The 55691-nt window shown below is 69.3% G+C and carries 53 protein-coding genes (1 of these 53 only partly in view); 19 read left to right on the plus strand and 34 right to left on the minus strand.

Features of this window, described 5'->3' with window-relative positions; genetic code table 11:
* Positions 1-376: 376 nt before the first annotated feature.
* Complete coding sequence (locus AC1RQF_RS05625) at positions 377-1603, minus strand: MFS transporter (RefSeq protein WP_492871499.1); 1227 nt, start codon at positions 1601-1603, stop codon at positions 377-379.
* A 196-nt stretch (positions 1604-1799) separates the two neighbouring features.
* Here AC1RQF_RS05625 and AC1RQF_RS05630 point away from each other — a divergent pair, with 196 nt between their 5' ends.
* Positions 1800-2675, plus strand: a complete 876-nt coding sequence (locus AC1RQF_RS05630) for a LysR family transcriptional regulator (RefSeq protein ID WP_492871500.1) — start codon at positions 1800-1802, stop codon at positions 2673-2675.
* A gap of 10 nt (positions 2676-2685) precedes the next feature.
* On the opposite strand, the gene AC1RQF_RS05635 is transcribed toward AC1RQF_RS05630, so the two are convergent.
* The 8 genes from AC1RQF_RS05635 to AC1RQF_RS05670 all read right to left on the minus strand — a co-directional run bounded on the left by AC1RQF_RS05635 (position 2686) and on the right by AC1RQF_RS05670 (position 10864).
* Positions 2686-3798, minus strand: a complete 1113-nt coding sequence (locus AC1RQF_RS05635; protein WP_273998897.1) for an ABC transporter ATP-binding protein — start codon at positions 3796-3798, stop codon at positions 2686-2688.
* Between the two features lie 53 nt (positions 3799-3851).
* Positions 3852-4544, minus strand: a complete 693-nt coding sequence (locus AC1RQF_RS05640; protein WP_273998898.1) for an HAD family hydrolase — start codon at positions 4542-4544, stop codon at positions 3852-3854.
* Entirely contained in the window at positions 4541-5407 is an 867-nt protein-coding gene (locus AC1RQF_RS05645; RefSeq protein WP_273998899.1) for a carbohydrate ABC transporter permease, read from the minus strand. Before AC1RQF_RS05645 ends, AC1RQF_RS05640 begins: the two co-directional genes overlap by 4 nt.
* The gene (locus tag AC1RQF_RS05650; RefSeq protein ID WP_273998900.1) at positions 5404-6345 is read right to left on the minus strand and encodes a carbohydrate ABC transporter permease; all 942 of its coding nucleotides are present in this window, start codon (positions 6343-6345) and stop codon (positions 5404-5406) included. The genes AC1RQF_RS05645 and AC1RQF_RS05650 overlap by 4 nt, the downstream gene beginning before the upstream one ends.
* 76 nt (positions 6346-6421) lie before the next feature.
* Positions 6422-7738, minus strand: a complete 1317-nt coding sequence (locus AC1RQF_RS05655; protein WP_274004365.1) for an ABC transporter substrate-binding protein — start codon at positions 7736-7738, stop codon at positions 6422-6424.
* Between the two features lie 69 nt (positions 7739-7807).
* Positions 7808-9139 (minus strand): D-tagatose-bisphosphate aldolase, class II, non-catalytic subunit, encoded by a 1332-nt coding sequence (locus AC1RQF_RS05660; RefSeq protein ID WP_492871502.1) that lies wholly within the window; start codon positions 9137-9139, stop codon positions 7808-7810.
* Positions 9127-10083: a sugar kinase gene (locus AC1RQF_RS05665; RefSeq protein ID WP_273998904.1), complete on the minus strand. Its 957-nt coding sequence runs from the start codon at positions 10081-10083 to the stop codon at positions 9127-9129. The genes AC1RQF_RS05660 and AC1RQF_RS05665 overlap by 13 nt, the downstream gene beginning before the upstream one ends.
* A 4-nt stretch (positions 10084-10087) precedes the next feature.
* Complete coding sequence (locus tag AC1RQF_RS05670) at positions 10088-10864, minus strand: L-iditol 2-dehydrogenase (RefSeq protein ID WP_273998905.1); 777 nt, start codon at positions 10862-10864, stop codon at positions 10088-10090.
* Positions 10865-11104: 240 nt separating this feature from the next.
* On the opposite strand from AC1RQF_RS05670, the gene AC1RQF_RS05675 reads away from it, so the two are divergent.
* From AC1RQF_RS05675 to AC1RQF_RS05705, 7 genes are all read left to right on the plus strand, one after another.
* Positions 11105-11569: a Fur family transcriptional regulator gene (locus AC1RQF_RS05675; protein WP_273998906.1), complete on the plus strand. Its 465-nt coding sequence runs from the start codon at positions 11105-11107 to the stop codon at positions 11567-11569.
* 40 nt (positions 11570-11609) lie between these two features.
* A complete protein-coding gene (locus AC1RQF_RS05680; protein WP_273998908.1) occupies positions 11610-12530 on the plus strand; it encodes a metal ABC transporter solute-binding protein in 921 nt (306 codons plus the stop codon).
* Complete coding sequence (locus AC1RQF_RS05685) at positions 12530-13393, plus strand: ABC transporter ATP-binding protein (RefSeq protein ID WP_273998910.1); 864 nt, start codon at positions 12530-12532, stop codon at positions 13391-13393. The genes AC1RQF_RS05680 and AC1RQF_RS05685 overlap by 1 nt, the downstream gene beginning before the upstream one ends.
* Positions 13386-14174, plus strand: a complete 789-nt coding sequence (locus AC1RQF_RS05690; protein ID WP_252981793.1) for a metal ABC transporter permease — start codon at positions 13386-13388, stop codon at positions 14172-14174. Before AC1RQF_RS05685 ends, AC1RQF_RS05690 begins: the two co-directional genes overlap by 8 nt.
* Positions 14175-14325: 151 nt before the next feature.
* The gene (locus AC1RQF_RS05695) at positions 14326-14784 is read left to right on the plus strand and encodes a DUF2778 domain-containing protein (protein WP_274004366.1); all 459 of its coding nucleotides are present in this window, start codon (positions 14326-14328) and stop codon (positions 14782-14784) included.
* On the plus strand, positions 14781-15053 hold the full coding sequence (locus AC1RQF_RS05700; RefSeq protein ID WP_273998911.1) for a hypothetical protein: 273 nt from the start codon (positions 14781-14783) through the stop codon (positions 15051-15053). The genes AC1RQF_RS05695 and AC1RQF_RS05700 overlap by 4 nt, the downstream gene beginning before the upstream one ends.
* A gap of 414 nt (positions 15054-15467) precedes the next feature.
* The gene (locus tag AC1RQF_RS05705; protein WP_273998913.1) at positions 15468-16841 is read left to right on the plus strand and encodes a nucleobase:cation symporter-2 family protein; all 1374 of its coding nucleotides are present in this window, start codon (positions 15468-15470) and stop codon (positions 16839-16841) included.
* 477 nt (positions 16842-17318) lie between these two features.
* On the opposite strand, the gene AC1RQF_RS05710 is transcribed toward AC1RQF_RS05705, so the two are convergent.
* From AC1RQF_RS05710 to AC1RQF_RS05720, 3 genes are read right to left on the minus strand one after another with little or no spacing between them, the layout of a single operon-like run.
* The gene (locus AC1RQF_RS05710; protein ID WP_273998914.1) at positions 17319-18842 is read right to left on the minus strand and encodes an efflux transporter outer membrane subunit; all 1524 of its coding nucleotides are present in this window, start codon (positions 18840-18842) and stop codon (positions 17319-17321) included.
* Positions 18842-22045, minus strand: coding sequence for an efflux RND transporter permease subunit (locus tag AC1RQF_RS05715; RefSeq protein ID WP_492871504.1), 3204 nt, complete (start codon positions 22043-22045; stop codon positions 18842-18844). The genes AC1RQF_RS05710 and AC1RQF_RS05715 overlap by 1 nt, the downstream gene beginning before the upstream one ends.
* A 15-nt stretch (positions 22046-22060) precedes the next feature.
* A complete protein-coding gene (locus AC1RQF_RS05720) occupies positions 22061-23308 on the minus strand; it encodes an efflux RND transporter periplasmic adaptor subunit (RefSeq protein ID WP_273998917.1) in 1248 nt (415 codons plus the stop codon).
* A 388-nt stretch (positions 23309-23696) separates the two neighbouring features.
* Between AC1RQF_RS05720 and AC1RQF_RS05725 the strand changes: the two genes are divergently transcribed.
* Positions 23697-24335, plus strand: a complete 639-nt coding sequence (locus tag AC1RQF_RS05725) for a TetR family transcriptional regulator (RefSeq protein ID WP_273998918.1) — start codon at positions 23697-23699, stop codon at positions 24333-24335.
* Between the two features lie 15 nt (positions 24336-24350).
* Here the strand turns inward: AC1RQF_RS05725 and AC1RQF_RS05730 are convergent, their stop codons facing one another.
* The 6 genes from AC1RQF_RS05730 to AC1RQF_RS05755 all read right to left on the minus strand — a co-directional run bounded on the left by AC1RQF_RS05730 (position 24351) and on the right by AC1RQF_RS05755 (position 29620).
* Positions 24351-25055: an SRPBCC family protein gene (locus tag AC1RQF_RS05730; protein WP_273998919.1), complete on the minus strand. Its 705-nt coding sequence runs from the start codon at positions 25053-25055 to the stop codon at positions 24351-24353.
* 28 nt (positions 25056-25083) lie between these two features.
* Positions 25084-25443, minus strand: coding sequence for a DUF427 domain-containing protein (locus tag AC1RQF_RS05735; protein WP_274004368.1), 360 nt, complete (start codon positions 25441-25443; stop codon positions 25084-25086).
* A 115-nt stretch (positions 25444-25558) separates the two neighbouring features.
* Positions 25559-25981 (minus strand): carboxypeptidase-like regulatory domain-containing protein, encoded by a 423-nt coding sequence (locus AC1RQF_RS05740; RefSeq protein WP_273998921.1) that lies wholly within the window; start codon positions 25979-25981, stop codon positions 25559-25561.
* Between the two features lie 53 nt (positions 25982-26034).
* On the minus strand, positions 26035-27516 hold the full coding sequence (locus AC1RQF_RS05745) for a DegQ family serine endoprotease (RefSeq protein WP_273998923.1): 1482 nt from the start codon (positions 27514-27516) through the stop codon (positions 26035-26037).
* Between the two features lie 127 nt (positions 27517-27643).
* A complete protein-coding gene (locus AC1RQF_RS05750; protein WP_273998925.1) occupies positions 27644-28954 on the minus strand; it encodes an ATP-binding protein in 1311 nt (436 codons plus the stop codon).
* Between the two features lie 3 nt (positions 28955-28957).
* Positions 28958-29620: a response regulator gene (locus AC1RQF_RS05755; RefSeq protein WP_273998927.1), complete on the minus strand. Its 663-nt coding sequence runs from the start codon at positions 29618-29620 to the stop codon at positions 28958-28960.
* A gap of 178 nt (positions 29621-29798) precedes the next feature.
* Here AC1RQF_RS05755 and dacB point away from each other — a divergent pair, with 178 nt between their 5' ends.
* The 3 genes from dacB (at position 29799) to AC1RQF_RS05770 (ending at position 33654) form a co-directional block, all read left to right on the plus strand.
* A complete protein-coding gene (gene dacB, locus AC1RQF_RS05760; protein WP_273998928.1) occupies positions 29799-31304 on the plus strand; it encodes a D-alanyl-D-alanine carboxypeptidase/D-alanyl-D-alanine endopeptidase in 1506 nt (501 codons plus the stop codon).
* A 202-nt stretch (positions 31305-31506) separates the two neighbouring features.
* The gene (locus AC1RQF_RS05765; protein WP_492871506.1) at positions 31507-32421 is read left to right on the plus strand and encodes a sterol desaturase family protein; all 915 of its coding nucleotides are present in this window, start codon (positions 31507-31509) and stop codon (positions 32419-32421) included.
* Positions 32422-32529: 108 nt separating this feature from the next.
* On the plus strand, positions 32530-33654 hold the full coding sequence (locus AC1RQF_RS05770; protein ID WP_273998930.1) for an SGNH/GDSL hydrolase family protein: 1125 nt from the start codon (positions 32530-32532) through the stop codon (positions 33652-33654).
* A 104-nt stretch (positions 33655-33758) separates the two neighbouring features.
* On the opposite strand, the gene AC1RQF_RS05775 is transcribed toward AC1RQF_RS05770, so the two are convergent.
* From AC1RQF_RS05775 to AC1RQF_RS05815, 9 genes are all read right to left on the minus strand, one after another.
* The gene (locus AC1RQF_RS05775; protein WP_273998931.1) at positions 33759-34796 is read right to left on the minus strand and encodes an L-threonylcarbamoyladenylate synthase; all 1038 of its coding nucleotides are present in this window, start codon (positions 34794-34796) and stop codon (positions 33759-33761) included.
* Positions 34797-34808: 12 nt separating this feature from the next.
* The gene (locus AC1RQF_RS05780) at positions 34809-36005 is read right to left on the minus strand and encodes a 5-(carboxyamino)imidazole ribonucleotide synthase (RefSeq protein WP_273998933.1); all 1197 of its coding nucleotides are present in this window, start codon (positions 36003-36005) and stop codon (positions 34809-34811) included.
* 71 nt (positions 36006-36076) lie between these two features.
* Positions 36077-36595: a 5-(carboxyamino)imidazole ribonucleotide mutase gene (gene purE, locus AC1RQF_RS05785; protein WP_273998934.1), complete on the minus strand. Its 519-nt coding sequence runs from the start codon at positions 36593-36595 to the stop codon at positions 36077-36079.
* A gap of 30 nt (positions 36596-36625) precedes the next feature.
* Positions 36626-37516 carry a phosphoribosylaminoimidazolesuccinocarboxamide synthase gene (locus AC1RQF_RS05790; protein ID WP_252981773.1) on the minus strand — a complete coding sequence of 297 codons (891 nt, stop codon included), beginning with the start codon at positions 37514-37516 and terminating at the stop codon, positions 36626-36628.
* A gap of 120 nt (positions 37517-37636) precedes the next feature.
* Positions 37637-38701, minus strand: a complete 1065-nt coding sequence (fba, locus tag AC1RQF_RS05795; protein ID WP_273998936.1) for a class II fructose-bisphosphate aldolase — start codon at positions 38699-38701, stop codon at positions 37637-37639.
* Positions 38702-38954: 253 nt separating this feature from the next.
* Entirely contained in the window at positions 38955-40391 is a 1437-nt protein-coding gene (pyk, locus tag AC1RQF_RS05800) for a pyruvate kinase (RefSeq protein ID WP_273998937.1), read from the minus strand.
* Between the two features lie 188 nt (positions 40392-40579).
* A complete protein-coding gene (locus tag AC1RQF_RS05805) occupies positions 40580-41776 on the minus strand; it encodes a phosphoglycerate kinase (RefSeq protein WP_273998938.1) in 1197 nt (398 codons plus the stop codon).
* Between the two features lie 223 nt (positions 41777-41999).
* Positions 42000-42323 carry an AzlD domain-containing protein gene (locus AC1RQF_RS05810; RefSeq protein ID WP_273998939.1) on the minus strand — a complete coding sequence of 108 codons (324 nt, stop codon included), beginning with the start codon at positions 42321-42323 and terminating at the stop codon, positions 42000-42002.
* Positions 42320-43078, minus strand: coding sequence for an AzlC family ABC transporter permease (locus AC1RQF_RS05815; RefSeq protein WP_273998940.1), 759 nt, complete (start codon positions 43076-43078; stop codon positions 42320-42322). Before AC1RQF_RS05815 ends, AC1RQF_RS05810 begins: the two co-directional genes overlap by 4 nt.
* Before the next feature lie 197 nt (positions 43079-43275).
* Between AC1RQF_RS05815 and AC1RQF_RS05820 the strand changes: the two genes are divergently transcribed.
* The 6 genes from AC1RQF_RS05820 to AC1RQF_RS05845 all read left to right on the plus strand — a co-directional run bounded on the left by AC1RQF_RS05820 (position 43276) and on the right by AC1RQF_RS05845 (position 47821).
* A complete protein-coding gene (locus tag AC1RQF_RS05820; protein ID WP_273998942.1) occupies positions 43276-44199 on the plus strand; it encodes a branched-chain amino acid transaminase in 924 nt (307 codons plus the stop codon).
* Between the two features lie 53 nt (positions 44200-44252).
* The gene (locus AC1RQF_RS05825; protein ID WP_273998943.1) at positions 44253-44447 is read left to right on the plus strand and encodes a zinc-finger domain-containing protein; all 195 of its coding nucleotides are present in this window, start codon (positions 44253-44255) and stop codon (positions 44445-44447) included.
* 129 nt (positions 44448-44576) lie between these two features.
* Positions 44577-45617 (plus strand): lipopolysaccharide heptosyltransferase II, encoded by a 1041-nt coding sequence (gene waaF / locus AC1RQF_RS05830; RefSeq protein WP_273998945.1) that lies wholly within the window; start codon positions 44577-44579, stop codon positions 45615-45617.
* 114 nt (positions 45618-45731) lie between these two features.
* Entirely contained in the window at positions 45732-46178 is a 447-nt protein-coding gene (locus tag AC1RQF_RS05835) for a nuclear transport factor 2 family protein (RefSeq protein ID WP_252983132.1), read from the plus strand.
* Between the two features lie 22 nt (positions 46179-46200).
* A complete protein-coding gene (locus tag AC1RQF_RS05840; RefSeq protein WP_273998947.1) occupies positions 46201-47232 on the plus strand; it encodes a hydrolase in 1032 nt (343 codons plus the stop codon).
* The gene (locus AC1RQF_RS05845; protein ID WP_492871507.1) at positions 47225-47821 is read left to right on the plus strand and encodes a DUF2946 family protein; all 597 of its coding nucleotides are present in this window, start codon (positions 47225-47227) and stop codon (positions 47819-47821) included. Before AC1RQF_RS05840 ends, AC1RQF_RS05845 begins: the two co-directional genes overlap by 8 nt.
* Positions 47822-47842: 21 nt before the next feature.
* Here AC1RQF_RS05845 and AC1RQF_RS05850 read toward each other — a convergent pair whose 3' ends face one another.
* Entirely contained in the window at positions 47843-49540 is a 1698-nt protein-coding gene (locus tag AC1RQF_RS05850) for a M48 family metalloprotease (RefSeq protein ID WP_492871508.1), read from the minus strand.
* 117 nt (positions 49541-49657) lie between these two features.
* Here AC1RQF_RS05850 and moaC point away from each other — a divergent pair, with 117 nt between their 5' ends.
* Positions 49658-50137, plus strand: coding sequence for a cyclic pyranopterin monophosphate synthase MoaC (gene moaC, locus AC1RQF_RS05855; protein ID WP_273998951.1), 480 nt, complete (start codon positions 49658-49660; stop codon positions 50135-50137).
* 121 nt (positions 50138-50258) lie between these two features.
* Here the strand turns inward: moaC and AC1RQF_RS05860 are convergent, their stop codons facing one another.
* The 6 genes from AC1RQF_RS05860 to AC1RQF_RS05885 all read right to left on the minus strand — a co-directional run.
* The gene (locus tag AC1RQF_RS05860) at positions 50259-50927 is read right to left on the minus strand and encodes a hypothetical protein (RefSeq protein ID WP_492871509.1); all 669 of its coding nucleotides are present in this window, start codon (positions 50925-50927) and stop codon (positions 50259-50261) included.
* A gap of 60 nt (positions 50928-50987) precedes the next feature.
* Complete coding sequence (locus AC1RQF_RS05865; RefSeq protein ID WP_492871510.1) at positions 50988-51560, minus strand: DUF2939 domain-containing protein; 573 nt, start codon at positions 51558-51560, stop codon at positions 50988-50990.
* A 189-nt stretch (positions 51561-51749) separates the two neighbouring features.
* Positions 51750-52088, minus strand: a complete 339-nt coding sequence (locus AC1RQF_RS05870; RefSeq protein ID WP_273998955.1) for a hypothetical protein — start codon at positions 52086-52088, stop codon at positions 51750-51752.
* 415 nt (positions 52089-52503) lie between these two features.
* Positions 52504-52965, minus strand: a complete 462-nt coding sequence (locus tag AC1RQF_RS05875; RefSeq protein WP_273998957.1) for a YjjA family protein — start codon at positions 52963-52965, stop codon at positions 52504-52506.
* Positions 52966-53204: 239 nt separating this feature from the next.
* Positions 53205-54983: a PglL family O-oligosaccharyltransferase gene (locus tag AC1RQF_RS05880; RefSeq protein WP_273998958.1), complete on the minus strand. Its 1779-nt coding sequence runs from the start codon at positions 54981-54983 to the stop codon at positions 53205-53207.
* Positions 54984-55555: 572 nt separating this feature from the next.
* Positions 55556-55691 carry the end of a pilin gene (locus AC1RQF_RS05885; RefSeq protein WP_492871511.1) on the minus strand. Its footprint extends 470 nt past the window's final position, so only the last 136 of its 606 coding nucleotides appear in the window; the start codon falls outside the window, past its right edge — the gene reads right to left on this strand; it ends in the stop codon at positions 55556-55558.

The raw sequence follows: 55691 nt of genomic DNA on the forward strand, positions 1-55691 counted from the left end.
GAGTCGCTGAGACGCTGAGACGCTGAGTCGCTGAGACGCTGAGACGCTGAGACGCTGAGTCGCTGAGACGCTGAGACGCTGAGTCGCTGAGTCGCTGAGTCGCTCAGTCGCTCAGTCGCTCAGTCGCTCAGTCGCTCAGTCGCTCAGTCGCTGAGTCGCTGAGTCGCTGAGTCGCTCAGTCGCTCAGTCGCTCAGTCGCTGAGTCGCTGAGTCGCTCAGTCGCTCAGTCGCTCAGTCGCTCAGTCGCTGAGTCGCTGAGTCGCTCAGTCGCTCAGTCGCTGAGTCGCTCAGTCGCTCAGTCGCTCAGTCGCTCAGTCGCTCAGACGCTCAGACGCTCAGACGCCGAAACCGCTCAGTCGCCGAAACGCCGAGACGTTCATGCGCTCGCGCGCGCCGCCGGAAACGCCACCGTGCGCGCGCGCCACGCGAACATCCACGCCGCCGCGAGCAACGCGACGGGCAACCACGGCAAGCCCGCCGGCCCGCGCGCGCCGAGCACCAGCCCGCCGACCAGGCCGCCGCCTGCGATCGCAAGATTCCACACCGTGACGAGCATCGACTGCGCGACATCCGCCGCGTCGCCGGCGGCGTCCGCGAGGGCGGTCTGGAACAGCGTCGGCGCGCCGCCGAACGCGAGCCCCCACGCGGCGACGCCCGCGTAAACCGCCGCCGGCGTCCGTGCCGCGACACCCAGCAGCAGCGCCGCCGCGCCGAACAGCGCGACGCTCGCGAGCGTGAGCCCGCGCAGCCGCGCGCCGATCCACGCGCCCGTCAGCGCGATACCGGCGATCGACAGCACGCCGAACACCAGCAGCACCGTGTCGACCCGCGCCGCCATCCGCGCCAGCGTCGCAAACGGCGCGATATAGGTGTACAGGATGTTGTGCGCGAGCACGAACGCGAACATCACGGCCAGCACAGCCGCGACGCCCGGCAGCGCGAACACCGCCGCGACCGGCCGGCGCGCGCCGGCCGCCTGCCCCGCGAAATCCGGCAGGCCCGCGCGCACCCAGGCGATCAGCGCGAGCGTGAGCGCCGTCATCGCGGCGAACGCGACGCGCCAGCCGTACGCCGCACCGAGCGCGGTGCCGAGCGGAATGCCGATCGACATCGCGACGGGCGCGCCGAGCATCGCGAGCGCGATGGCGCGGCCGCGCAGCCGCGCCTCGACCATCCGGCTCGCGTAGCCGGCGAGCAGCGCCCACAACAAGCCCGCCGACATGCCGGCGACGAAGCGCGCGGCCAGCGTGAGCGGATACGAGGCCGACGCCGCCGTGACGGTGTTCGCGGCCACGAATCCCGCCAGCGCGATCAGCAGCAAGGACCGTCGACGCATCCCGCGCGTGGCCGCGACGAGCGGAATCGCGGCGAGCAGCGAGCCGAGCGCGTAGACCGTCACGAGCTGGCCCACGAGCGCCTCGCTCACGCGCAGGTCGCGGCTCATCAGCGGCAGCAGCCCGGCCGGCAGCGCCTCGGTCAGGATCGTCACGAAGGCGGCCGTCGCGAGCGCGAGCAGGCCGCCGACCGGCAGCCGGCCCGTGCGCGCGCCCGCCGGCGCGGCCTGGGCAACGGCAGCTTCATCGAGCACGCAATCGTCGCTCATGCGGCGCGCCCTCCCGTTCGATGCGCGCGCAACCTCGCCGCCGCGCGCCGGCGCCCTTTTCCATGCTGCTCCATGTCATCCCTCCGGAATCGAAAGTCGAATCGAACGCCCATGGTAGGCAGCCGGCACGCGAAGAAAAACTGGGCTAGAGTTCCTGACTCCGCGGACATCGATGTCCGCAATCGAGAGGATCGCCATGGAGAGCCTGACCGGTCTGCTCGTGTTCGTGCAGGTTGCGGAAACCCGCAGCTTCGTCGCGGCGGGTCGCGCGCTCGGCCTGTCCGCCTCGGCGGTCGGCAAACGCATCGCGCGCCTGGAGGCGCGCCTGCGCACGCGGCTGTTCCACCGCAGCACCCGCAGCATCGCGCTGACGGCCGAGGGCGCGCGCTTTCTGGAGCGCTGCCGGCGTGTGCTCGCCGAACTGGACGAAGCGGAACAGGAACTGTCGGACACCTCGGACGCGCCGCGCGGCCGGCTGCGCGTGAGCCTGCCGATCGTCAGCTGGCTGGTGCAGCCGCTGCTCGCCGACTTCATGGCCGCCTATCCGGACATCCAGCTCGACCTCGATTTCTCCGACCGGCTCGTCGACGTGATCGACGAAGGTTTCGACGCGGTGCTGCGCACCGGCGCGCCGAGCGACTCGCGCCTGTCGTCGCGCCGGCTCGGCGCGTGCCGGACCCTGCTCGTCGCCGCGCCCGATTACCTCGCGCGGCACGGCACGCCGCGCACGCCCGCCGACCTCACGCGGCACGTGTGCCTGCATTTCCGCTATCCGAAGGACGGCAAGCTCGAAGTCTGGCCGCTGCGCGACGCGCCGGGCATCGAGGTGCCGGTCTCGATGATCTGCAACAACCTCGAGACCCGCGTGTGCTTCGCGCTGCGCGGGCGCGGCATCGCCTGCGTGCCCGACTTCTCGGTGCGCGGCGAGCTCGCGGCCGGCACGCTGCGCACCGTGCTCGACGGCCACGTCGAGCGCACCATCGTGTTCCATCTGCTGTGGCCGTCGGGCCGCCATGCGACGCCCAAGGTGCGCGCGTTCGTCGACTTCCTCGCCGCGCGGATGTTCCCCTGACGCGGATGGATCAAGCCGCGCGCGCATGCGGCAGGCGGCGCGCGAACGCGCGCCCGTCGGCGTCGAACAGGTGGCAGTGCGCAGGCTCGGCGCTCACGCGCAGCGTCTCGCCGCTCCGGTAAGTGTCGAGCGGTGGAATCCGCGCGATCAGGCCGTCGGCCGCGAGCGGCGTTTCCGCGTACAGATAAGCCGCATCGCCGAGCGATTCGACCGCCATCGCACGCGCGGCGACGCCCTCGCCCGCCGCCGCGTCGACCCGCACATGCTCGGGCCGCACCCCGACCGTCACGCTGTCGCCGACGCGCAGGCTCGCCGTGTCGACCGCGACCCGCTGCGTCTCGCCGCTCGCGAAGCGCACGAGCGCCTCGTCGGGGCTCACCGCATGCGCGACGCCTGCCAGGAAATTCATCTTCGGCGAACCGATGAAGCCCGCCACGAACTGGTTCGCGGGCGCGTGGTACAGCGCGTTCGGCGTGCCGACCTGCTGCACGCTGCCCGCCGACAGCACGACGATCTTGTCGGCGAGCGTCATCGCCTCGACCTGGTCGTGCGTCACGTAGATCATCGTGGTGCCGAGCGTGTCGTGCAGCCGCGCGAATTCGAGCCGCATCTTCACGCGCAGCGCCGCGTCGAGGTTCGACAGCGGTTCGTCGAACAGGAACACCTTCGGCTTGCGCGTGATTGCCCGGCCGATCGCGACGCGCTGCCGCTGGCCGCCCGACAGCTGTTTCGGCTTGCGGTCGAGCAGATGGTCGATGTGCAGGATCTTCGCGGCCTGACGCACGGCGGCGTCGATCTCGGGCTTCTTCGCGCCCGCGAGCTTGAGGCCGAACGCCATGTTGTCGTACAACGTCATGTGCGGATACAGCGCGTACGACTGGAACACCATCGCGATGCCGCGCTTCGCGCTCGGCACCTCGTTGACGCGCGCGCCGTCGATCAGCAGGTCGCCGTCCGAGATGTCCTCCAGGCCCGCGATCATCCGCATCAGCGTGGATTTGCCGCAGCCGCTCGGCCCGACGAACACCACGAATTCGCCGTGCGCGATGTCGAGGTTGACGTTGCGCAGCACCTCGGTGTCGTCGTAGCGCTTGCCGATATTGCGCAGGAGCACGCTTGCCATTTTTCCGCCTCCGTTCCAGTGTCCAGTGACGCGTCGCACGGCGACGCCGTCGTTCAATGCGGCTGCGCCGCGTCGGTCGCGCGCCATTGCGCGACCAGCGCGGGCAGCGCGCGCATCGCATCGAATACCTGACGCGCGCCGGCGTCGCGCAGCGCCGCGCGCTGCACCGCCGATGCGTGGCCCGCGCCCGCGAAGCCGAATACCGTCATGCCGGCCGCCGTCGCCGCGGTGACGCCCGTCACGCTGTCCTCCACCACCACGCAGCGCGCGGGCGCGACGCCGAGCGCCCGGGCAGCCGCGAGGTAGACGTCGGGCGCCGGCTTGGGCCGCGCGACGCGGTCCGCGCAGAACACGCGCGCGCCGAAGAAACGCACGAGCCCGGTGCGCCGCAGAACCGTCTCGACATAGGCGTGGTCGCTGTTGCTCGCGCAGGCGGCGCGCAGCGGGATCTGCGCGAGCGCATCCGCCACGCCGTCGACCTCGTGCGCCTCGACGGCCGCCGCCGCGACGCACGCGCGGATCGCCTCGACGTCGGCCGGCGCGAGCGTGCGGCCGGCGTGCGCGCATGCGCCTTCGAGCACGCGCTCGGTGCGCAGGCCGAGCAGCGGCATCACGATCGGGCGCGCCGCGACGCCGGGCCAGCGCGCCTCGAGTTCGCGCACCAGCACCTCGGCCGCGATCGCCTCGCTGTCGATCAGCACGCCGTCGCAATCGCAGATCAGCGCCTGTTCCCCGGCGCCGCTCACTTGACCGCTCCGAACGTGAGGCCGCGCACGAGCTGCTTCTGCGACAACCAGCCGACCACCAGGATCGGCGCGACCGCGAGCAGCGAGGCGGCCGACAGCTTCGCCCAGAACAGCCCTTCCGGGCTCGAATACGATGCGATGAAGACCGTCAGCGGCGCCGCGTTCGAGCTGGACAGGTTGATGCTCCAGAACGCCTCGTTCCACGACAGGATCACGAGCAGCAGCGCGGTCGACGCGAGGCCGGGCAGCGCCATCGGCAGCAGCAGGTAGACGATCTCCTGCCAGGTCGACGCGCCGTCGATGCGGCCCGCCTCCAGGATGTCGCGCGGAATCTCGTTGAAGTAGGTGAAGGTCATCCACACCGCGATCGGCAGGTTGATCAGCGTGTAGACGATCACGAGGCCCGACACGGTGTCGAGCAGCCCCGCGTTCTTCCACAACAGGTAGATCGGCACCAGCACGCCGACCGACGGCATCATCTTGGTCGACAGCATCCACAGCAGCAGCGACTGGGTGCGCCGGCCCGGGAAGAACGCCATCGCATACGCGGCAGGCACCGCGAGCAGCAGGCAGATCGCGGTGACACCCGCGGAGATCTGCACCGAATGCCACGCGAACGCGAAGTAGTCGCTGCGCGCGAACACCTCGCGGAAGCTGTCGAGCGTCGGCACGAACAGCAGCGACGACGAATAGGCCTGCTGTTCCGTCTTGAACGCGGTGATCGCCATCCAGAAGATCGGGAAGAACAGCAGCAGCGCGACCAGCCACGCGAGCACGCCGGGCAGGCCGCGCCCAAGCGCGCGCAGCACGCCGGCGGGCCCGCGCGCGGAGCGCGGCCGGGTTGGAATGGACAGGTCGCTCATGCTTCGTACTCCCCTTTCAGGTTCTTCGCGAGCATCCGCACGAGGAAGAACGACACCACGTTCGCGAGCACCACCGCGAGGATCCCGCCCGCCGACGCCAGCCCCACGTCGAACTGCTGGAGGCCGAGCGCGTAGATCAGGTAGGACAGGTTGGTGGTCGCGTCGCCCGGGCCGCCGCCGGTGGTGGTGTAGATCTCCGCGAAGATCGACAGCAGGAAGATCGTCTCCATCATCACGACCACCGCGATCGCGCGCTTCAGGTGCGGCAGCGTGATGTGGAAGAACATCGCGAACGGGCCCGCGCCGTCGATGCGCGCGGCCTCCTTCTGCTCCTGGTCGAGGGACTGGATCGCGGTGAACAGGATCAGGAACGCGAACGGCAGCCACTGCCACGCGACGATGATCACGACCGCGGAGAGCGGATACTGCGCGAACCAGTCGATCGGCTGCATGCCGAGCGCGCGCATCGCGGCCGCGACGAGACCGTACACGGGATGCAGGATCATGTTCTTCCAGATCAGCGCCGACACGGTCGGCATCACGAAGAACGGCGCGATCGCGAGGAGGCGCGCGACGCCCTGCCCGTAGAACTTGCGATCGAACAGCACCGCCATCAGCACGCCGCCGACCACCGTGATCGCGAGCACCGAGCCGATCAGCGCGAGCGTGTGCCAGATCGCCGGCAGGAACGACGGATCGGTCGCGAGGAAGCGGTAGTTGTCGAGCCCGGCGAAACCCTTTACGTCGGGATTGAGCAGGTTGTAGCGCGACAGCGAGAACCAGATCGTCATCGCGAGCGGGATCGACATCCACAGCACCAGCACCGCAACCGAGGGCGAGACGAGCCAGCGCGTGGAGCGGCCGCGCGACGCGGCGGCGGCGCGCGCGTCAGGCGTCAGCGGCACCGGATGGGACAGCGGAAGGCGGAGATGGCGCATGAGCGAAGCTCCCTGTGGAAGGCGCGCGGCCGAGCCGCGCGCGTGAGCCGGATGGCCGGGCGGCGCGCGCGGCCGTTCATTTGCGGTAGCCCGCCTGGCGCACCGCGCGGTCCGCGGCGGCCTGTCCGGCGGCGAGCGCCTGGTCGACGCTCATCTGGCCCGCGACCGCGCCCGCGATCGACTGGCCGACCACCGTGCCGAACGACTGGAACTCGGGAATCCCGACGTACTGCACGCCCGTGTACGGCACCTTCTGCAGCGACGGATCGGTCGGGTCCGCGGTCTGGATCGCCTTCAGCACGAAGTCGGAGAACGGCGCGGCGGCCTTGTACTCGGCGCGCTGGTAGGTCGATTGGCGCGTGCCCGGCGGCACCGAGGCCCAGCCCTCGTCCTTGCCCGCCAGCTCGATGTACTGCTTCGAGGTCGCCCATTCGATGAACTTCTTCGCGGCGTCCTGCTGCTTCGAGGTCTTCGGGATCGCGAGCGCCCACGCCCACAGCCAGTGCGAGCCCTTCGGCGTGACGGCGACGGGCGCCGCCGCGAAGCCGATGCGGTCGGCGACCTGCGACTGCTGCTTGTTGTACAGCATGCCCGCCGCGACCGTCGCATCGATCCACATCGCGCACTTGCCCGACGCGGTCAGCGTGAGGTTCTCGTTGAAGCCGTTCGAGCTGGCGCCCGGCGGCCCGTTCTTGCGCAGCAGGTTCACGTAGAAATTGATCGCCTTCTTCCATTCCGGCGAGGTCAGCTGCGCGTTCCACTGCTCGTCGAACCAGCGGCCGCCGAAGGTGTTCACCACCGTCGACACGTAGGCCATGTTCTCGCCCCAGCCCGCCTTGCCGCGCAGGCAGATGCCGTAGGTGCCGGCGGCCTTGTCGGTGAGCTTGTCGGCGAATTCGGCGATCTGCGCGTAGGTCGGCTGGTCCGGCATCTTGAGCCCCTTCGCCGCGAACAAATCCTTGCGGTAGAAGGTCATCGAGCTTTCGACGTAGAACGGCAGCGCGTACAGCTGGCCGTTATAGGACAGGCTGTCGCGCGCGGTCTTCACGACGTCGTTCAGATCGTAGTCGGCGGGCAGGTTCGTCATCGGCGCGAGCCAGCCGCGCTTGCCCCACTGCGGCGCCTCGTAGGTGCCGATCGCCATCACGTCGAACTGGCCGCTGCCCGTCGTGATGTCGGTGGTCGCGCGCTGCCGCAGCACGTTCTCTTCCAGGATCACCCAGTTCAGCCGGATATCCGGGTTCGCCTTCTCGAACGCCGGCGACAGCTTCTTCAGCTCGATCATGTCCGGGTTGTTGAGGGTCGCGATCGTCAGCGTCGCCGCATGCGCGGCGAGCGCGCACGCGGTCAGCGCGACGCCCGCGCAGAGGCGCCCTGCGCCTGGGCGCAGCATCGCGGCGGTGGGCTTGAGTCGTTGCATCGCATGTCTCCTGTGTTTATCGGCTTGTCGTCGGGCGGATCATCAGGCGCGCGGCCGCGTCCCGCAGGCGCGCGCATAACGCGAGAGCACCTCGCGAATCCGGTGGCGGACCCACGCGTCGGGCCCGCCCGCCAGCGCACCGGCGCGCCGCGCCGCGTAGACGTCGGGCAGCCACTGCGCGACGAGCGTCTCCGGCGGCGCGCGGCGCGCGAGATTGCCGAACAGCCGCTCGACCGCCGCCGCGACGGCGGGCTGCAGCCAGTAGTAGCGGATCCGGTCGCTGTAGCTGAACTGCCGCGCGAGCCGCTGCGCGGCCGCGTCGCCGCGGTAGTACGGCGCCCAGTGCTCGGGGCGCGCGCGCATCGCCGCGTCGACCACCTCGCGCAGCCCGGAACGTTCGTCCGCCTCATCGTACAGCGCGTCCTCGATGTAGCTGAGCGCGAACAACGCCTCGCGCAGCGCGAACGTCAGCGCCGGCCCGACCTTGAGGATCGCGAAATGGTCGCGCACCAGCGCGGCGAGCGCGGCCTCGGTCTGGTAGTCGGTCGAATGCGCCTCGAACACGAGTCCCGGCGCGTGCAGGATGCTCGCGGCGAGCGGCGCGGCCTTCGCCGGCGCATAGTCGAGCACCCGGCGATCGTCGAAATCGACGCCGGGCTGCGCGACCACCGCGATCACGCGCGACCAGGCCGCGTCGAGCCCGAGCCGCGCGAATGCGCTGCGATGCGCGTCGAGCGTGGCCCGCACGCTGTCCGCGCGGGTCACCTCGATGCGCGCGATCGCGTCGCCGTCGTCCGCGCCGCCCGCTTCGCCGCCGGGCACCGGCACCTCGGTGCCGATCACGTAGACGGGCGCGAGGCCCGTCCGTGCGGCCGCGTGCTCCGCCACCGCGCACAGCCGCGCCGCGCGCGCGGCAATCTCCGCATCCGGCAGCGGTGCGGCGTCGTCCGCGCAGGTCATGCTCGCGTCCAGGTGCAGCTTCGTGAAACCCGCGTCGACATAGGCCTCGATCATCACGCAGGCCTCGTCGAGCGCGCTGCGCGCATCGAGATGCCGCCACGGATTCGGGCCGAGGTGGTCGCCGCCGAGAAGCAGCGCGTCGGGCGCGAGCCCGCGCGCGCGCGCCAGCCCCTCGAGGTCGCGCCGGAACGCCGCCGGCGTGAACCCCGTATAGCCGCCGCGATGATTGACCTGATTGCAGGTAGCCTCGACGAGCAGCGGCGACGCATCGTCGCGCGCGGTCTCGCAGGCCGCCTCGAGCACCAGCCGGTGCGCGCTGCATACCGCGTAGATGCCGCGCGCGCCGGTGCGCCGGTTGGCGTCGAACAGATCGGCGAGCGCCGCGCCCGCGCGCGCCGGAATCACATCGTGCATGCGGCACCTCGCGTGGCGATGAAGCGATCGAGTTCATCCCGGTCGCTGTTGCCCTCCATCGGGCCGACCCGCGTCACGGCGAGCGCGCCCGCCGCATTCGCGCGGCGCAGCGCGGCCTCGACCGGCAGGCCGTCGATCAGGCTCGCGACCAGGGTGCCGCCGAAGCAGTCGCCCGCGCCCGTCGGATCGACTTCGCGCACCGCGTAACCGGGCGCCTCGCAGCGCCCCGCGCGCTCGAACGCGGAGCAGCCGGCCGCGCCGCGCTTCAGCACCACGCGCTCCAACAGCGGGCGGGTCGCGAGCAGGCCGGCGATCGCGCGCTCGCACGCCTGCTCGCCGCAGAAGAACGGCAGATCGGCCTCGCTCGGCAGGAACAGGTGGCATGCATCGAGCACCTCGTGCAGCGCCGCGCGCATCGGCCGGAACGCGAGCATCTCGGCGCGCACGTTCGGATCGAACGACACCTTCGCGCCGACCCGCGCCGCCTCGGTCACGCCGCGCCGCACCGCATCGATCGCGGCCGCGCTCGTCAGCGAGGAACCCATCACATGAAAATAGCGGCAGCCGTCGAACAACGCCGGGGCGACGTCGCTCGCGTCGAGCGCCGAGGCCGCGCTGCCCGCGAGGCTGTAGACGAACTGGCGGCTGCCGTCGTCGCGATAGGCGACGAACGCGACGCCGGTCGGCCGCCCGACGCGCCGGATCGCGCCGGTCTCGACGCCGTGGCCGCGCAGCCGCGCGACGATCGCGTCGCCGAACGCATCGCGCCCGACGCAGCCCGCGTAGGCGACCGAGACGCGCTGGCGCGCCGCCTGGTCCGCGAAGATCGCGGGCGCGCCGCTCGGAAACGGCCCGCTGAACGCGCCCGGCGCCTCGAAGCCCTGGCCGCGCCGCGCCGCGACGAATTCGGCCAGCAGTTCTCCGGCGACCACGATCGCGGCCATGATCTCAGCTCATCCAGTTGCCGCCGTCGACGTTCAGCGTCTGGGCGGTGATGTAGTCGGCGTCGGCCGACGCGAGGAACAGCGCGGCGCCCGTCAGGTCGGCGGGCACGCCCATCCGGCCGAGCGGCACCGCCGCGCCGACGCGACGCTTCTTCTCCCCGGGCGGCAGGTGCTCGTAGCGGGCGAACAGCGCGTCCACGTGGTCCCACATCGGCGTGTCGACCACGCCGGGCGCGATGCCGTTCACGTTGATCCGGTGCGGCGCGAGCGCGAGCGCGGCCGATTGCGTGTAGCTGAGCACCGCCGCCTTGGTCGCGCAGTAGTGCGAGACGAGCGCCTCGCCGCGCCGGCCCGCCTGCGACGACATATTGATGATCTTGCCGCCGCGCCCCTGTTCGACCATCCGCTGCGCGACCGCCTGCATCAGGAAGAACATGCCCTTCACGTTGACCGCGTACAGGCGGTCGAACACATCCCACGATTCGTCGAGAAGCGGGCGCATGTCGAACAGCGCCGCGTTGTTGAACAGGATGTCGATGCCGCCGAAGCGCTCGACGGCGGTGGCGACGATGCGCGCCAGATCGTCGCGGCGCGTGACGTCCGCGCTGAGCGCGACGGCGCGGTCGGGCTGGGCGTCGATGAGCCGCGCGAGCGCGCCGTCGGCGGGCTTCAGGTCGACCAGCACGCAGCGCGCGCCTTCGTCCAGGTAACGTTGCGCGACCGCCTCGCCGATGCCGCTCGCGGCGCCCGTCAGGATCGCGACCTTGTCCTGCAATCTCACTGGCTGTCTCCGATTCGTTGTAGTCGTTGGCGAATCCGTCGGCGAGCGAACGTTCACTGAATGATCATTTGCTCATACCGCGATCGAATGATCGAATACGATGTCGCCGCTGTCAAGGCGGGCAATCCCCTTTTCGATGATGCGGCGCGGCATCGGCGGCGGGCCGACGCGCCCCGGCTCCGTGCAGTCGAGGCGGATACGTTATATCATCACGATTCCTTCGATCCGCCGGTCTCCGCCATGGCCTCGACCCATCCCCTTGCCGCCCGCCTCGCCCGCGCCGACGCGTTCGCCGCCGAGCACGACCTCACCTGGACGCCGCTGCGCCGGCAGGTGTACGAGCGCGTGCTCGCCGCGCAGCGGCCGATCGGCGCGTACGACCTGCTCGCCGAGCTGGAGCCGCAGCGCGGCCGGGTGCCGCCGACCACGGTCTATCGCGCGCTCGAGTTTCTCGTCGAGCACGGCTTCATCCACCGGATCGAATCGAAGAACGCGTTCCTCGCCTGCTGCGAGATCGGCCAGCCGCACGAAGGGCAGTTCCTGATCTGCGAAGCGTGCGGCGACACCGTCGAGATCCCCGGCGTCGAACTCGCGCGGCAGCTGTCCGCCAGCGCGCCCGCGCACGGTTTCGAGCTGCATCACCAGGTCGTCGAGCTGAGCGGCCTGTGCGGGCACTGCAAGACCCGGCAGGCGCCGCGCGCGTAAGCGCAGCGCCTCTTTCCACCGACCCACCAGGATCGACCGCATGATCTCCGTCGCCTCGCTGCGCGCTTCGCTGCGCGCGCGCTCGTTTTCCTCCCTGGCCCGCCGGCTGGCCGCCGGCGCCTGCGCGCTCACGCTGAGCGCAGCGGCCGCCGCGCAGAATGCCCCCGTGCAGGTCGTCGCCGCCGAGAACTTCTACGGCGACGTGGTGCAGCAGATCGGCGGCGCGCGCGTCGCGGTGACCAGCATCCTCAGCAATCCCGACCAGGACCCGCACCTGTTCGAGGCGAGCCCCAAGACCGCGCGCGCGCTCCAGCACGCGAACCTCGTGGTCTACAACGGCGCGAACTACGACCCGTGGATGACCAAGCTGCTCGGCGCGTCGAAGAGCGCGCGGCGCACGACGATCGTGGTCGCCGATCTGCTCGGCAAGAAGGCCGGCGACAACCCGCACCTGTGGTACGACCCGGCGACGATGCCGGCCGCGGCGCGCGCGATCGCCGCCGCGCTCGGCACGGCCGATCCCGCGCACAAGGCCGAGTACGACGCGAACCTCGCGCGCTTCATCGCGTCGCTGCAGCCGCTCGACGCGAAGGTCGCCGCGCTGCGCGCGCAATACCAGGGCGCGCCCGTGACCGCCACCGAGCCCGTGTTCGGCTACATGGCCGATGCGCTCGGCCTCGAGATGCGCAACCTGCGCTTCCAGCTCGCGACGATGAACGACACCGAGGCGAGCGCGTCCGACATCGCCGCGTTCGAAAGCGACCTGCGCAACCGGCGCGTGCGCGTGCTGATCTACAACAGCCAGGCGGAGGAGCCGATGACGAAGCGGATGCTGAAGATCGCGCACGACGCGCGCGTGCCGAGCATCGCCGTGACCGAGACCCAGCCGTCGGGCAAGACCTTCCAGCAGTGGATGCTCGCGCAGCTTGACGCGCTCGGCGCCGCGCTCGCGCAAAAGTGATGACGCACGCTGCGCACGCGCTCGAACTCGAGCACGTCACGCTCACGCTGGGCGGGCGCACGATCCTCGACGACGTGAGCCTCGCCGTCGAGGCCGGCGAATTCGTCGGCGTGCTCGGGCCGAACGGCGCGGGCAAGACCACGCTGATGCGCGCGGTGCTCGGCCTCGTGCCGGCCGCGCGCGGCACGCTGCGCGTCGCGGGCGAACCTGTCGCGCGCGGCAACCCCGCGATCGGCTACATGCCGCAGACGCGCAGCGCGCTCGCCGGCCGCCGCGTGCGCGGCTACGACTTCGTCGCGATGGCGGCCGACGGCCACCACTGGGGCCTGCCGCGCACCAGCGCGGCGGTGAGGGAAGACGTCGCGCGCGTGCTCGATCTCGTCGGCGGCACGGCCCTCGCGCAGCGGCCGTTGTCCGAGCTGTCGGGCGGCGAACGCCAGCGCCTGCTGCTCGCGCAGTGCCTGCTCGGCGCACCGAAACTGCTGCTGCTCGACGAACCGCTGATCAGCCTCGATCCGCACCGCCAGCGCGGCGTGGTCGAGCTGGTGCGGCGCGTGCAGCGCGAGTTGGGCATCACCGTGCTGTTCTCCGCGCACGAACTGAACCCGCTCCTCAACGCGCTCGACCGCGTGCTGTATCTCGGCAGCGGCGTCGCCGCGCTCGGCACCGTCGACGAGGTGATCACGAAGCCGGTGCTGTCGCGGCTGTACGGCTCGCCGATCGACGTGATGCGCGTCAACGGCCGCATCTTCGTGATGTCGGGCGACGTCGAAGTCGAGAAGCACGACCACGAACACGAAGACGACGGCGCGCACGCGCACGGTCACGCCCATCCCCACGACGGACACGCACACGATGTTTGAGTACGAATTCATGGTCAACGCGTTCGCGGCGGCGGGCATCGTCGCGGTGCTCGCGGGCGTGGTCGGCTACTTCCTCGTGCTGCGCGGCCAGACCTTTGCGGGCCACGCGCTGTCGCACGTCGGCTTCACTGGCGCGACGGGCGCGGTGCTGCTCGGCATCTCGCCGATCTGGGGCATGGTGGGCTTCACGCTCGCCGCGGGCGTCGGCATGGGCGCGCTCGGCGAACGGCTCGCGGGCCGCGACGTCGCGATCGGCGTCACGCTGTCGGTCGCGCTCGGCTGCGGCCTGCTGTTCCTGCACTTCTACACGAGCTATGCGACCCAGGTCACCGCGCTGCTGTTCGGCAACGTGCTCGGCGTGAGCCGCGCGACGCTCGCCGTGCTCGCCGGCATCGGCGCGGTCAGCCTCGTCGCGCTCGCCGCGATCATGCGGCCGCTGCTGTTCGCCTCGCTGCAACCCGAGCTGGCCGAGGCGAAGGGCGTGTCGCTGCGCCGCGTGTCGGTGCTGTTCCTCGCGATCTGCGCGCTGGCCGTCGCCGCGTGCACGCAGATCGTCGGCGTGCTGCTGGTGTTCACGCTGCTGGTCGGGCCGGCCGCCGCCGCGCAGAACCTCGCGACGCGCCTGTCGACGGGCGTCTGGCTCGCGGCGCTCCTCGCGCTCGCCCAGGCGTGGCTCGGCATCACGCTCGCGTACTACACCGACTGGCCGACCAGCTTCTGGATCACCGCGCTGTCGGCGCTCGCGTACGGGCTCAGCCTGCTCGGGCGGCGGCGCGGCTGACGCGTGCGGGAGGCAGCCGGCGAGCCGGATCGATCGCAGGCTGCTCGCATTTCAGACAAGGCTCATAGACCGCCCTTCAGCCGGATCACATAGTCCACGCCTTGCGGGTCGTCTGTCTTCGACCCGCCCACGTGGAGGAGTGGACGATACGATGGTCGAATGTTCGTTCAAGCTGAACGGGGAAAACATGAGCAGCCTGAAACGCGGTTCACTTTCGTTTCCGGCATTCTCCGGTATGGATCGCCACCGAAATCAGCGGCGCTCCGCCCGCATTCCGCACTTAGGCCCCATTCCCCCTGGTACTTACTACGTCCTCGATCGTCAGTCCGGCGGCATGCTGGGCCAACTCAAGGAACTGTTCAACGATAAGCGCGACAGGTTTGCCCTCTACGCGATCGACGGAAAAATTGACGACGAGGTTTTCTGCAATCGCGTTCGGCGTGGTCAGTTCCGGCTGCACCCCAAAGGAAATTTAGGTATCAGCGAAGGCTGTATTACGCTTGAGCGCAGCATCGATTTCTACCGAGTGCGGCGCATCCTCAAAGGCCAACGCACCACCGTTATCCCTGGCACGCAACTCCAGATGTACGGGCGGGTGACGGTCCGATGAAAAATGGACTCCGCTTCGTCGCCTTCACGCTGTGGATCGCGGGTGCGACCCTGCTCCTGGCGTGGCTCTGTCTGAATCATCCCGCCTTCACCCTGCCGATCTCCGAAAGCATGTGGATCTGGATCTTCAGCCATGTACCGGGATTCTGGGATGGCGAGGCGGGTGACGACCTGGTTCTTCTCGTCCACCTGGCCGTGTCTCTCGCCATCGTGCTCTGCATGACGTGGCTGTTCCGGCACCTCCTGCGCCGCCGACGCGCAAAGTCCTAGCGGATCCAGGCCAACGTCGCGTTGCTCAAGCGAGCACGTCGTCGCGCGTTGCCTATCGCCCTGACTTACTCAATCCCCATTATCGTCCCGCAGCGGTGCAACCCTGCTGCGAGAACGGCTTGCGCGGGTTAACCCCGCGCGCCGCGCGCCCCCCGCGCAAACCCACTATGCGGCCTTCCCAATACACACCATAAACCCCGCGATATTTGGCGGGACGCTCCCGGCATTTTTGGACGGCTATAAAAACCCTGAACCTCACAGCCACCGCCCGTCGCCCATGATTCCACTGCTTACTCGCGCGAAACGCGCATATCACTGCTGCAAAGAGCGGAATAGAACCCAGTACTCTTGTTGCGGACCGGCAATGCGCATAACTTCGTGTCATCCAGAAAACAAGATCATGGAGTGAGACAGATGCAATCGAACACGGTCCATCCGTGCGACGAGGTGTTGCCGTCCGGCAAGTTGTTGACGCTGGGCCTGCAACACGTGCTCGTCATGTACGCCGGCGCGGTCGCCGTGCCGCTCATCGTCGGCGGCGCACTCAAGCTGCCCAAAGACCAGATCGCGTTCCTGATCAGCGCGGACCTGTTCGCGTGCGGCATCGCCACGCTGATCCAGACCCTCGGCCTGTGGATCTTCGGCATCCGCCTGCCGGTGATCATGGGCTGCACGTTCGCGGCCGTCGGGCCGATGATCGCGATCGGCACCAATCCCGGCCTCGGCATCCTCGACATCTTCGGCTCGACCATCGCGGCCGGCGTGATCGGCATCGTGCTCGCGCCCGTGATCGGCAAGCTGCTGCGTTTCTTTCCACCCGTCGTGGTCGGCACGGTGATCTCGGTGATCGGGCTGTCGCTGATGGAAGTCGGGATCAACTGGGCGGCGGGCGGCGTCGGCAACCCCGACTACGGCAATCCCGTGTACCTCGGCCTGTCGCTGCTGGTGCTCGCGATCATCCTGCTGATCAACAAGTTCGGGCGCGGCTTCGTCGCGAACATCTCGGTGCTGCTCGGCATCGTCGCCGGCTTCGGCCTCGCGTTCGCGCTCGGCCGGGTGAACACCGACGGCGTCGCGAGCGCGCCGTGGGTCGGCTTCGTGATGCCGTTCCACTTCGGACTGCCGCACTTCGATCCGCTGTCGATCGCGACGATGGTGATCGTGATGTTCGTCACCTTCATCGAATCGACCGGCATGTTCCTCGCCGTGGGCGACATGGTCGAACGGCCGGTCGACCAGGAACGCCTCGTGCGCGGGCTGCGCGTCGACGGCCTCGGCACGCTGATCGGCGGGATCTTCAACTCGTTCCCGCACACCTCGTTCTCGCAGAACGTCGGCCTGATCGGCGTGACGGGCGTGAAAAGCCGCTACGTGTGCGCCACGGGCGGCGTGCTGCTGGTGCTGCTCGGCCTGTTTCCGAAGATGGCGCAGGTGGTCGCGTCGGTGCCCTCGTTCGTGCTCGGCGGCGCGGGCATCGTGATGTTCGGGATGGTCGCGGCGAACGGCATCAAGGTGCTGTCGAAGGTCGATTTCGTCGGCAACCACAACAACCTGTTCATCGTCGCGGTGAGCATCGGCCTCGGTCTCGTGCCGGTCGTGTCGCCCGGTTTCTTCGCGAAGATGCCCAGCGCGTTCGCCCCGATTCTTCACAGCGGGATCCTGCTCGCGTCGGTGTCGGCCGTGCTCCTGAATCTCGTGTTCAACGGCGTGAAGGGCGAGAAGGACGCCAAATGCGAGATCCGTCGCGCGGGACACGATTTCGACGGACGGCCGGTCGACCTGCATTGACGCGCGACGCCGGCTGCGATGTGAAAAACGCCACGGGCAGCCGTGGCGTTTTTTTATCCGATGGCCGACGCGGCGGCGCGCACGCCGCGGCACACCGTGCGCGGAAAGCGCGGCACCTTGCCGTCGTCATGCCGTCTCGCCGCTGAACCCGCCTCGCGGCTTCGTCGTCGGGCCGGAGGACACCGCGGCCGGTCCTGCGCCCACCCACCGCGCCCGCCTCTCTCCCGTCACGGCCAAGGCCCACGATCGGATTGACCAGGCGCCTCATCGCCGGACCGGGAATCGGCGCGACGGCCTTGTCCTGGCGTCGCGCCGATCTCGACGATTGCGCCCCCCTCGCCGCGACCCGCCACCGCATCGACGCACGAGCGACCCACAAGGAAAAACGCCACGGCAAAAGCCGTGGCGTTGAACCGGTCGCCCGGGCCCCCCGCGAAACAGACAGCCCGACCGCGCCGCCTGTCGCGACGGCCGCGTTCAGCCCGTCGTCGCGGTCTGCGAAGCCGGCTTGGGCGCGGTCGCGGTGCCGTAGTCGACCGGCGCATCGGCCGGACGCGGCGCGTCGCCCGCCCGCTCGATCCACCCGCCGCCGAGCGCCCGGTACAGATCCACCAGGTTGGTCCAGCGTGCGAGCCGCGCGTTGATCAGCGCCTGCTGCGCGTTGTACAGGTCCGTCTGCGCGGTCAGCACCGACAGGTAGTTGTCCACCCCGTTCTTGTAACGCAGGTCCGACAGATCGAAACGCCGCTGCTGCGCGTGCTCGTTGCGCTCCAGCGCCGCGATCTGCTGGTCGTACGTGCCGCGCGCCGCCAGCCCGTCCGACACTTCCCGGAACGCCGACTGGATCGCCTTCTCGTAGTTCGCGATCTCGATCCGCTTCTGCACGTTCGCCAGGTTCAGGTTCGCGATGTTCTGCCCACCCTCGAAGATCGGCAGCGCGATGTTCGGCGCGAACGACCACGCCGCCGTGCCGGCCTTGAACAGGCCGCCCAGCGTCGGGCTCGCCGTGCCGAACGCCGCCGTCAGCGAGATCTTCGGGAAGAACGCCGCGCGCGCCGCGCCGATGTTCGCGTTCGCCGCGCGCAGCGCCTGCTCCGCCTGCATGATGTCCGGACGCCGCGTCAGCAGTTCCGAGGGCAGGCCCGCCGGCACGTCCGTCAACAGGTTCTGCGCGTTCAGCGGCAAACCCGCCGGCAGATCGTCCGGCAGCGGCTCGCCCACCAGCTGCACCAGCATGTTCACGGTTTGCGCCCGTGCACGCGCCTGCGCCTGCTGGTTCGAGAGCGCCTGTTCGACGACCGTCTGCGCCTGCCGCAGGTCCAGTTCGGAACCCGTGCCGTTGTCGAACTGCAGCTTCGTCAGCCGATACGATTCCTGCGCCGTCTTCAGCGTGCCTTCCGTCACCGCGAGCAGGTCGTCGTTCGACAACACCGTCAGGTACTGGTCCGCGATCTGCGCCACGAGCGAGATCTCGCTCGCCTGCCGCGCATACGACGTCGACAGGTACTGCGCGAGCGCCTGGTCCTTCAAGCTCTGGATCCGGCCGAACAGGTCCAACTCCCACGACGCGGACAAGCCCACGTTGTAGGTCGTCGTGATGTTCTGGCCCGGCACCGAGGTCAGCGCATTCGGCAGACGCTGGCGATTGCCGGTGCCCGTGGCATCGATCGCCGGGAACAGGCCCGCGCGCGTGATCTGATACTGCGCGCGCGCCGCCTCGATGTTCAGCACCGACACCCGCAGGTCGCGGTTGTTCTTCAGCGCGATCTCGATCAGCCGCTGCAGCCGCGGATCGGTGAAGAAGTTGCGCCAGCCGATCTCGGTCGCCGCCTGCCCGTTCGCACTGCGCGCGCCCGTCGCGCCCGGCTGCGTCGCATACACGCCGTCGCTCGGGAACGCGCCCGACACGGGCGCCTCCGGTCGCTGGTAATGCGGCGCCATCGTGCACCCGCTCGCGAAGAGCGCCACCGCCAATGCGGTCAATGCATGTTTTTGCATCATCACTGTCCCTTCCTGCCTGCGTCGTCGCCGTCTTCCGGCTTCTGTTCGTGATGCGCGTGTTCCTGCGCCAGACGCAGCGCCTCGTCGACGTCTTCCTTCTCGCCGCTGAACACCGCCCGCACCTTCACGAAGAACATCGGGATCATGAAAATCGCGAGGAAGGTCGCCGTGATCATCCCGCCGATCACGCCCGTGCCGATCGCGTGCTGGCTCGCCGAGCCCGCGCCGTTGCTGATCGCGAGCGGCAGCACGCCCAGGATGAACGCCAGCGACGTCATCAGGATCGGGCGCAGCCGCAGCCGCGCCGCTTCCAGCGCGGCCTCGATCGGCCCCATCTTCTCGGTCGTCTGCAACTCGCGCGCGAACTCGACGATCAGGATCGCGTTCTTCGCCGACAAGCCCACCGTGGTCAACAGCCCCACCTGGAAGAACACGTCGTTCTCGAGCCCGCGCAGCGTCGCCGCCAGCAGTGCCCCGATCACGCCGAGCGGCACCACCATGATCACCGAGAACGGGATCGACCAGCTTTCATACAGCGCGGCCAGACACAGGAACACCACGAGGATCGAGATCGCGTACAGGATCGGCGCCTGCGAACCCGACTGGATTTCCTGGAACGACAGGCCCGTCCACGAATAGCCGATGCCTTCCGGCAGCTTCTTCGCGAGCGCTTCCATCGCCGCCATCGCCTGACCGGTCGACTTGCCCGGTGAGGCCTGGCCCTGGATTTCCATCGCCGAGATGCCGTTGTAGCGCTCGAGCTTCGGCGAACCGTAGGTCCACTGGCCCGATGCGAACGCGCTGAACGGCACCATGGTGCCCGTGCTGTTGCGCACGTACCAGATGTACAGGTCTTCCGGCGACATCCGGAACGGCGCGTCGGCCTGCACGTAGACCTTCTTGATCCGGCCGTCGGTGTCGAGGAAGTTGTTCACATAGCTCGAACCCCAGGCGATGTTGAACGACTGGTCGATGTTCGCCGCGGTGACGCCAAGCGCGTTCGCCTTCTCGCGATCGATGTTCACCTTGTACTGCGGCGTATCGTTCAGGCCGTTCGGACGCACGCCCCGCAGCGTCGGATCCTTGGCTGCCATCCCGAGCAACTGGTTGCGCGCAGCCATCAGCACATCGTGGCCGAGACCCGCGTTGTCCGTCAGCTCGAAGTCGAAGCCGGCGGCCGTGCCGAGTTCCGGAATCGAGGGCGGATTGAACGGAATCACGAGCGCATCCTTGTAGCCCGCGTAGCGGCCGAACATCCGGCCGATCAGCGCCTGCACCTTCTGGTTCGCATGCTGACGCTGCGCGTAATCCTTCAGGCGGACGAACACGAGACCCGAGTTCTGGCCGCGGCCCGCGAAGCTGAAGCCGTTCACCGTGAACGCGGAGTCGACGATTTCCTTCTCGTCGGTCAGCAGGTAGTTCGAGATGTTCTCGAGCGTGCGCGCCGTGGTTTCCTGCGTCGAACCCGACGGAGTCTGCACGATCACGAACATCAGGCCCTGATCCTCATCCGGCAGGAACGACTTCGGCAGGCGCACGAACAGCAGCCCGACCGCGACGATCACGACCAGATAGATGACCATCCAGCGGCCCGAGCGCTTGATCACGTGGTGCACGCCGACGTGGTACTTCTCGCGGCTGCGGTCGAAGGTCTTGTTGAACCAGCCGAAGAAGCCCTTCTTCTGCTCGTGATGGCCCTTCGGGATCGGCTTGAGGAGCGTCGCGCACAGGGCCGGCGTCAGAATCAACGCGACCAGCACCGACAGCACCATCGCCGACACGATCGTCAGCGAGAACTGCCGGTAAATCGCGCCCACCGAGCCGCCCGAGAACGCCACCGGCACGAACACCGCCGACAGCACGAGCGCCACGCCGACGAGCGCGCCCGTGATCTGGCCCATCGCCTTCTTGGTCGCCTCCTTCGGTGACAAGCCCTCTTCCGCCATCACCCGCTCGACGTTCTCCACCACCACGATCGCATCGTCGACCAATAGACCGATCGCCAGCACGAGCCCGAACATCGACAGCGTGTTGATCGAGAAGCCCACGAGCGACATGACCGCGAACGTGCCCAGCAGCACCACCGGCACCGCGATCGTCGGGATGATCGTCGCCCGCAGGTTCTGCAGGAACAGGTACATCACGAGGAACACCAGCACGATGCCTTCGAGCAGCGTCTTGACCACTTCCTCGATCGACAGCTTCACGAACGGCGTCGTGTCATACGGATACGACACCGTCAGGCCGTGCGGGAAGTACTTCGACAGTTCGTCGACCTGCTGACGCACCGCCTTCGCGGTCGCGAGCGCATTCGCGTTGGTCGCGAGCTGGATCCCCAGCGCCGCGCTCGCCTTGCCGTTGTAGCGGGTGTCGAAGTTGTAGTTTTCCGCGCCGAGCGCCACGCGCCCGACATCCTTCAGGCGAACCTGCGAGCCGTCCTGGTTGACCTTCAGCAGGATGTTGCCGAACTCCTCCGGCGTGCGCAGCAGCGTCGCCTCGGTGATCGTCGCCTGCAGCACGGTGCCCGGCTTCGCCGGCGTGCCGCCGAGCTGGCCGCCCGCGACCTGCACGTTCTGCGCGCTGATCGCGTTCGTCACGTCGACCGGCGTGAGGCCATAGTTGTTCAGCCGGTTCGGATCGAGCCAGACCCGCATCGCGTACTGCGAGCCGAACAGCGTGACGGTGCCGACGCCGTTCAGACGGCTGATCGGATCCTTCACGTGCGACGCGACGTAGTTCGCGAGGTCGTAGCGGTTCATGCTGCCGTCTTCGGACGTGAACGCGAGCACCAGCAGGAAGCTGCTGCTCGACTTCGTCACCGACAGGCCGAGCTGCTGCACCACCTGCGGCAGGTTCGGCGTCGCGAGCGACAGCTTGTTCTGCACCTGCACCTGCGCGATGTCCGCGTTGGTGCCCGGCGAGAAGGTCAGCGTGATGGTGGCCGTACCGGAATCGTCACTCGTCGACGACATGTACAGGAAGTTGTCGAGACCGCTCATCTGCTGTTCGACCACCTGCGTCACCGTGTCTTCCACCGTCTTCGCGGAAGCACCCGGGTAGTTCGCCGTGATCTGGATCGACGGCGGGGCGATCGTCGGATACTGCGCGATCGGCAACGTGAAGATCGCCGCCACCCCAGCCAGCATCAGGATGATGGCGATCACCCACGCAAAGATCGGGCGATCGATAAAAAACTTTGCCATGAAACAGGCCCCCTGTTATTGCTGCGCGCCCGACGCGACGCTTGCCGGCGTCGCCGCCGATGCGCCGGATGCACCTGCCGCGGCGTTCGCCGCACCCTGTGCCGATGCCGTGTCATCCGCCGCCTGCGGCAACGCCGCCGGCACCGTCTTGACCGTCATCCCCGGCCGGACCTTGTCGATCCCTTGCACGATCACCCGGTCGCCCGGTTGCAGACCGCCCTCGACCACCCAGTTCTGGCCATGCATCCCCGTCGTCACCAGCGGATGCGGCGCCACCTTGTTCTCCGCCGTCACCACCAGCGCCACCGCCTGACCCTTCTGGTCATGCGTCACGCCGATCTGCGGCACCAGGTACGCGTTGTCGTTCACCCCTTCCTCGATGTGCGCACGCACGAACATCCCCGGCAGCAGCACGCCGTCCTTGTTCGGGAAGATCGCCCGGATCGTCACCGAGCCCGTCGTCTGGTCCACCGTCACGTCCGAGAACTGCAGCTTCCCCGACTCCGAGTACGGCTTGCCGTCTTCCAGGATCAGCGTCACCTTCGCCGCGCCCGGGCCGCTTGTCTTCAGACGGCCGCTCTGCACGTCCTGCCGCAGCTTCAGCCCTTCGAGGCTCGATTGCGTCAGGTCCACGTACACCTGATCCAGCTGCTGCACCGTCGACATCAGGGTCGCCTGGCTCGCCTGCACGTACGCGCCCGGCGTCACCTGCGAGATCCCGACCCGGCCGGTGATCGGCGAGGTGACGTCCGTGTAGCCCAGATTGATCTGCGCCGTATCCACCGCCGCCTTGCCCGAGGCCACGTCCGCCGCGGCCTGGCCCTGCGTCGCCACCGCGTTGTCGTAATCCTGCTTGCTCACCGCGTTCGCCGCCACCAGCACCTTGTAGCGCGCCGCCAGCGCGTTCTGCGTCGCCAGGTTCGCTTCCGCCTTCGCGAGCGCCGCCTTCGCGCTGTTCAGCGCCGCGATGTACGGCGCCGGATCGATCTTGTACAGCCGCTGGCCCGCCTTCACGTTCGTGCCTTCCACGAACTCCCGGCGCAGCACGATCCCGTCCACCCGCGCGCGCACCTGCGCGACCAGGTACGCACTCGTGCGGCCCGGCAGCTCGGTGACGACCGGTACCGTCTGCGGTTGGACGGTGACTACGCCGACTTCCGGCGTTTGCTGGGGCGGTGCCGTTTCCTTCTTCCCGCACGCGGCAAGGAATACGGCTGCCGTCGCGACAGTGATTAAGCGGTATGGAACCCGTTCGACGCGCATGGAGCGACCTCGTTTGTAACAATTGGATTGAGTGCAGGCCCTCGGGGACACAACACGAATGCGCCTTGCGGCGCGTGATCGAATGCTTATCTTGCTTGGACTGCAGATACAGCAACGGCACGTAAGGACCGTGCCGGAGAACGCGCCGGAGAAACAGGCGGCGCGAGTTGGGGGGGATATCAGCAGGATCCGATATTAACCGATTGCTGCTTGGGTCATTCGATCGTGGGATGGTATTGTATATACATTCATGATTGTATGTAAAAGACCTTTCCGCGCCGCACAAACTTTTACAATTTACCGACAGTTACACACAACCCGGGGGCCGCGCGGCGGCGCCCGACCCGACGGCGCGCCCAGGCCGCCGTCGCCCACTACAGGCTAGCGAATGGTCAGACGTACCAAGGAGGAAGCGCTCGCCACGCGCGACCGCATCCTCGACAGCGCCGAGCACGTCTTTTTCGAGAAAGGCGTGTCGCACACCTCGCTCGCCGACATCGCCCAGCATGCCGGCGTGACGCGCGGCGCGATCTACTGGCACTTCGCGAACAAGGGCGAGCTGTTCGACGCGATGTTCGCGCGGGTTTTCCTGCCGATCGACGAGCTGAAGTCGAAGGACAGCGTCGCGCGCGCCGATCCGCTCGGCCGGATCCGCAAGATCCTGGTCTGGTGCCTGCTCGGCGTCGCACGCGAGCCGCAGCTGCGGCGCGTGTTCAGCATCCTGTTCATGAAGTGCGAGTACGTGGCCGACCTGGAGCCGCTGCTGCAGCGCAACCGCGCGGGCATGAGCGAGGCGCTGCACAACATCGATGCGGATCTCGCCCGGGCGGTGGCGGACGGCGATCTGCCCGCGACCCTCGACACCTGGCGCGCGGCGCTGATGCTGCACACGCTGGTGTCGGGCTTCGTGCGCGACATGCTGATGCTGCCGGACGAGATCGATGCGGAGCAGCATGCGGAAAAGCTCGTCGACGCGTGCTTCGACATGCTGCACCTGAGCCCGGCCTTGCGCCGCGACCCCACCTGAGCGCACGGTCGGCCTTCAGCTGCCGTTGAACCAGCGCGCCGCGTAGAGCAGCAGCGCGACGAAGACGATCATCACGGCCCACGCCCACAGCGGCACGGGGTTCGATTCGCGATGATGGAGCGCGCCCGCGGCGCGCCCGGACAGCGCGCCGCTCAGATGCTGCGCGTGGGGACGGCGCGCCGCGCCGACGAACGTCGACGGGCGCAGGAACACATGCTGGCGGCGCGGCTGGATGCCGCGCGCGAGATTCGGCGCCAGGCCGTGCTTGGCCTGCACGACCGCGCAGAATTCGGTGAAGAAGTCGTCGGCCAGCTCGTGCAGCGCGTTCTTGATCTGCCGGCCGGGCAGTTCGGCGAGCGGCCCGGAAGCGGTCGCCCAGACCACGTATTCGATCCGGGTGCCGTCCGCGCCGTCCGGCGCCAGCATCAGGTCGAGCTGGCCGCGCAACGCGCCGAGCCCGTCGGCGCGGGCCTTGAAGTTCAGCATCCGGCGGATCTGCCCGGCCTCGCCCGCCTGCTGGCCCGCGACGTGCGCGCGGACGTCGTAGTGCGCGCGCAGGGGACCGAGCGGCACCGTCAGGGCGAGCGCGTACTCGTCGTGCGCGAGCCGGGCGAACGCCTCGCAATGGTCGAGGCTCGCGCGCAACAGCGCGAGATCCTGCAACGCCGACCACACGACCGACGGCGGCAATGGAATACGCAACGCGTCGTTCAGTTCCATGAACCTTCCCCGATGAGCCCGTGTCCGTTCAGGATGTTTCGTCGATCCGATCGACCCGGTCGGCGTGGAACGCCACGTACAGACGGATCGGCTGCGCCGCATCCAGCGGCTCCTCGTAGCTCCAGGCGGCATTCTCGATCACGCCGTCTTCCGTCTGGAGGTGAAAATAGCGCGCCTCGCCCTTGGCGCCGCATTGGGTCGCGTGCCCGGACGGTGCGAGCCGCTTCATATTGATATCGCTTCTTGGCAGGTAATGCACGTCGGGAGAACCCGCTTGACGGACCGTCAGCGCCCGGGTCGAATCGGCATAGGTGATGCCGCGGTGGATGACCCGCACCCGGTGACGGTTCGGCACGATCTCGATGCGAAGGCTGGCGGCGTCGGACATCGGAATCCCCTGCGGCGCGGCGGGCGCCGGAAACGAAAAAGCCACGGCCCAGGCCGTGGCTTTCATTATCGGCGAAACCTTGCCGAATTGCGCGTATCGCGTGGCGGCGGGACCACTATTGCGCGGCCCACGAGAACGCTTCCTTCACGCCGCCCGTGTCCGGCACCCGGATCTCGCGGCTCTGCGCCTTGCCGTTGTAGGTCGCCCGGACCGTGTAGCGGCCCGGCGCGAGCTTCACCAGCATGAACGGACCGCGCGCATCGGTCTTCAGGACCTCGACCCCCTTCGCATCGCTGACGGACACGTGCACGTCCGCGAGGAACTCGCCGCCCGCCCCGGTGAAGCGCAGCGCGAGCGGCCAGTGGCCTTCGTTGCGCTCGAACGCGGTGGATTCGTCCTGCCCCACCCCACCCGACACGAAGCTTACGGCGCCTTGCTGATGCGCGGGCGGCAGGCCCGACTGCGCATGGGCCGCGCCCGCGACGCCCAGCGCCAGCACCATCGCGGCCAGGTACTTCGACATGCGTAGCTGTTGCATGATGGTTCTCCTTGAAGATCGGCGGCCCCGCCGCGGCGGGACCGCCGCGCCGGTCAGCCGAGGTCGACCGGCACGAAGATCTGCGCGTCGTCGCGCTGGATCAGCAGCGCGAGGCTGTTGCCGGCATTCTTGACGGCGTCGCGCAACTGATCGGCGCTCGTGACCGGCCGGCCGTTCACGGCGAGGATCACGTCGCCGGGCTGGATCCCGGCGCTCGCGGCCGGACCGTTCGACTGCTGCACGATCAGGCCGTGGGTGAGCGAGGTCGCGTTGCGCTCCTGCGGGCTCAGCGGCCGGACCGCGACGCCCAGGCGCCCCTGCTCGACCGGCGTGTCGGCGCTGGCGGACGACTGGCCGTCACCCAGCGACGCGAGCGTCACAGTAACATTCTTCTTGCCCTTGTCGCGCCAGATCTGCAGGTCCGCCCGGCTGCCCGGCTTCATGCCCGCGATCTGCGACGGCAGCATGGTCGAATCGGTCACCGGCGCGCCGTTCACGGACAGGATCACGTCGCCCGGCTGCAGCCCCGCCTTGGCGGCCGGCCCCTTCGGGTCGACCGAGCTGACGAGCGCGCCGTCCGGCTTGGCGAGCCCGAACGAGCTGGCGAGCGTCTGGTTCAGCGCCTGCACCGCGACGCCGAGCCGGCCGCGGCTCACGTGGCCGGTCTTCACCAGCTCGTCCTTGACCTTGATCGCCTCGTTGATCGGAATCGCGAACGACAGGCCCTGGAAGCCGCCCGTCTGCGAGTAGATCATCGAATTGATGCCGATCACCTCGCCGTTCAGGTTGAACAGCGGGCCGCCCGAGTTGCCGGGATTGACCGGCACGTCGGTCTGGATGAACGGCGTGTAGTTCTCGTCCGGCAGCGAGCGCGACTTGGCGCTGATGATGCCCGACGTGACCGTGTTGTCGAAACCGTACGGCGAGCCGATCGCGACCACCCACTGACCGACCTTGCTCTGCGACGGATCGCCGATCTTGACGGTCGGCAGGCCGGTCGCGTCGATCTTCAGCACCGCGACGTCGGACTGCTTGTCGGCGCCGATCACCTTCGCGCGGTATTCGCGCTTGTCGGTCAGCCGCACGGTGACGACGTTCGCGCCGTCGATCACGTGCGCGTTGGTCAGGATGTAGCCGTCCGGGCTGACGACGAAGCCCGAGCCCAGGCTCGCGCTCGGCTGGTCGTTCGGCTGCGCGCCGCCGCCCATGCCGGGGATCTGGCCGTAGAAATGCCGGAAGAACTGGTAGAACGGATCGCTCGGGTCGATCGGCAGCTGCGGGACGCCGCGCTGCGCAACCTGCTTCACCATGTGCTTCGCGCTGATGTTCACGACCGCCGGCCCATAGGTTTCCACGAGCCCCGAAAAATCGGGGATGCCGGTCTTCGCCGCCGCCTCGGCCGGCATCAGCGCCGCGGCGGCCGCGGGCGTGATGATCTGCGGATCGGCATGACGGGTGCCGGCGACATAGCCGGCCGAGAGCGCCGCCGCGACCGCGACGGCAATGGCTCCACGCGCCAGGAATCGGGTATTCATCGACTGACCTCCTCTTTGTTGACAGGCAGCGTAACGACGCTGCCTTAAAGGAGGCTTAACCGAACGCGAGGGCGACTCAAGGGCGATCGCGCGCGTGGAGCGAGGAGGCCGGCCTACGCGGCCCGGCCTACGCGGCCCGACGAAACTCCACGCTCACCTGCAGGCCGCCCGCCGAGGCCTCGCCCAGGCTCACCGTCGCGCCCTGCTGCGCCGCCACCCGCTTGACGATCGCGAGCCCGAGGCCGCTGCCGGAGACGTCCGTGCGCGCGCGCGCCGACGAATCGCGATAGAAGCGGTCGAACACGCGCTCGCGCTCGTCGGCCGGGATCCCCGGGCCGCTGTCGCCGATCCGCACGCTCGCCCGGCCGGTGGCGTCGGCGGTCAGCGACACATCGATCCGCCCGCCGTCCGGCGTGTACTTCACCGCATTGTCGAGCAGGTTGCCGAACATCACGCGCAGCGCGGCCGGATCGGCGAGCACCTTGGCCGGCTGCACCTCCTCGAGGCCGAGGTCGATGTCGCGGCGCTGCGCGAGCGGCGCATAGGCCGCCACGCAATCGGCCAGCAAAGCCGGCAGGTCGACCGGCTCGCGGATCGCCGCGCCGTCCGGTTCCGCGCGCGCGAGCGCGAGCAACTGCTCGGCGAGCCGGTTCGCGCGCGTGACGCCGCTCTGCAAGTCGGCGATCGCCTCGCGGCGCGTGGCGTCGTCCTGCGCGCGCGCGACGAGCTGCGCCTGGATCTGCACCGCCGCGAGCGGCGTGCGCAGTTCGTGCGCGGCGTCCGCGACGAAGGCCTTCTGCGTGTCGAGCGCGGCCGACAGCCGCGCGAGCAGCCGGTTCAGCGCGCGCACGAGCGGCTGCACCTCGAGCGGCAGGCCGGCGTCCGGCAGCGCGTCGAGCGCCTCCGGCCGGCGCGCCTCGACCGCGCGCGTGACGCGGCCGAGCGGCGCGAGCCCGCGCCCGACGATCATCCACACGGCCGCGCCCAGGAACGGCAGCAGCACGATCAGCGGCCACAGCGTGCGCAGCGCGACGTTCGCCGCGAGCCGGTTGCGCACCGACAGCGGCTGCGCGAGCTGCACCACGTTGTCGCCGACGATCGCGCCGTACACGCGCCACTCGCCGCGCTCGGTGCGTTCGGTCGAGAAACCCAGCTCGGCGCGCGGCGCGATCGGCGCGCGCGGATGCGAGAAATACATGAGCACGCCGTTGCGATTCCAGATCTGGATCACGATCCCTTCGTCGCCGTTGGTGCGCGAGCCGAACACCTGCGAGAACGGTTCCGACGGCAGCGCGGCGGCGATTTCCTGGAGCTGGTAGTCGAACAGTTCGTTCGCCTCGGCGAGCGCCTGGCGGTAGATCAGCCAGCCGGCGATGCCGACCCCGGCCACCACGATCGCGAGCAGCCAAACCAGCAATTGATGACGAATCGACCTCACGCGCTACGCTTCCTTCACGACCATGTAGCCCAGCCCGCGCACGTTGCGGATCAGGTCCGAGCCGAGCTTCTTGCGCAGCGCATGGATATAGACCTCGACGGTATTGCTGCCGATCTCCTCGCCCCAGCCGTACATCTTCTCCTCGAGCTGGCTCTTCGACAGCACCGCGCCCGGACGCGCGAGCAGCGCCTCGAGCAGCGCGAACTCGCGCGCGGACAGCGCGACCGGCGCGCCGTCGAGCGTCACCTGGTGCGAGGCGGGATCGAGCGTCAGCGCGCCGTGGCGGATCAGCGATTCGCTGCGGCCCGCCTGGCGGCGGATCAGCGCGCGCATCCGCGCGCCCAGCTCGTCGAGGTCGAACGGCTTCACGAGGTAGTCGTCCGCGCCCGCATCGAGGCCCTTCACGCGATCGGCCACCGCGTCGCGCGCAGTGAGGATCAGCACCGGCAGCATCAGCCCGCGTGCGCGCAGCGTGCGCAGCACGTCGATCCCGTCGCGTTTCGGCAGGCCGAGATCGAGCAGCAGCAGATCGTAAGCTTCGCCGCCGAGCGCCGTCAGCGCGGCCTCGCCGTCCTCCACCCAGTCGACCGCGCAGCCGTCGCTCTTGAGCGCCTTGCGCACGCCCTCGGCGATCATCCGGTCGTCTTCGACTAGCAGTATTCGCATCCTGACTGGGGTCCACCCTGCATCGACAATGGCGCTCATTGTAGCGCCGCGCGGGGCCCCGCCGACGCCCCCGGGCGGCAATTTCGTCGGAACCCGCCGCGAGTCTCTACAATGAGCGCTTTGCGCCGCCGGCGCGCCACCTGATTCCCGCATGTCGTCCGTCCTCCGAACCGCCCCGATGAAGCCCTCCGCCCGTTCCGTCCCACCGCGCCGCGCGCGCGCCGCGCTGCGCTGCGCGGCGGCGCTCGCCGCCTGCGCCGCGCTCGCGTTCGCGACGCCCGCCGATGCGCGCAAGAAGGCGCCGCGCTATCCGGCCGCCGTCTCCACCGCGCACGACATCCTGCCCGCCAGCGTGCTCGGCGCGCTGCAGCGCGCACGGGTGCCGGCATCGAGCATGAGCGTGGTGATCGAGCGCATCGGCGACCGCGATCCGCTCGTGTCGTGGAACGCGAGCCGACCGATGCTGCCCGCGTCGACCATGAAGCTCGTCACCACCTATTCCGGCCTGTCGATCCTCGGTCCCGGCTACCGCTGGCGCACGAGCGCCTACGCCACGGGCAGCATCGACCCGGCCGGCACGCTGCACGGCAATCTCTACATCAAGGGCAGCGGCGATCCCAAGCTCGTGCCGGAGGAGCTGATCGACCTCGTCAACAAGATCCGCCGCGCCGGCATCGTCAACATCGACGGCGCGCTGGTGCTCGACAAGAGCTACTTCGCGCCGTCGACGCGCGACCTGCCGCCGTTCGACGACGACGCGAGCGCGCCGTACAACGTCGGCCCCGATGCGCTGCTGTACGCGTTCAAGTCGCTGAGCTTCACGGTCACGCCGACCGACAGCGGCACGGTCGCGATCGACGTGCTGCCGCCGCTGTCCGATCTCGCGATCGACAACCAGCTGCAGGAAGGCAAGGGCTCGTGCGGCGTCGCGCGGCCGGCCGTGACGGCCGGCGCGGACGGCATGCTGACCGCGTCGTTCAACGGCAACCTGCCGAGCCGCTGCGGCACGATGACGACCAACCTCGCCGTGCTGAACCACACGACCTTCTTCGCGCGCGGCTTCCTCGCGCTGTGGCGCCAGACGGGCGGCACCTTCAACGGCGCGATCAGCGAGGGCGTGGTGCCGGGAGACGCGCGGCCGGTCGCGGTCCACCACGGCCCGGTGCTGTCGAGCATCGTCTACGACATCAACAAGCACAGCAACAACGTGATGGCGCGCAACCTGTTCCTCACGATCGGCGCGGTCGCGGGCAAGCCGCCCGCGACGACCGAGCAGTCGAGCCGGGTGATCCAGGCGTTCCTCGCGCGCAGCGGCATCGCGATGCCCGAGCTGGCGCTCGACAACGGCTCCGGCCTGTCGCGCGACGAGCACGTGAGCGCGCTGTCGCTCGCCAGCCTGCTGCAGGCCGCGAACGCGAGCCCGGTCGCGCAGGTGTTCGTCGACTCGCTGCCGATCGCCGGCATCGACGGCACCATGAAGAACCGCCTGACCAACCAGCCGGTGCTCGGCAACGCGCACATCAAGACCGGCACGCTGCGCGACGTGCGCGCGATCGCCGGCTATGTCGCATCGGCCGACGGTTCCAGCTACGTGGTCGTCAGCTTCATCAACGACGGCCACGCGGAGGCCGCGCGCGCCGCGCACGACGCGCTGCTCGAATGGGTCTACGCGGGACCGCGCTGAACGCGCGGGTCGCGGCGCGCCGGAACCGCTTCCACGCGCCGCCTCAAACACCCGTTCGAACCGCGCGGGACGGGGCTTCGGTACAAACCCTGCCCCGAATACTCCTTCTACGGAACCGCTCGCGCCCGGCACCTCGATTGCGTACCCTGTTTGCCTGAATCAGCGGCATAAAAGCACCGCCAGGGGAAAGGAGGAGACGTCCATGCAATTCAATGTTGAATTGCTTCTGCTTGCGCTGGCGCCCGTCTTTCTCATCTGCATCGGCTGGGAAGCGTGGCACCTGGCGCGCACCCGCCCGGACGCCCGCCTCTACGACTGGCGCGACACGCTCTGCAATGCCGCGCTCGCGCTCATGCACCAGGCCGCCGACAAGGTCGCGTGGCTGTTCGTGATCCCCGTCTACGCCTTCTGCTACACCCACTACCGGCTGTTCACGTGGGACGCCGGCTGGCTGTCGTTCGCGCTGCTGTTCGTTGCACAAGATCTGCTGTACTACGTATTTCACCGCTGCAGCCACCGGGTGCGCTGGCTGTGGGCCGCCCACGTGGTTCACCACTCGTCCGAACGCCTGAACTTCTCCACCGCGATGCGCCAGAGCCTGATGTATCCGGTCGCGGGCATGTGGGCGTTCTGGCTGCCGCTCGCGTTCCTCGGCTTCCCGCCGCAGCAGATCGTGGGCATCGTGCTGATCAATCTCGCGTTCCAGTTCTTCGTCCACACGCAGACGATTCCGAAGCTCGGCTGGCTCGAATACGTGCTCAACACGCCGTCGATCCACCGCGCGCACCATGCGCGCAATCCACGCTACATCGACCGCAACTACGCGGGCGTGCTGGTGATCTGGGACCGGCTGTTCAACAGCTTCGTCGAAGAGGATCCGCGCGATCCGCCCGCCTACGGCATCGTCGAACCCTTGCGCTCGAACAACCCGCTCGTCGCGACCTTCCACGAATGGCGCTCGATGGCGGCCGACGCCTGGCGGGTCGACGGGTGGCGCGACAAGCTGCGCGCGATTTTCGGCCCGCCCGAATGGGCGAGCGCTTATCATGCGCGGGTCGCCCGCGCGACCGTGGCGCCGACCGACCCATCGGGACGGGCGGCGCTCGGCGAACCCTAACCAGTTTTCAGCCAACGGCCGCCGCGCCGCCCGGCACGGGCTGCGGCGCGGCAGACAAAGCGGAGCGCAGCAAAGCAAGTCAGGCCATATCTACGAGGAGATGCAGGAATGAAACAAACACAACAACCGGGCCGTACGAAGCTGCGCACCGCGCAAATCGCGCTCGCATGCGCCTCGTTCGCGCTGCTCGCGGCCTGCGGCGGCGGCGACGACAACAGCGGCGCCAGCAACACCCCGCCGTCCGGCGTGAAGATGCAGGTCGTGTCGTTCGGCGACAGCCTGTCCGACGTCGGCACCTATTCGCAGATCCAGCTCGGTTTCGGCGGCGGCCGCTTCACGACGAACCCGGGCCAGGTGTGGACCCAGGTGGTCGCGACGTACTACGGCGACACGCTCACGCCCGCCTACCAGGGCGGCTTCGGCATTCCGCTGACCGCGACGGGCGGCCGCGGCTACGCGCAGGGCGGCGCGCGCGTGACCCAGCAGCCGGGGATCGGCTATGCGCCCGCGGGCACGCCGAACCAGTCCTATGCGCAGGCGACCACGGTGCCGATCGCAACCCAGGTCCAGCAGTACCTGCAGCAGTACGGCAGCTTCAACGCCAACCAGATCGTGCTGATCAACGGCGGCGCGAACGACATCTTCTTCCAGGCAGCCGTCGCGCAGGCCGCGGGCACGCAGGCGGCGCAGGTCGCGGCCGCGCAGCAGGTCGGCCTCGCCGCGCAACAGCTCGCGGGCGTCGTCCAGCAGATCGTCGCGTCGGGCGCGACCCACGTGTACGTGTCGAACATCCCGGATATCGGCGGCACGCCGCTCGCGGTGCAAGGCGGCCCCGCGCAGCAGGCCGCGTTCACGCAGCTGTCGGGCCTGTTCAACCAGACCCTCGTCGGCACGCTGCAGGCGCTCAAGGTCGACCCGACCAAGGCGACGGTGGTCGATGTGTTCACGTGGCAGGACGGCATCACCGCGAACTACCAGTCGAACGGCTTCTCGGTGTCGAACACCGGCACCGCGTGCAACCTGCAGGCGATGATCGCCGCCGCGACCAAGGCCGGCGTGCCCTCGCCGACCGCATACGGCTCCTCGCTGTTCTGCTCGCCGCAGACCTACACGGTCGCGAACGCCGACCAGACCTACATGTTCGCCGACACGGTCCACCCGACCACGCACCTGCACGCGCTGTACGCGCAGTACGTCGAGAAGCAGATCGCCGCAAGCGGCGTCGGCAAGTAAGCCGGGCGCGCGGGCCGGCCGGCCCGCATCGCGCGACGAAAAAAAGCCCGGGTGCGCGAGCCCCGGGCTTTTTCATTGGCGGCGGCGCACGATGCGCCGGCCGTTCACGCCTGTGCTTCGAAGGCGGCCGCGGCCCGGCCGAGCCGGTCGTTCACCGCGATCCACTCGGGCGTGTCCGGCAGTTTCTCGACCAGGATCCGCGCGACCTGCGCGCGATCGAGCGCGCGCAGCAGCCCGTACAGCTCGCGCGCGTAGGCGTGTGGATCCTCGGGCGCCGCGACGAAGTGCACGCCCGCCTCGCCCGCCCAGTGCCCCGCGCGCGACGCGCGCGCGACCAGCGCGACGCGTTCGCCGGCCGCGCGCGCGCCGGCGAGCAGCGCGTCGAGCGACTCGAACGGCAGCAGCGCGAGCGGCGTGCGCGGCGCGTAGTGCGCCTTCAGCGTGCCCGACGCGCGCGGCGCGCTCGCATCGCCGCCGTCCGGCAGGCGCGGCGCGACGCCGAGCACGTCGGCGATGTCCGCGGGCGTCACGCGGCCCGGGCGCAGCAGCGCGGGAAACCCGCGCGACAGATCGAGGATCGTCGACTCGATGCCGACCTCGGACGGCCCGCCGTCAAGCACGTGCACCGTGTCGCCGAACTCGTCGCGCACGTGCTGCGCGGTGGTCGGGCTCACATGGCCGAAACGGTTCGCGGACGGCGCGGCCACCCCGCCGTGGCCGCCGCGCCGCGCGCTGAATGCGTGCAGCAGCGCCTGCGCGACGGGATGCGACGGGCAGCGCAGCCCGACCGAGTCCTGGCCGCCGCTCACGGCGGCCGGAATCCGCGCGGCGCGCTTCAGGATCAGCGTGAGCGGACCGGGCCAGAATGCGTCGATCAACCGGCGCGCGTCGGCGGGCAAGGTGTCGACCCAGTAGCCCGGATCGCCCCCGGGAGGCAGGTGGACGATCACCGGATGGTTCGCCGGGCGACCCTTGGCCGCGTAGATGCGCGCAACGGCGTCGGGGTCCTGCGCGTCGCCGCCGAGCCCGTAAACGGTCTCGGTCGGGAACGCGACGAGCTGGCCCGCGTCGAGCAGCGCGGCGGCCGCATCGATCTGGGCGGCGCTCACAATCGACGCCGGATGGGATCGGTCACTGGACATCGCGGCTCCGCCTCAGTCGAGCGGAATGCGCAGCAGCTGCGCGCACGCGGTGGCGGCGTCGACCGCTTCGTCGAGCGTCGGCGCGGTGAAGTTCACGTGGCCCATCTTGCGGCCGACGCGCGCCTCCTCCTTGCCGTACAGATGCAGGCGCGCGGCCGGCATCGCGGCGACGCGGTCCCACGGCGGCGTGACGGCGGGACCGTCCGGATCGCCGTCGAACCAGATGTCGCCGAGGATGTTGAGCATCGTCGCCGGCGAGTGCTGGCGCGCATCGCCGAGCGGCAGGCGGGTCATCGCGCGCACCTGCTGCTCGAACTGGCTCGTTGCGCACGCATCGACCGTGTAGTGGCCGGAATTGTGCGGGCGCGGCGCCATCTCGTTGGCGACCAGCGAGCCGTCCGCGAGCACGAAGAACTCGACGCACAGCACGCCGACGTAGTCGAGCGCGTCCGCGATGCGCACCGCGGCCTGCCGGGCGGTCTCGGCCAGCGCGTCGTCCGCGGCGGGCGCCGGCACCACGGTCAGCGAGAGGATGCCGTCATGGTGGGTGTTCTGCGCGAGCGGGAACACCGCCGAGCGGCCGTCCGCGCCGCGCGCGACCAGCGCCGACACCTCGTACTCGAGCGCGAGCCGCTTTTCGAGCACGCACGGCACGCCGCGCAGCGCCGCATGCGCGTCGCGGACGTCCTGCGCGGTGCGCACCCGCGCCTGCCCCTTGCCGTCGTAGCCGAGCCGGGCGGTCTTGAGGATCCCGGGCAGCACCGCGTCGAGCTCGGCGTCGGTGAGCGCGGCCAGCTGCGCGTCGGATTCGATCGCCACGTGCGGCGCGACCGGTACGCCCGAGGCGGCGATGAAGCGCTTCTCGGCGATCCGGTCCTGTGCGATCGCGACGCAGCGGCCGGCCGGCGCGACGAAGGTCGAGCGCGCGAGCAGGTCGAGGCTCGCGGCCGGCACGTTCTCGAACTCGGTCGACACCGCCTCGCACAGCTGCGCGAGTTCCGCGAGCGCGGCCTCGTCGTCGTACGCGGCGCGCAGGTGGCGGTCGGCGACCGTGCCCGCCGGGCTGGTCGGATCGGGGTCGAGCACCGCGACGCGATAACCCATCGCTTGCGCGGCGAAACAGAACATGCGGCCGAGCTGGCCGCCGCCGACCATGCCAAGCCAGGCGCCGGGCAGGATCGGTGAAACCGGGGTGGGGAGTGCAGTCATGTCAGTGTCGGTCGCGGCGGGCAGCGCACCCGCCGCAGTCAGGACGATTCAGGGCCTTCGCGCGAGGCCGGTTACAGCGGCGGCAGGCTCATCGCGTGCGCGGCTTCGTTCTGGCGCACGCGGAACGCGGCGAGCCGGTTCGCGTAGTCGGCCGTCGTGCCGGCCAGGAGCGATACGGCGAACAGCGCCGCGTTCGCCGCGCCCGCCTCGCCGATCGCGAAGGTCGCGACCGGCACGCCCTTCGGCATCTGCACGATCGAGTGCAGCGAATCGACGCCTTTCAGGTACTTGCTCGCGACCGGCACGCCGAGCACCGGCACGGTGGTCTTCGCGGCCAGCATGCCGGGCAGGTGCGCGGCGCCGCCCGCGCCCGCGATGATCGCGCGCAGGCCGCGCTCGCGCGCCTTCTCCGCATAGTCGAACATCTCGTCGGGCATGCGGTGCGCGGACACCACGCGCGCCTCGTAGGGCACGCCGAATTCCTGCAGGATCGCGACCGCGTGCTTCATCACGTCCCAATCGGAACTGGATCCCATCAGCACGCCGACGAGCGGCGCGCTGTGCGTGTGGGCGGTTTGGACTTCGCTCATCGTGCGGTTCCTCGTGTGGTCGGACGCCGCTCAGGCGAGCTGCTGGCCGGTGATGCGCTCGAGCGCTTCCTGGTACTTCGCGCTCGTCCGGTCGACCACGTCCTGCGGCAGCGCCGGCGCGGGCGGCTCCTTCTTCCAGTCCTGGGTTTCGAGCCAGTCGCGCACGAACTGCTTGTCGAACGACGGCGGATTGGTGCCGACCTGATACTGGTCGGCCGGCCAGAAGCGCGACGAATCGGCGGTCAGCGCCTCGTCCATCAGGAACAGCTGGCCGTGGCTGTCGAGGCCGAACTCGAACTTCGTGTCGGCGATGATGATGCCGCGCGTGGCCGCGTAGTCGGCCGCTTCCTTGTACAGGCGGATCGAGATGTCGCGGATCGTCGCGGTCAGCTCGGTGCCGATCCGGCGCTCGGCTTCCTCGTACGTGATGTTCTCGTCATGATGGCCCATCTCCGCCTTCGCGGCCGGCGTGAAGATCGGCTCGGGCAGCTTCTGCGCGTTCTGCAGGCCGGCCGGCAGCTCGACGCCGCACACCTTGCCGGTGGCCTGATAGTCCTTCCAGCCGCTGCCCGCGAGATAGCCGCGCACCACGGCCTCGATCAGGATCGGTTCGAGGCGCTTGACCACCACCGCGCGGCCCTCGACCTGCGCGACTTCATCGGCGGCCACGACCGCTTCCGGCGCGTCGCCCGTCAGGTGATTCGGGACGATGTGCGCGAGCTTGTCGAACCAGAAGTTCGCCATCTGGTTCAGCACCCGGCCCTTGTTCGGAATCGGCTCGCCCATGATCACGTCGAACGCCGACAGACGGTCGGTCGTGACGATCAGGAGCTTGTCGTTGCCGACCGCGTAGTTGTCGCGGACCTTGCCACGGCCGAGGAGCGGCAGCGAGCGGAGCGTGGATTCGTAGAGGGTAGACATCGTCGTTTCGCAGAAGATAGAAGCCAAACAAAAAGGGAAACGCCGTTCCCCTTCACCGGCGGGAACGGCGGCTGCAACCGGTCGACCGGCCGGGCCGCCAGGCCCGGCCGGCGCGGCGCCTCAGCGCACGACTTGCGCGAGCGCGCCGGCCTTGTACTTCTCGGCGATCTTGTCGAGCGGGAGCGGCGTGATCTTGCCTGCCTGCCCCTCGCAGCCGAACGCCAGGTAACGATCGACGCACACCTGCTTCGCCGCTTCGCGGGCCGGCTTCAGGTAGTCGCGCGGATCGAACTTGCCCGGGTTCTCGAACAGGTAGCGGCGGATCGCGCCCGTGATCGCGAGCCGCAGGTCGGTGTCGATATTCACCTTGCGCACGCCGTGCTTGATGCCTTCCTGGATTTCCTCGACCGGCACGCCGTAGGTTTCCTTCATGTCGCCGCCGAACTCGCGGATCTCCGCGAGCAGTTCCTGCGGCACCGACGACGAGCCGTGCATCACCAGGTGCGTGTTCGGGATCCGCGCGTGGATTTCCTTGATGCGCTGGATCGACAGGATATCGCCCGTGGGTTTCTTCGTGAACTTGTAGGCGCCGTGCGAGGTGCCGATCGCGATCGCGAGCGCGTCGCACTGCGTGCGCTTGACGAAGTCGGCCGCCTGCTCCGGATCGGTCAGCAGCTGCTCGCGGGTCATCGTGCCTTCCGCGCCGTGGCCGTCTTCCTTGTCGCCCTTCATCGTCTCGAGCGAGCCCAGCACGCCCAGTTCCGCCTCGACCGTCACGCCGATCGAGTGCGCCATCTCGACGACCTTGCGCGACACGTCGACATTGTATTCATACGACGCCACCGTCTTGCCGTCCGCCTCCAGCGAGCCGTCCATCATCACGCTCGTGAAGCCGCTGCGGATCGCCGCCATGCAGACCGCCGGCGACTGCCCGTGATCCTGGTGCATCACCACCGGGATATGCGGATAGGACTCGATCGCCGCCTCGATCAGGTGGCGCAGGAACGGCTCGCCCGCGTATTTCCGGGCGCCGGCCGACGCCTGCATGATCACCGGCGCGTTCACCTGGTCGGCGGCCGCCATGATCGCCTGCACCTGCTCGAGGTTGTTCACGTTGAACGCCGGCAGGCCGTAGCCGTGTTCCGCCGCGTGATCCAGCAGTTGACGCATTGATACGAGAGGCATTGTGGAACTCCTTGATAGAAAACCGGTGCGCCCTGGGCGGCGGCTGACGGCCCGCCCCGGCGGATGGACGGGCGGACCTGCGCGGCTGAGCGTCGAATAGCCGCATTTTATCGCGAAGCGCCCCGGATTCAGACCAAATCGGTATCCCACGCCCAAATTGTTGTGGGCGAACGCACGTTTTCCAGCAAAAAGGGCCGCGCGGGGCATCTGACCCCGCGCGGCCCATCCGGCCCGGACTACGGCCCCGAAACGCTCAGTAAGGTTCGCCGACCCGCACGATCTTGAGGGTGTTGGTGCCGCCCGCCTGCCCCATCGGCTCGCCGACCGTCAGCACGACCATGTCGCCGTGCTGCACGAAGCCCTGCCGGACCACGATCTCGAGCGCCGCCTGCAGCGCCGCGTCGCGGTCGCTGTTGAAATCGACGTGCAGCGGGGTCACGTTGCGGAACAGCGCCATCGCGCGCTCGCTGCCGACCCGCGGCGTCAGCGCGAAGATCGGCACGTGAGTGTAGTGGCGCGACATCCACAGCGCGGTCGCGCCCGATTCGGTCAGCGCGACGATCGCCTTGGCGCCCAGGTGGTAGGCCGTGAACAGCGCGCCCATCGCGATCGACTGGTCGATCCGGGTGAAGGTGCGGTCGAGGAAATCCTTGTCCAGCTCGACCTGCTCGGATTTCTCCGCCTCGACGCAGACGGCCGCCATCGTCTCGATCGTGACCACCGGGTACTTGCCCGTCGCCGTCTCGGCCGACAGCATCACCGCGTCGGTGCCGTCGAGCACCGCGTTCGCGACGTCCGACACCTCGGCGCGGGTCGGCACCGGCGCGTGGATCATCGATTCCATCATCTGCGTCGCGGTGATCACGAGCTTGTTCGACTCGCGCGCCATGCGGATCATGCGCTTTTGCAGCGCGGGCACCGCCGCGTTGCCGACCTCGACCGCGAGGTCGCCGCGCGCGACCATGATGCCGTCCGACGCGTCGAGGATGCCCTGCAGCGCCGGAATCGCCTCCGCGCGCTCGATCTTCGCGATCATCTTCGGCTTGATGCCGTAGGGCGCGCCCGCGATGTTCGCGAGCTGGCGCGCCATTTCCATGTCGGTCGCGTTCTTCGGGAACGACACCGCCACCAGGTCCGCGCCGAGCGACATCGCGGTGCGGATGTCCTCCATGTCCTTGGCCGTCAGCGCGGGCGCCGACAGGCCGCCGCCCTGGCGGTTGATGCCCTTGTTGTTCGACAGCTCGCCGCCGATCTTGACGATCGTATGGATCTCCTCGCCGACGATGCGCTCGACGGTCAGCACGATCAGGCCGTCGTTGAGCAGCAGCAGGTCGCCCGGCTTCAGGTCGCGCGGCAGGTCCTTGTAGTCGAGCCCGACGCGTTCGTCGTTGCCCAGCTCGCATGCACCGTCGAGGATGAACGGCTGGCCCGGCGCGAGCAGGGTCTTGCCCATCTCGAATTTGCCGACGCGGATCTTCGGCCCCTGCAGATCGGCCATGATCGCGATTTCCCGGCCGACCTTGCGCGCGGCCTCGCGGACCATCTCGGCGCGCTGCCGGTGGTCGTCCGCGGTGCCGTGCGAGAAATTGAGCCGGACGACGTCGAGCCCCGCCTGCATCATCTGCAGCAGGACCTCGGGCGAGCTGGAGGCCGGGCCGATGGTGGCGACAATCTTGGTGGCGCGATGCATGAATCTCCTCGTCGAGTCTGAGTGGTGCTGGGCGTACCGCTGCGAGAGCCGGACCCGCGCGGCCCAGCGGCCGCCGCATCCGGAATGCGCGCCGGTGCCCGGGGGCCCGGCGTCGCTTTGTTCATCCTGTCAGGTCCTGCGCCGCGGACGGCGGGCGCGCGCCGCGCACCGTCCGCGGGTCATGCGGGTCAGGCCGCGCGCGTTTCAAGCACTTCGACCGCCGGCAGCGTCTTGCCCTCGAGGAATTCGAGGAACGCGCCCCCGCCCGTCGAGATGTAGCTGACCTTGTCGTGGATCCCGTACTTCGCGATCGCGGCGAGCGTATCGCCGCCGCCCGCGATCGAGAACGCCGACGAATGGGCGATCGCATCCGCCAGCGTGCGGGTGCCGTTGCCGAACTGGTCGAATTCGAACACGCCGACCGGGCCGTTCCAGACGATCGTGCCGGCCTTCCCGAGCTGGCCGGCGAGCGCCTTGGCGGTTTCCGGGCCGATGTCGAGGATCAGGTCGTCGGCCTCGATGTCGGCGACCTGCTTCACGGTGGCCGCGGCGGTCGGCGCGAATTCCTTCGCGGTCACGACGTCCGACGGGATCGGCACCGATGCGCCGCGCTTGCGCGCCTCGTCGATGATCGCCTTGGCCTCGGCGACGAGGTCCGGCTCGGCGAGCGACTTGCCGATGGTCAGGCCCGCCGCCAGCATGAAGGTGTTCGCGATGCCGCCGCCGACGATCAGCTGGTCGACCTTCTCGGCGAGCGATTTCAGGATCGTCAGCTTGGTCGACACCTTCGAACCCGCGACGATCGCCACGAGCGGCCGCTTCGGGTTGCCGAGCGCCTTGCCGAGCGCGTCCAGCTCGGCCGCGAGCAGCGGGCCCGCGCAGGCGACGGGCGCGTACTTCGCGATGCCGTGGGTGGTCGCCTCGGCGCGGTGCGCGGTGCCGAACGCATCGTTGACGTAGATGTCGCACAGCTTCGCCATCTTCTGCGCGAGCGCGTCGTCGTTCTTCTTCTCGCCCGGGTTGACCCGGCAGTTTTCCAGCAGCACGACCTGGCCCGGCGCGACCTCGACGCCCTGCTCGACCCAGTTCGAGACGAGCGGCACGTCGCGGCCCAGCAGTTCCGCGAGGCGCTGCGCGACGGGCGCGAGCGAATCTTCCGGCTTGAACGCGCCCTCGGTCGGGCGGCCGAGGTGCGACGTGACCATCACGGCCGCGCCCGCATCGAGCGCGGCGCGGATCGCCGGAACCGACGCGCGCACGCGGGTGTCCTCGGTAATGTTGCCGTGGTCGTCCTGCGGCACGTTCAGGTCGGCGCGGATGAACACGCGTTTGCCGGAGAGCTTGCCTTCGGCGATCAGGTCGGTAAGACGCTTTACTTGGCTCATGGGACTGGATGAGGTTGATGAGGAAGGCGGTTCGACGCGCGCGGGCAGCCGGCACGGCGCGCCGCGCGCGGCCGGGCCGGGCCGCGCACGCGCGCGAAAGTCGAGAGGGAACATTCTAGCCGATCCGTTCCGCCGGCCGCCCCGTCGAGACGCGAATTCCGCCTATTTGGGGGCCAGTTGCGAGCCGCATCGCAGCAATCGCGGCGGCGCGGCAGCACGCGGCTCAGAACATCAGGCGCAATGCGGTGAAGACGAGCATCCCGACGACGATCGTGCCGAGCATGCTGCGCCGCCACAGGAACCAGCCGAGCCCGGCGACGGCCGCGTAGAACTCGTGGTTCGACAGCGCGAACGAGATGCCGTCCGGGGTTTCGAGGACGTCGGGCAGCACCACCGCCATCAGCGCGGCGGCGGGCGCGTAGCGCAGCGCGCGCTGGACCCGCTCCGGCAACACGCCGCGCTCGCCGCCCATCAGGAACAGCGCGCGCGTGACCGCGGTCACGAGCGTCATGCCGAGGATCGCCAGCCAGACCTGGGTCGCGCTCATTCCGCCTCCCCGGCGTCATGCCCACGGGACGCGCGGACGCGCCGCCAGTCGGCGCGTTCGACGAACAGGTCGGTCACGCTGCCCGCCGCGAGCGCGGCGACCACCGCGAGCGGCAGCGCGAGCCGGTACGGCAGGTCGAACGCGAGCAGCGAGACGATCCCCGCCACCGCGACCGCGGCCAGCGTCGAGCGGTTCGCGACCGCGGTCACCATGATCGGGATCAGCGCGAGGGTGCCCGCGAGTTCGAGCCCCCAGCTGTCCGGGAAGAAGCTCGCCAGCAGGATGCCGGCGAGCGAGGACGCCTGCCACGACAGCCAGCTCGACGCGGCCATCCCCCAGAAATAGGCCTCCTTGCCCGGCACCGGGCCCGGCGCGAAGCCCTGCTTCTGGAACAGCAGATAGATCACGTCGCCGTTGAAGTAGCCGATTGCGAGGCGCCGCCACATCGGCAGGTGCGCGAAGTGCGGCGCGAGCCCGGCGCTGAAGATCACGAAGCGGGTGTTCACCATCGCCGCGGTGAGCAGGATGGTCCAGAGCGGCAGCTTGGCGGCGAAGAGCGGCAGCACCGCGAGCTGCGACGAGCCCGCGTAGACCAGCAGCGACATCCCGGCCGCCTGGCCGACCGTGAGCACCGACTTGCTCATCGCGATGCCCGTGACGAGCCCCCACGAGAGGATCGCCATCAAGGTCGGGGCATAATCGCGGGCGCCCTGCACGAGGGCATAGCGGTTGGTGGCGGACAGGCGAGCGAGCATCGATGGGAGCGCCGGCGTGGCGAAAAAGCCGGGCGACCCGCGTGCAACCGCGCCGCCTCCCGTTATTCTTGAGAAATTTACTCGGGGATTATAGCGCCGCATCACCGGCCGGCGCCCGTCCGCCGGGCAAAAGACGCTAAAATAAGCGTCTTTCCGGCTCAATGCTGCATACAACCGCATCCCGTTAGGAGATACCTATGTCAATGGCCGACCGCGACGGCAAGATTTGGATGGACGGCAAGCTGATCGATTGGCGTGACGCGAACATCCACGTGCTGACCCACACGCTGCACTACGGCATGGGCGTCTTCGAAGGCGTGCGCGCGTACAAGACGGCCGACGGCGGCAGCGCGATCTTTCGTCTGAAGGAACATACGAAGCGCCTGCTGAACTCCGCGAAGATCTTCCAGATGGACGTGCCGTTCGACCAGGAAACGCTCGAGGCCGCCCAGCGCGACGTGGTGCGCGAGAACAAGCTGGAATCGTGCTATCTGCGCCCGATCATCTGGGTCGGCTCGGAAAAGCTCGGCGTGTCCGCGAAGGGCAACACGATCCACGTCGCGATCGCGGCCTGGCCGTGGGGCGCGTACCTCGGCGAGGACGGCCTCGCCAAGGGGATCCGCGTGAAGACCTCGTCGTTCACGCGCCATCACGTGAACGTCTCGATGGTGCGCGCGAAGGCGTCGGGCTGGTACGTGAACTCGATCCTGGCGAACCAGGAAGCGACCACCGACGGCTACGACGAGGCGCTGCTGCTCGACGTCGACGGCTACGTGTCGGAAGGCTCGGGCGAGAACTTCTTCCTGGTCAACCACGGCAAGCTGTACACCCCCGACCTGGCGTCCTGCCTCGACGGGATCACCCGCGACACGGTGATCACGCTCGCGAAGGAAGCGGGCATCGAGGTGATCGAGAAGCGCATCACCCGCGACGAGGTCTACACCGCGGACGAAGCGTTCTTCACCGGCACCGCCGCCGAAGTCACGCCGATCCGCGAGCTCGACAACCGCACGATCGGCAACGGCGCGCGCGGCCCGATCACGGAAAAACTGCAGGCGGCGTTTTTCGACGTCGTGACGGGCAAGAGCGCGAAGCACGCGCACTGGCTCGCGAAGATCTGAACACGGCGCGCCCGCACGGGCGCGCCTGCCCCATCGCATAACGAGAACACCCCATGAGCGAACTGAAGGAAATGCCGCTGATCGAGCTGACCGCCAAGGATCTGCCGGCCTACTGCCCGAACCCGTCGATGCCGCGCTGGAGCGCGCATCCCCGCGTCTTCATCGACGTCTCGCACGGCGAGGCGCGCTGCCCGTACTGCGGCACGCGCTACAAGCTGCGTGACGGCGAAGTCGTCAAGGGCCACTGAAGCCCGGCGGGCGCGTTGCCCGGCTGAAGCGGCGCGGCCGACCCGGCACGCGCCGCCGTCTTCTTTCTCTCGCAACCCGAACGCGGCGCCTGCGCGCCGCGCTTCATCACGACACCGGATATCGACCTGATGCGTCGCGCGTTGGTAATCGCACCGAACTGGATCGGTGACGCATTGATGGCGCAGCCGCTTTTCGCGCTGCTGAAGAAACTCCATCCCCGCATCGTCATCGATGCCGTGGCGCCGGGCTGGGTGGCGCCCGTGCTCGAACGGATGCCCGAAATCCACGATGTCTACGCGACCGACCTCGCGCACGGCAAGCTGCAGATGCTGCGCCGCTGGCAGCTCGCGAGCGACCTGCGCGACAACGGCTACGACGCCGCCTACGTGCTGCCGAATTCGCTGAAGTCCGCGCTGATCCCCTGGCTCGCGGGCATTCCGCTGCGGATCGGCTATACGGGCGAGAAGCGCTACGGCCTGCTCAACGTGCGCCACGCGAACCCGAGCCGCAAGCGCGACGAGCGTCCGGCGATGGCCGAGCACTACGCCGCGCTCGCGTACGCGCCGGGCGCTCGGCTGCCGGACACGATGAAGGCGCTGCCGCCGCCGCGCCTCGACGCGGACCTGAACGAGACCGCGCGGGTGTCCGCCCGCTTCAACCTCGACACCCGCAAGCCGCTCGTCGTGTTCTGCCCGGGCGCCGAGTACGGCCCGGCCAAGCGCTGGCCGCCCGAGCACTTCGCGGCGCTCGCGCACAGCGTGAGCCAGTCGTTCCCCTATACGCAGATCGTCGCGCTCGGCTCGCCGAAGGACGCCGCGGTCGCGCAGGCGATCGCCGAGCGCGCGCCGAACGTGCGCAGCCTGTGCGGCCAGACCTCGCTCAGCGAAGCCTGCGCGCTGATCGCGCGCGCGAACGCCGTGGTCACCAACGATTCCGGCCTGATGCACGTGGCGGCCGCGCTGCGCCGGCCGCTCGTCGCGCTGTACGGCTCGACCGACCCGCGCCACACCCCGCCGCTGTCGGAGCTGGCGAAGGTACAATGGCTGCATCTCGAATGCAGTCCCTGCTTCGAACGCGAATGCCCGCTCGGCCATCTGAACTGCCTGCGCGAGCTGAGCCCGGAGCAGGTATTCGGCGATTTGCGCGGCATGCTCGTCGGGCAGCGCTGAGCGGCCCGCCGGCTGCGGCGCGAGCCCGCCGCGCGGTCGATTCACCGGCGGACGCGGGCGTGGCTCGCATCCGCCGCCTTGTAACGGCGCGCCCCGCGCGCGAGAGATAACCCGATGCCACGTTTTGCCCGCCTCTTCGAAGCTGCCGCCGATACGCTCAACGCCTATTATCAGGCGATTGCCGACGCCAACCTCGACGCCCTGATGGTCCTGTGGATCGACGAGGACTTCGCGAGCTGCATCTGGGCCGACGGCGCGCATCTGCACGGCCTCGACCAGATCCGCGGCGGCTTCGCGCAGCGCCTGTCGACCCAGCCGGTCACGATCGAGCCGCTCGACATCCGCGTCTACGACAGCCTCGGCACCGTCGTCTACACGGTCGCCGAAGCGCACCAGTACGCCGACCTCACGGCCGAGCCGGACATGGTGTTCGCGACCTACGTGATGATCCACGAGCGCGGCGAATGGCGGATCGCGCACATCCACTCGAGCCCGATCCCCGCGCAGACCGCCACCCAGTTCGCGGCCAAGATCCGCCACGGCCAGGGGCCGCTCCACTGACCGCCGCGCGCGGCCGATCGCGATGAGCAGCGCGTCCTCCCCCACTCCGGCCGCCGACCGGCCCGCGCCCGCGGAAACCCTGCGTTACCGCGCGCCGCGCTGGCTGCCGACCAGCCACGCGCAGACCATCGTGCCCGCGCTGTTCGCGCGCCGGCCCGAGGTCGCGTACCGGCGCGAGCGCTGGGACACGCCGGACGGCGACTTCATCGACCTCGACTGGCTGGCCTGGCCGGCCGGCGCCGCGCCGGCGCCCGACGCGCCGCTCCTCGTGCTGTTCCACGGTCTCGAAGGGGGTTCCGGCTCGCATTACGCGCGCGTGCTGATGGCGGCCGCGCAAAGCCGCGGCTGGCATGGCGTGGTCCCGCACTTCCGCAGCTGCAGCGGCGAGATGAACCGCCTGCCGCGCTTCTACCACCTCGCGGACAGCGCCGAGGTCGACTGGATCCTGCGGCGCCTCGCCGCCCGCCATCGCGGGCCGCTCGTCGCGGCGGGCGTGTCGCTCGGCGGCAACGTGCTGCTGCGCTGGCTCGGCGAGCGCCGCGACGAGCGCGCGCGCGTCGCGGCCGCCGCGGCGATCTCGACGCCGATCGACGTGCACGCGGGCGGCCGCGCGCTGTCGCACGGCTTCGCGATGATCTATACCCGCAGCTTCCTCAAGACGCTCAAGCGCAAGGCGCTCGCCAAGCTCGAACGCTATCCCGGCCTGTTCGACCGCACCGCGATGCTGGCCGCGCGCACCATGTACGATTTCGACGACATCGTCACCGCGCCGCTGCACGGCTTCGCCGACGCGGACGACTACTGGACCCAGGCCACCACGCGGCCGCTGCTGCGTGCGATCGAGGTGCCCACGCTGATCGTCAACGCGCGCAACGATCCGTTCCTGCCGGCCTCCGCGCTGCCGGGCCCCGACGAAGTCTCGCGCGCGGTCGTGCTCGACCAGCCCGAGCACGGCGGCCACGCGGGCTTCATGACCGGGCCGTTCCCGGGCCGGCTCGACTGGATGCCGCTGCGCATCCTCGACCACTGCTCCCGCTTCGTCGACCATGGATGAGATCGTCCGACAGGCCCTCGCGAAGTGGCCCAACGTCCCGCACTGCACCGGCTGGCTGCTGCTCGACCGGCGCGGCGACTGGCGCATGCGCGACGACGCCGCGCAGGCGGCCGGCGCGCTCGGTTCGCCGATCCGCCATGCGGCGCTGATCGGCTTCATCGCGCGCAACTACGAGCGCGACGACGCGGGCCAATGGTTCTTCCAGAATGGCCCGCAGCGCGTCTACGTCGAGCTGGCCTACACGCCCTGGATCGTGCGGCTCGCGCAGCCGGATGGCCCGGGCCGGCCGCTCGCGCTCACCGACCAGACCGGCCGCGCGTTCGAGCCCGCGCAGGCGTGGCTCGACGACGCGGGCGGCGTGCTGTTCGCCGACGCCGCCACGCCGCCGCGCATCGCCGCGCTGCACGACCACGATCTCGACCTGTTCGCCGACCACGCGACGCTCGATGCCGACGGCGCGCACGGCGCGTTCCGCTGGCGCGACGGCGTCGAGCTGCCGCTCGCGCCGATCCGGCGCGCGGACGTCGCCGCGCGCTTCGGCTTCGTCGCGAGCCCCGCCGCGCACGCGACCGGCCAGCCCGGGCGCTGAACGCGGCCGCGCGGCATCCGCTCAGCCGCGCTTGCTCTCCTCGTCGCGCTCTTCCTTGTAGCGCATCTCGAAATCGTGCAGCCGGGCCGCGATGATCGACTGCTCGTAGAAGCTCGCCGCCTTGTTGTCGCTCGCCTCGCGCAGCTGGCGGATCGCCGCGGGCCACGCGCCGTCGAGCGCGAATTTCTCCGCGAGCGCGCGCCGCTGCGTGATGCCGTCGCCCGTGCCGAGCGCCGCCTGCGCGAGGAAATTCCACCATTCCGGACGCGTGGGGTCCGCCTGCGTTTCCACCTTCGCGCGCGCCTGCGCATCCGCATAGCGGCGCGCGGCGAGCAGCGCCTGGAGATGCGCGGCGATCGCCGCATGCGAGCCCGGCCAGCGCTGCTGCGCGGCGGCCGCGAGCCGCACCGCCTCGTCGTTGCGGCCCGCGCGACGCGCGATCTCGACCTCCAGCAGGTCGAGGCTCGGCGTGCTGCGCAGCGTCTCGCCCTCCTCCTGCCGGGTCCGCTCGAAATCCGCACGGGCCGCGGCGAGCGCCTGGCCGGCCGCGTCGTAACGGCCCGCGAGCAGCTCGCCGAACGCGACGCCGTAGACATTCGCCGCCGGGCTCGCCGCCGTCCGCTCGTCGACCTCGGTGCGCAGGCGCCGCACCTCGTTCGCGATATCGGTCGGCGAACGGTTCTGCAGGATCCGCAGCCGCGCGCGCACGAACGCATATTCGGCGGACTGGCGCGGCTGGCGATAGGGCGCGCGCCGCGCGCGATCGTCCATGTCGGCGATCCGCTCGCCCGTCAGCGGGTGGGTGCGCGCATAGGCGGGCACGCCCGCATCGCCCATCGAGGCCCGTTCGAGACGCTCGAAGAAGCCCGGCATCCCGTACGGATCGAAGCCCGCGGCCGCGAGCAGTTGGAAGCCGACCCGGTCCGCCTCGCGCTCGGCGCCGCGCGAGAAGCGCAGCTGGTTGTCGATCGCGTAGGCCTGGCCGCCCAGCGCGATCGCGCTGCCGAGATCGCCGCTGCGCGCGAGGATCCCGGCCAGCACCCCGAGCAGCATCGTCGCGAGCGCCGCGTAGCCGGTCTTCTCGCTCGCGCCGATCATCCGCGCGATGTGCCGTTGCAGCACGTGGCCCATCTCGTGACCGAGCACCGACGCCAGCTCCGACTCGGTGCGCGTCATCACGACGAGGCCGCTGTTGACGCCGATGAAGCCGCCCGGCAGGGAAAACGCGTTGATCTGCGGGTCGCGCATCGCGAACAGGTCGAAATCGGGCGCGTAGCCGCCGATGAAGCGCGCGTTCGCGGCCACCGCGAGCCGCGACGCGACGCTGTTCAGGTAGTCGCGCACGAGCCAGTCGTCGAGATAGTCGGGATCGCGCCGCACCTCGCGCATCACGCGCTCGCCGAGCCGGCGCTCGGCCTGCGGCGTCAGCGCACCGCCGGAGCCGTCGCCGAGATCGGGCAGTTGCTGGATCCGCAGCGGCGCGCGCAAACTGGGCGTGATCCCGCCCGATGCGCCCGACAGGCGGTTTTCCGCGCCGCCGTAGGTGCCGAACACGCCGGGCGCGATGCCCGACGGCAGCGCCGGCACGGTCGAGATCGATTCCGGCGCGAACGGCGCGGCTTCGAGCGGCAGGGCGTCGGCGCGCGACTGCGCATGTCCGCCCGACGGACAGGCCAGCACGACCGACAACGAGACGACGAACAACGATTTGACGCGCATGAACGAAAGGATCGACGGCCGCGGCGCCGCGCGCACCGGCCCGGATGGATGCGTCATTGTAACGGCCGTGCCGCGACGCGCCGCTGCTATGATAGGCGCCCTCTGAAGGAGCCCTCCATGTCCCAACTCACCCATTTCGACGCAGCCGGCCACGCCCACATGGTGGATGTCGGCGACAAGCAGGAGACCCGCCGCGTCGCGCTCGCGCGCGGCGCGATCCGGATGCTGCCCGACACGCTCGCGCTGATCCGCGACGGCCGCGCGAAGAAAGGCGACGTGCTGGGCGTCGCGCGGATCGCCGCGATCCAGGGCGCGAAGCGCACCGCCGATCTGATCCCGCTGTGCCATCCGCTCGCGCTCACGCGCGTCGCGGTGGAGTTCGAGTTCGACGAGGCGTTGCCGGGCGTGCGCTGCAGCGCGCAGGTCGAGACCTTCGGCCGCACCGGGGTGGAGATGGAAGCGCTGACCGCCGTGCAGGTCGGGTTGTTGACCGTGTACGACATGTGCAAGGCGGTCGATCGCGGGATGGTGATCACCGAGGTCAGCGTGCGCGAGAAGCGCGGCGGGAAATCGGGGGATTGGAAGGCCGAGGCATAGCACGCGCCGGCCCCGGCTCGATGCGGCGCGGCGCCGGCATCCGCCGCGCCGCCTTCGTCAGGCCCCATCGCGAGGCATCCCGCTCGCGGCATGCGCCGGCCGGCCGCGCACGCGCCCCGCGTCACGCCGCCACGGCGCCCGGCCGCTCTCCCGCTGCGGCGTCCTGATCCGGGAGCGGATCGGACAGATCGATCGCTGCGCACCGTCCGGTGCGCAGCAGTTCCACGAATTCGTGCTGAGACGTCGCCAACCAGGCCTTCGCGACCCACACGCCTTCACCCGCCCCCGCGCCGCGGTGCCTGGCATAGAGCCGGAACCCCACGTTGCCCTGCCGCTCGTCCGTATCGGCCAGCGCCTGCTCCACCTGCACGTACCAGTGGCCCGAGCGGCTTTCGAGGCTGTCCGTTTCCCTGAATGCATAGAGCGGCGGTTCGCCCTGGGTCTCGACGGGATACCGGATCGCGAACGACATGATCCGCTTGTGATCCTCCGAGTCGGACAGCCTGTCGCCATTCGCCTCGATCTGTTTCTTCAGCGCCTCGTGCGAGACGCCGTACAGTTCGTGCGAACGCTTGTCGCGCAAAGCCTGGGTCTTTTCGTCGTCGAGGTACTCGTTGTAGCCGACATCGAGCGCCGGCTTGAACGATGCCGGCACCCAGAAGTACCAGTCCTTCGCAAAACCGTTCACGCCATTCCGGCAGTCCGAGAACGCGATCAGGTTGAACGGCGCCCGCTTTCGTTTCTGAGTTTCGATCTGCATACGTTCATCGCCTTCCATCTTCGTCGACATCCATGCCTCTCCTCGATTCGAGACCGCGATCCGGCTTCGTCAATCCGACTCCGGCCACCGTCAGGGAGCGCTCAACAGTTCGGGCGGAAACGTGACGGCGGTCAGCTTCCACGACCACAAGCCGCTGCGCTTGAACGTGAACACTGCCGGCTCCGCGCCCTGGCGTCGCCCTTCCACGGCAACCGTGGACCAGTTACGGTAACGCACGGAATAATCGGCGGACGCGGACGAGGACCGGGCGGCGGACGATGCGTCCGGCACCGGGACTTCAGCGCCTTTCTCCACCCGCTTCCGGCCCGCGTTCGCCATCATCTGCATCACGCCCGCGGGCGTCACCATCGTGTCGATCACTTGATTGGCGACGCCCATGCCCAGCATCATCCCGACGCCCGCGAACGGGTTGTCCTTCAGGTCCGCGTCGTTCGACAGCTTGTTCTGCATCATGATCAGGATCTGCGCGCGCAAACTCTCGCGCACCGCGGGGAAATCGACATCGGACGCGAAGGCGTCCGCATCCTGGTCGACGATGGCCGAGCGCATCGCGTGCAGCGTGAGATAAGGACTGACATAACTGGCGACCGCGCCGCCGAACACGACAACCCCGACGATCTTGACGAGCGTTTTCTGTTTCATGGCCTCTCGCATTTTCTTTCATTTTTATTGCGCGGCCACTATACACGCCTTTCAAATTGCATGAAATCCCGAGGCCGCGCCTCATCCAGCCGGTACGACGCGGGTAGTTGGAGATCCTTCAGCCGCAGCGCCTCGAAGGCATCCGGCGCAGGCGATAGCGCCGCGCGCCTCGCCGTCCGACGGCTCGCCCTAACGCCCTTTCAACGCGGCGGCCACGCGTTTCTTCGCGCTCGCCAGCGTGGCCTTGGCCTGCGTCAACCCGCGTTCGGCCTCGTCGAGCGCCGCCAGATCGGCGGCCAATCCGCTGTCGGCGAACCAGGCGGTCACGCTCTCGACCTGCTCGCGATTGCCGCTCACGATGTCGGCGCAGCAACCGTTCAGGATCGCGAGACGGTGCTTGCAGGACACGCCGTTCACGCCCGCCGGGCACGAACAATACGTGGCGATGCGGCCGCCGTCGCGCCGCTCGAAGGTCAATGCGTAGGGGTCGGCGGCCGATCCCTGAACCAGGAAGTCAATTCTGTCCATGCGCGTCGCTCCGGTCGTTCGAGGAGGAGAAGCCTCGCATTCTTCACTGCGCGCCCGCGGCCAGGCAAGCGCCTCCGGCCGTCGTCCCGGTGTGCATTGCCCCTGCCGGCGCTCAGCCGACGCAGCGGATGCACACCCGCCCGTGGTCGGCGCGCATGTCGCCCACGGGCTGGCGCGCCTGGCCGAAATGTTGAAAATGGCTTCGGGAAAGAATGAGCGACGTGCTTACGCCGCATGAACGGGCATCAGGTCGACACCCTATCGACACGCGTGAAGATCGGCGGCTCGGCGAGGGGCCGCGTCGCGTGCGATGGACACGCGGCCCACGATGCATCGCGGGCATCGCAAACGGCGTGCGCGCCAACGCATGCGCGAATGCCGGCGACCACCTTAGCCGCCGGCTTGCGCAACGGTGTTACAGCAGCGATTTCGCCTGCGACAGGATCTTGTCGCAAACCTGCTTGGTGACCTGCTCCTTCAAACCACCGCCGCTGAGATCCAGCGTCTTGCCGTTGCCCGCGTCGAGGATCCCGCTCGCGCCGCTCGTATAGCCGCTGTCCGACGAGGCGCCGCCGCCCAGCTTGCTCATCAGCGCATCCTTGACCGACGATGCGCCGCCGCCGCCCGCGCCGCCGAGATAGTTGTTCTTGATGCAGAACTGCAGCACGCCGGCGACGTTGCTGCTGCTCGACGAGGTCAGCGACGAGCCGCCCAGCGCGCCGCCGATGCCGCCGAGATTGCCGAGCGCGCTCGATGAATCGCCCGAGCCGGTCGCCTGCTTCAGCATGTCGCCGAGCTGGGCGTGTGCAGCCGACAACGGCACGAGCGCCGCGAACAGGACGCCGAAAACCGTACTGCGGTATGGGTTCGCCTTCATGAGTTCTCCCTATGGCTATGGACAGTCGACCGTCGAGGACGGCGGCCTCAAGCATACCTGAACGACTCGCGCGAAGCGCTCGCGCCACGATCCGAGGCGAGCGTCGCCCCGCTGGGCGAGCCGCGCGCATCCGCCCGGAAACGGTTCCGCCCGGTCAGTAAAAAAGCCGCCGATCGACATGGCCCGGGCCACGGATCGGCGGCTTTCCTGATCGATGCCGCAGTGCGCGCGCGACGCGCTCAATCGTCGTCGTCGTCCTCATCGTCGGACTGGGCGGGCGGTTCGCCATACTGGGCGTACACCGCCGTCTTGAAGGATTTGAGCGACGGCTGCGCATCGAGCAGGCGATACAGCCCCGCGAGCTGGGTCGGCCAGTCATGCAGCTGCTTCGCGAAAATATGCAGCCGCTCCACCGTATCAAGCGCGTCGGCCTCGCGGCCATCGAGCGCCTGCAACACCGCATAGCGGCGCAGCACCGTCTCGCCCGGCAGCAGCGAGATCGCGCGCTCGTGCGCCGCGAGCTTGGCGGGCAGATCGTCGCGCGAGATCGTCATCAGCGTGGCCGCGCCGTAATCGCCCCATGCGCGGAACAGGAACGACGGCGCCTCGCGATACTGCTCCGCCGGATTCGCGCCGTAGTACAGCACCTCGGCGCGCTGGTAATCACGCAGCACCGGATACGCGACCAGCAAGCCGCCGAACGACAGCACGGCCAGCAGCGCGAACGCGACGCGGCCCGGCACGAAGCGCAGCGGCCGGGTGTCGAGCAGGCCGATCACGAACATCGCGGGCAGCAGGAAGAACGTGTATTGCTGCGGATACTCGACGAGCGCGTGCATCAGCAGGATGCCGATCAGCGCCACGCCGAACACGCGTCCGCTCGACTGTGGTTCGCGCAGCACGCGAGCGAACCACAGACCGAGGCTCGCGATCAGCACGCCGAGGCCGAGCACGCCCGACTTCGCGAGCAGGTCGATGAAAATGTCGTGTGAATTGTTCGCGATCTCGACGCCGCCGAGACGGCGCACCAGTTCGAATTGATGGATCGGGAACTCGCCCCAACCGACGCCGAGCAGCGGATGCTCGCGGAACATCGCGAGACCGTACTTCCACAACGCGAGCCGCGGCGTGATCTGGCCGGCGTCGCGCATCCGGTCGGCCGCCGATTCGGCCAGCCCAAGCTGGAAATGCAGGTTGGCCCAGCGCACCGCGACGTTGACCGCGACGAACAGCACGCCGAGCGCCACCGGGATGAGCCATGCGCGACGCGTCGCCCCGATGGGCGCATCGCGCCGTTCCGCGAACGCCATCCAGAAGCCCGCCACCACCATCACGCCTACCTGCAGCCAGGGGCCGCGCGATACCGTCAACGCCAGCCCGATCGACAGCAGCACCGACAGCGCGCCCCACACCCACACGCGCAGGCGTCGCGTCTGCACGAGGTAGAGCGCGCCCGCGAGCGCGAACGCCATGTAGGTCGCGAGATGGTTCGCCTGCGCCATGTTGCCGTAAGGCCGCCGCGCGACCGATACGCCATAGGTGACCACGAACGGCGATAACGCATCCTCGAGCCGATACAGCTGCGCGATCTGGCAGAACACCGCGAACAGCCCGCCGACGATCAGCGCCCCGGCCATCATCCGCAAGGTCTCGTCGCGCAGTTGGGCGCGCGCGAGCGCATAACCCGACTGCATCGCGACGAGCGCCGTCAGCAGGTAACCGAGCGCCAGCCAGTTCATCGACGGCTGATGCAGCGGCAAGCCTGCGACCTGCGCCAGCAGCACCGCGCCGAAACCGAGCGGAGCGATCAGCGCCGCGGGCGCCGCGAACGGCTCGGCCGGCCCCGCGCTGCGCGCGAGCAGCACGATCGTCGCGCCGAGCAGCGCGTACAGCGCAAATGCCGTGAATTCCGAATAAAAGGTCGGGATCGGGTACGTATGGTTGGTGACCGCGTAAGGCAGGATCAGCGCGACGGCGAGTACGACGAGCGAAAGAGACCGCGTAAAGATGGAAGGCATGAGCGAACCGGGTGTCGGCAACCGGCGCACTATACAAAAAAAACCTTCTCCTGTGCGGGGCGTCGCGCACCCTGTGACGCAGATGCGCAGCACGGTCTGCGCCGAAACGCGCGAACTGCCGGCGGCCGCCGCGAAGATGCGGTCGGCGAGGTGCGCTGGCGGGGGCCGACGAGGTGAGGCCGGCGAGGCATGGCTGACGAAGCGTGGCTGATAAGGCGTGGCCGGCGAAGCGTGGCTGATGAGGCGTGGCCGACGAGGTGGGACGAGAGACGCTGCCGACGAAGCGTGGCCGACGAGGTGGGGCTGACGAGGCGTAGCCTGCGAAGCGTGGCTGATGAGGCGTGGCCGACGAGGCGGGGCCCGCGAGACGCGGCCGACGAAGCGCGGCCGACGAGGTGCGGCCGGTAAGACATGGCTGACGAGGTGGGACCGCGAGGTGCGGTCAACGAGGCGCGGCGGGCGAAGTGTGGCCGGCGAAATATGACCAACGAGGCGTAGCCGGCGAGATGCGGCCGACCGGATAGGCCCGCCAGGCACGACCACACCCCGAAGCAAGCAACGAGTACAGCCGCCTACGTGCGACACTCCGGCGGCGCGAGCCGGCCCGCGAGAGTCGGCGCATCGCCCGGCAGCGGCCCCGCGCCCGGCGCGGGCAGCGACGACGCGCGCTTGCCCTCCGCAAAGCACTCCCAAGCAAGCGTGCCCGCC

The sequence above is a fragment of the Burkholderia sp. GW821-FHT14F03 genome, assembly GCF_058803765.1.

Excerpts from the sequence above, each read along its gene's own strand:
- AC1RQF_RS05840 (WP_273998947.1), top strand. The coding sequence starts at position 46,201 with ATGAGCAGCGCGTCCTCCCCCACTCCGGCCGCCGACCGGCCCGCGCCC.
- AC1RQF_RS05635 (WP_273998897.1), bottom strand. The coding sequence starts at position 3,798 with ATGGCAAGCGTGCTCCTGCGCAATATCGGCAAGCGCTACGACGACACC.
- AC1RQF_RS05765 (WP_492871506.1), top strand. The coding sequence starts at position 31,507 with ATGCAATTCAATGTTGAATTGCTTCTGCTTGCGCTGGCGCCCGTCTTT.
- AC1RQF_RS05720 (WP_273998917.1), bottom strand. The coding sequence starts at position 23,308 with ATGCGCGTCGAACGGGTTCCATACCGCTTAATCACTGTCGCGACGGCA.
- AC1RQF_RS05875 (WP_273998957.1), bottom strand. The coding sequence starts at position 52,965 with ATGAAGGCGAACCCATACCGCAGTACGGTTTTCGGCGTCCTGTTCGCG.
- AC1RQF_RS05725 (WP_273998918.1), top strand. The coding sequence starts at position 23,697 with ATGGTCAGACGTACCAAGGAGGAAGCGCTCGCCACGCGCGACCGCATC.
- fba (WP_273998936.1), bottom strand. The coding sequence starts at position 38,701 with ATGCCTCTCGTATCAATGCGTCAACTGCTGGATCACGCGGCGGAACAC.
- AC1RQF_RS05700 (WP_273998911.1), top strand. The coding sequence starts at position 14,781 with ATGAAAAATGGACTCCGCTTCGTCGCCTTCACGCTGTGGATCGCGGGT.
- AC1RQF_RS05815 (WP_273998940.1), bottom strand. The coding sequence starts at position 43,078 with ATGCTCGCTCGCCTGTCCGCCACCAACCGCTATGCCCTCGTGCAGGGC.
- AC1RQF_RS05660 (WP_492871502.1), bottom strand. The coding sequence starts at position 9,139 with ATGCACGATGTGATTCCGGCGCGCGCGGGCGCGGCGCTCGCCGATCTG.
- AC1RQF_RS05665 (WP_273998904.1), bottom strand. The coding sequence starts at position 10,083 with ATGGCCGCGATCGTGGTCGCCGGAGAACTGCTGGCCGAATTCGTCGCG.
- AC1RQF_RS05790 (WP_252981773.1), bottom strand. The coding sequence starts at position 37,516 with ATGTCTACCCTCTACGAATCCACGCTCCGCTCGCTGCCGCTCCTCGGC.
- AC1RQF_RS05735 (WP_274004368.1), bottom strand. The coding sequence starts at position 25,443 with ATGTCCGACGCCGCCAGCCTTCGCATCGAGATCGTGCCGAACCGTCAC.
- AC1RQF_RS05630 (WP_492871500.1), top strand. The coding sequence starts at position 1,800 with ATGGAGAGCCTGACCGGTCTGCTCGTGTTCGTGCAGGTTGCGGAAACC.
- purE (WP_273998934.1), bottom strand. The coding sequence starts at position 36,595 with ATGAGCGAAGTCCAAACCGCCCACACGCACAGCGCGCCGCTCGTCGGC.
- AC1RQF_RS05675 (WP_273998906.1), top strand. The coding sequence starts at position 11,105 with ATGGCCTCGACCCATCCCCTTGCCGCCCGCCTCGCCCGCGCCGACGCG.
- AC1RQF_RS05805 (WP_273998938.1), bottom strand. The coding sequence starts at position 41,776 with ATGAGCCAAGTAAAGCGTCTTACCGACCTGATCGCCGAAGGCAAGCTC.
- AC1RQF_RS05690 (WP_252981793.1), top strand. The coding sequence starts at position 13,386 with ATGTTTGAGTACGAATTCATGGTCAACGCGTTCGCGGCGGCGGGCATC.
- AC1RQF_RS05650 (WP_273998900.1), bottom strand. The coding sequence starts at position 6,345 with ATGCGCCATCTCCGCCTTCCGCTGTCCCATCCGGTGCCGCTGACGCCT.
- AC1RQF_RS05710 (WP_273998914.1), bottom strand. The coding sequence starts at position 18,842 with ATGATGCAAAAACATGCATTGACCGCATTGGCGGTGGCGCTCTTCGCG.
- AC1RQF_RS05680 (WP_273998908.1), top strand. The coding sequence starts at position 11,610 with ATGATCTCCGTCGCCTCGCTGCGCGCTTCGCTGCGCGCGCGCTCGTTT.
- AC1RQF_RS05865 (WP_492871510.1), bottom strand. The coding sequence starts at position 51,560 with ATGAAACAGAAAACGCTCGTCAAGATCGTCGGGGTTGTCGTGTTCGGC.
- AC1RQF_RS05695 (WP_274004366.1), top strand. The coding sequence starts at position 14,326 with ATGGTCGAATGTTCGTTCAAGCTGAACGGGGAAAACATGAGCAGCCTG.
- AC1RQF_RS05835 (WP_252983132.1), top strand. The coding sequence starts at position 45,732 with ATGCCACGTTTTGCCCGCCTCTTCGAAGCTGCCGCCGATACGCTCAAC.
- AC1RQF_RS05770 (WP_273998930.1), top strand. The coding sequence starts at position 32,530 with ATGAAACAAACACAACAACCGGGCCGTACGAAGCTGCGCACCGCGCAA.
- AC1RQF_RS05825 (WP_273998943.1), top strand. The coding sequence starts at position 44,253 with ATGAGCGAACTGAAGGAAATGCCGCTGATCGAGCTGACCGCCAAGGAT.
- AC1RQF_RS05780 (WP_273998933.1), bottom strand. The coding sequence starts at position 36,005 with ATGACTGCACTCCCCACCCCGGTTTCACCGATCCTGCCCGGCGCCTGG.
- AC1RQF_RS05755 (WP_273998927.1), bottom strand. The coding sequence starts at position 29,620 with ATGCGAATACTGCTAGTCGAAGACGACCGGATGATCGCCGAGGGCGTG.
- AC1RQF_RS05745 (WP_273998923.1), bottom strand. The coding sequence starts at position 27,516 with ATGAATACCCGATTCCTGGCGCGTGGAGCCATTGCCGTCGCGGTCGCG.
- AC1RQF_RS05625 (WP_492871499.1), bottom strand. The coding sequence starts at position 1,603 with ATGAGCGACGATTGCGTGCTCGATGAAGCTGCCGTTGCCCAGGCCGCG.
- dacB (WP_273998928.1), top strand. The coding sequence starts at position 29,799 with ATGAAGCCCTCCGCCCGTTCCGTCCCACCGCGCCGCGCGCGCGCCGCG.
- AC1RQF_RS05870 (WP_273998955.1), bottom strand. The coding sequence starts at position 52,088 with ATGGACAGAATTGACTTCCTGGTTCAGGGATCGGCCGCCGACCCCTAC.
- AC1RQF_RS05845 (WP_492871507.1), top strand. The coding sequence starts at position 47,225 with ATGGATGAGATCGTCCGACAGGCCCTCGCGAAGTGGCCCAACGTCCCG.
- AC1RQF_RS05740 (WP_273998921.1), bottom strand. The coding sequence starts at position 25,981 with ATGCAACAGCTACGCATGTCGAAGTACCTGGCCGCGATGGTGCTGGCG.
- waaF (WP_273998945.1), top strand. The coding sequence starts at position 44,577 with ATGCGTCGCGCGTTGGTAATCGCACCGAACTGGATCGGTGACGCATTG.
- AC1RQF_RS05730 (WP_273998919.1), bottom strand. The coding sequence starts at position 25,055 with ATGGAACTGAACGACGCGTTGCGTATTCCATTGCCGCCGTCGGTCGTG.
- AC1RQF_RS05775 (WP_273998931.1), bottom strand. The coding sequence starts at position 34,796 with ATGTCCAGTGACCGATCCCATCCGGCGTCGATTGTGAGCGCCGCCCAG.
- moaC (WP_273998951.1), top strand. The coding sequence starts at position 49,658 with ATGTCCCAACTCACCCATTTCGACGCAGCCGGCCACGCCCACATGGTG.
- AC1RQF_RS05715 (WP_492871504.1), bottom strand. The coding sequence starts at position 22,045 with ATGGCAAAGTTTTTTATCGATCGCCCGATCTTTGCGTGGGTGATCGCC.
- AC1RQF_RS05810 (WP_273998939.1), bottom strand. The coding sequence starts at position 42,323 with ATGAGCGCGACCCAGGTCTGGCTGGCGATCCTCGGCATGACGCTCGTG.
- AC1RQF_RS05685 (WP_273998910.1), top strand. The coding sequence starts at position 12,530 with ATGACGCACGCTGCGCACGCGCTCGAACTCGAGCACGTCACGCTCACG.
- AC1RQF_RS05705 (WP_273998913.1), top strand. The coding sequence starts at position 15,468 with ATGCAATCGAACACGGTCCATCCGTGCGACGAGGTGTTGCCGTCCGGC.
- AC1RQF_RS05655 (WP_274004365.1), bottom strand. The coding sequence starts at position 7,738 with ATGCTGCGCCCAGGCGCAGGGCGCCTCTGCGCGGGCGTCGCGCTGACC.
- AC1RQF_RS05645 (WP_273998899.1), bottom strand. The coding sequence starts at position 5,407 with ATGAGCGACCTGTCCATTCCAACCCGGCCGCGCTCCGCGCGCGGGCCC.
- pyk (WP_273998937.1), bottom strand. The coding sequence starts at position 40,391 with ATGCATCGCGCCACCAAGATTGTCGCCACCATCGGCCCGGCCTCCAGC.
- AC1RQF_RS05820 (WP_273998942.1), top strand. The coding sequence starts at position 43,276 with ATGTCAATGGCCGACCGCGACGGCAAGATTTGGATGGACGGCAAGCTG.
- AC1RQF_RS05880 (WP_273998958.1), bottom strand. The coding sequence starts at position 54,983 with ATGCCTTCCATCTTTACGCGGTCTCTTTCGCTCGTCGTACTCGCCGTC.
- AC1RQF_RS05860 (WP_492871509.1), bottom strand. The coding sequence starts at position 50,927 with ATGTCGACGAAGATGGAAGGCGATGAACGTATGCAGATCGAAACTCAG.
- AC1RQF_RS05850 (WP_492871508.1), bottom strand. The coding sequence starts at position 49,540 with ATGCGCGTCAAATCGTTGTTCGTCGTCTCGTTGTCGGTCGTGCTGGCC.